General features: G+C 54.0%; 51 protein-coding genes, 1 tRNA gene and 3 rRNA genes (2 of these 55 only partly in view). 30 read left to right on the top strand and 25 right to left on the bottom strand.

The window, feature by feature from the left end:
- The 5 genes from rbsA to rbsR form a co-directional block, all read left to right on the top strand.
- Positions 1–465 carry the 3' portion of a ribose ABC transporter ATP-binding protein RbsA gene (gene rbsA, locus AC6I8C_RS18680; protein ID WP_497823278.1) on the top strand. The gene continues 1,044 nt to the left of window position 1, outside the view, so 465 of the gene's 1,509 nt are visible here — the last part of the coding sequence; its start codon lies beyond the left edge, outside the window; it ends in the stop codon at positions 463–465.
- A complete protein-coding gene (gene rbsC / locus AC6I8C_RS18675) occupies positions 462–1,433 on the top strand; it encodes a ribose ABC transporter permease (RefSeq protein WP_013359547.1) in 972 nt (323 codons plus the stop codon). Before rbsA ends, rbsC begins: the two co-directional genes overlap by 4 nt.
- A 25-nt stretch (positions 1,434–1,458) precedes the next feature.
- The gene (gene rbsB / locus AC6I8C_RS18670; protein WP_033784335.1) at positions 1,459–2,334 is read left to right on the top strand and encodes a ribose ABC transporter substrate-binding protein RbsB; all 876 of its coding nucleotides are present in this window, start codon (positions 1,459–1,461) and stop codon (positions 2,332–2,334) included.
- 62 nt (positions 2,335–2,396) lie between these two features.
- Positions 2,397–3,326: a ribokinase gene (gene rbsK / locus AC6I8C_RS18665; protein ID WP_497823277.1), complete on the top strand. Its 930-nt coding sequence runs from the start codon at positions 2,397–2,399 to the stop codon at positions 3,324–3,326.
- Between the two features lie 13 nt (positions 3,327–3,339).
- On the top strand, positions 3,340–4,323 hold the full coding sequence (rbsR, locus tag AC6I8C_RS18660; RefSeq protein ID WP_161733341.1) for a ribose operon transcriptional repressor RbsR: 984 nt from the start codon (positions 3,340–3,342) through the stop codon (positions 4,321–4,323).
- Here rbsR and mdtD read toward each other — a convergent pair.
- On the bottom strand, positions 4,320–5,720 hold the full coding sequence (mdtD, locus tag AC6I8C_RS18655; RefSeq protein ID WP_013359543.1) for a multidrug transporter subunit MdtD: 1,401 nt from the start codon (positions 5,718–5,720) through the stop codon (positions 4,320–4,322). The two genes, rbsR and mdtD, sit on opposite strands and share 4 nt — an antisense overlap.
- Positions 5,721–6,254: 534 nt before the next feature.
- Here mdtD and AC6I8C_RS18650 point away from each other — a divergent pair.
- The 5 genes from AC6I8C_RS18650 to AC6I8C_RS18630 all read left to right on the top strand — a co-directional run bounded on the left by AC6I8C_RS18650 (position 6,255) and on the right by AC6I8C_RS18630 (position 12,030).
- A 16S ribosomal RNA gene (locus AC6I8C_RS18650) occupies positions 6,255–7,794 on the top strand.
- Between the two features lie 88 nt (positions 7,795–7,882).
- Positions 7,883–7,957: transfer RNA gene (locus AC6I8C_RS18645), tRNA-Glu, on the top strand.
- 230 nt (positions 7,958–8,187) lie between these two features.
- A 23S ribosomal RNA gene (locus AC6I8C_RS18640) occupies positions 8,188–11,095 on the top strand.
- Positions 11,096–11,187: 92 nt separating this feature from the next.
- Positions 11,188–11,303 (top strand): 5S ribosomal RNA (gene rrf, locus AC6I8C_RS18635).
- Together the 16S, 23S and 5S rRNA genes with 1 tRNA gene alongside form the textbook arrangement of a ribosomal RNA operon.
- Before the next feature lie 412 nt (positions 11,304–11,715).
- Positions 11,716–12,030, top strand: a complete 315-nt coding sequence (locus tag AC6I8C_RS18630) for a hypothetical protein (protein ID WP_497823276.1) — start codon at positions 11,716–11,718, stop codon at positions 12,028–12,030.
- 242 nt (positions 12,031–12,272) lie between these two features.
- Here AC6I8C_RS18630 and mobA read toward each other — a convergent pair whose 3' ends face one another.
- Positions 12,273–12,848 (bottom strand): molybdenum cofactor guanylyltransferase MobA, encoded by a 576-nt coding sequence (mobA, locus tag AC6I8C_RS18625; protein ID WP_497823275.1) that lies wholly within the window; start codon positions 12,846–12,848, stop codon positions 12,273–12,275.
- A gap of 47 nt (positions 12,849–12,895) precedes the next feature.
- Between mobA and AC6I8C_RS18620 the strand changes: the two genes are divergently transcribed.
- The 5 genes from AC6I8C_RS18620 (at position 12,896) to spfP (ending at position 18,355) form a co-directional block, all read left to right on the top strand.
- A complete protein-coding gene (locus AC6I8C_RS18620) occupies positions 12,896–13,171 on the top strand; it encodes a YihD family protein (protein WP_497823274.1) in 276 nt (91 codons plus the stop codon).
- Between the two features lie 45 nt (positions 13,172–13,216).
- Positions 13,217–14,203, top strand: coding sequence for a serine/threonine protein kinase (locus tag AC6I8C_RS18615; RefSeq protein WP_497823273.1), 987 nt, complete (start codon positions 13,217–13,219; stop codon positions 14,201–14,203).
- Between the two features lie 26 nt (positions 14,204–14,229).
- Positions 14,230–14,859, top strand: coding sequence for a thiol:disulfide interchange protein DsbA (gene dsbA / locus AC6I8C_RS18610; RefSeq protein WP_061061160.1), 630 nt, complete (start codon positions 14,230–14,232; stop codon positions 14,857–14,859).
- Positions 14,860–15,236: 377 nt separating this feature from the next.
- Positions 15,237–18,023: a DNA polymerase I gene (gene polA, locus AC6I8C_RS18605; protein WP_497823272.1), complete on the top strand. Its 2,787-nt coding sequence runs from the start codon at positions 15,237–15,239 to the stop codon at positions 18,021–18,023.
- A 284-nt stretch (positions 18,024–18,307) separates the two neighbouring features.
- A complete protein-coding gene (spfP, locus tag AC6I8C_RS18600; RefSeq protein ID WP_071892919.1) occupies positions 18,308–18,355 on the top strand; it encodes a small protein SpfP in 48 nt (15 codons plus the stop codon).
- A gap of 85 nt (positions 18,356–18,440) precedes the next feature.
- On the opposite strand, the gene yihA is transcribed toward spfP, so the two are convergent.
- Positions 18,441–19,076, bottom strand: a complete 636-nt coding sequence (gene yihA / locus AC6I8C_RS18595) for a ribosome biogenesis GTP-binding protein YihA/YsxC (protein ID WP_013359537.1) — start codon at positions 19,074–19,076, stop codon at positions 18,441–18,443.
- A 550-nt stretch (positions 19,077–19,626) separates the two neighbouring features.
- On the opposite strand from yihA, the gene yihI reads away from it, so the two are divergent.
- Together yihI and hemN are read left to right on the top strand one after the other, a co-directional pair.
- On the top strand, positions 19,627–20,151 hold the full coding sequence (gene yihI, locus AC6I8C_RS18590) for a Der GTPase-activating protein YihI (RefSeq protein WP_497823271.1): 525 nt from the start codon (positions 19,627–19,629) through the stop codon (positions 20,149–20,151).
- 233 nt (positions 20,152–20,384) lie between these two features.
- Positions 20,385–21,758 (top strand): oxygen-independent coproporphyrinogen III oxidase, encoded by a 1,374-nt coding sequence (gene hemN, locus AC6I8C_RS18585; RefSeq protein ID WP_497823270.1) that lies wholly within the window; start codon positions 20,385–20,387, stop codon positions 21,756–21,758.
- A gap of 41 nt (positions 21,759–21,799) precedes the next feature.
- On the opposite strand, the gene glnG is transcribed toward hemN, so the two are convergent.
- The 3 genes from glnG to glnA all read right to left on the bottom strand — a co-directional run bounded on the left by glnG (position 21,800) and on the right by glnA (position 25,814).
- Entirely contained in the window at positions 21,800–23,209 is a 1,410-nt protein-coding gene (glnG, locus tag AC6I8C_RS18580; protein WP_497823269.1) for a nitrogen regulation protein NR(I), read from the bottom strand.
- A 7-nt stretch (positions 23,210–23,216) separates the two neighbouring features.
- Complete coding sequence (glnL, locus tag AC6I8C_RS18575; RefSeq protein ID WP_013359534.1) at positions 23,217–24,266, bottom strand: nitrogen regulation protein NR(II); 1,050 nt, start codon at positions 24,264–24,266, stop codon at positions 23,217–23,219.
- Between the two features lie 138 nt (positions 24,267–24,404).
- Positions 24,405–25,814 (bottom strand): glutamate--ammonia ligase, encoded by a 1,410-nt coding sequence (gene glnA, locus AC6I8C_RS18570; protein WP_497823268.1) that lies wholly within the window; start codon positions 25,812–25,814, stop codon positions 24,405–24,407.
- A gap of 437 nt (positions 25,815–26,251) precedes the next feature.
- Here glnA and typA point away from each other — a divergent pair, with 437 nt between their 5' ends.
- The 5 genes from typA to fabY all read left to right on the top strand — a co-directional run bounded on the left by typA (position 26,252) and on the right by fabY (position 31,182).
- Positions 26,252–28,075 carry a ribosome-dependent GTPase TypA gene (gene typA, locus AC6I8C_RS18565; protein ID WP_497823267.1) on the top strand — a complete coding sequence of 608 codons (1,824 nt, stop codon included), beginning with the start codon at positions 26,252–26,254 and terminating at the stop codon, positions 28,073–28,075.
- A 199-nt stretch (positions 28,076–28,274) separates the two neighbouring features.
- Positions 28,275–28,871, top strand: coding sequence for a glucose-1-phosphatase (gene yihX / locus AC6I8C_RS18560; protein ID WP_013359531.1), 597 nt, complete (start codon positions 28,275–28,277; stop codon positions 28,869–28,871).
- Positions 28,872–28,874: 3 nt separating this feature from the next.
- Positions 28,875–29,744, top strand: a complete 870-nt coding sequence (locus tag AC6I8C_RS18555; RefSeq protein WP_033734547.1) for a virulence factor BrkB family protein — start codon at positions 28,875–28,877, stop codon at positions 29,742–29,744.
- The gene (dtd, locus tag AC6I8C_RS18550) at positions 29,741–30,178 is read left to right on the top strand and encodes a D-aminoacyl-tRNA deacylase (protein ID WP_033734544.1); all 438 of its coding nucleotides are present in this window, start codon (positions 29,741–29,743) and stop codon (positions 30,176–30,178) included. The genes AC6I8C_RS18555 and dtd overlap by 4 nt, the downstream gene beginning before the upstream one ends.
- Positions 30,179–30,234: 56 nt before the next feature.
- Positions 30,235–31,182 (top strand): fatty acid biosynthesis protein FabY, encoded by a 948-nt coding sequence (gene fabY, locus AC6I8C_RS18545; RefSeq protein ID WP_013359528.1) that lies wholly within the window; start codon positions 30,235–30,237, stop codon positions 31,180–31,182.
- 32 nt (positions 31,183–31,214) lie between these two features.
- Here fabY and AC6I8C_RS18540 read toward each other — a convergent pair whose 3' ends face one another.
- From AC6I8C_RS18540 to gmk, 7 genes are all read right to left on the bottom strand, one after another.
- A complete protein-coding gene (locus tag AC6I8C_RS18540) occupies positions 31,215–32,894 on the bottom strand; it encodes an AsmA family protein (RefSeq protein ID WP_497823266.1) in 1,680 nt (559 codons plus the stop codon).
- Between the two features lie 118 nt (positions 32,895–33,012).
- The gene (locus tag AC6I8C_RS18535; protein ID WP_497823265.1) at positions 33,013–34,386 is read right to left on the bottom strand and encodes a nucleobase:cation symporter-2 family protein; all 1,374 of its coding nucleotides are present in this window, start codon (positions 34,384–34,386) and stop codon (positions 33,013–33,015) included.
- Between the two features lie 105 nt (positions 34,387–34,491).
- Positions 34,492–36,570, bottom strand: coding sequence for an ATP-dependent DNA helicase RecG (recG, locus tag AC6I8C_RS18530; protein WP_497823264.1), 2,079 nt, complete (start codon positions 36,568–36,570; stop codon positions 34,492–34,494).
- Positions 36,567–37,265, bottom strand: a complete 699-nt coding sequence (gene trmH / locus AC6I8C_RS18525) for a tRNA (guanosine(18)-2'-O)-methyltransferase TrmH (RefSeq protein WP_497823263.1) — start codon at positions 37,263–37,265, stop codon at positions 36,567–36,569. The genes recG and trmH overlap by 4 nt, the downstream gene beginning before the upstream one ends.
- Positions 37,266–37,267: 2 nt before the next feature.
- A complete protein-coding gene (spoT, locus tag AC6I8C_RS18520; protein ID WP_013359523.1) occupies positions 37,268–39,376 on the bottom strand; it encodes a bifunctional GTP diphosphokinase/guanosine-3',5'-bis pyrophosphate 3'-pyrophosphohydrolase in 2,109 nt (702 codons plus the stop codon).
- A 20-nt stretch (positions 39,377–39,396) separates the two neighbouring features.
- Positions 39,397–39,672, bottom strand: coding sequence for a DNA-directed RNA polymerase subunit omega (gene rpoZ, locus AC6I8C_RS18515; protein ID WP_003851346.1), 276 nt, complete (start codon positions 39,670–39,672; stop codon positions 39,397–39,399).
- A 54-nt stretch (positions 39,673–39,726) separates the two neighbouring features.
- A complete protein-coding gene (gmk, locus tag AC6I8C_RS18510; RefSeq protein WP_033734537.1) occupies positions 39,727–40,350 on the bottom strand; it encodes a guanylate kinase in 624 nt (207 codons plus the stop codon).
- 239 nt (positions 40,351–40,589) lie between these two features.
- On the opposite strand from gmk, the gene ligB reads away from it, so the two are divergent.
- Positions 40,590–42,341: an NAD-dependent DNA ligase LigB gene (gene ligB / locus AC6I8C_RS18505; protein ID WP_497823262.1), complete on the top strand. Its 1,752-nt coding sequence runs from the start codon at positions 40,590–40,592 to the stop codon at positions 42,339–42,341.
- Here the strand turns inward: ligB and AC6I8C_RS18500 are convergent.
- The 7 genes from AC6I8C_RS18500 to AC6I8C_RS18470 form a co-directional block, all read right to left on the bottom strand.
- Positions 42,279–42,896: a trimeric intracellular cation channel family protein gene (locus AC6I8C_RS18500; protein ID WP_013359520.1), complete on the bottom strand. Its 618-nt coding sequence runs from the start codon at positions 42,894–42,896 to the stop codon at positions 42,279–42,281. The genes ligB and AC6I8C_RS18500 overlap by 63 nt on opposite strands.
- Before the next feature lie 440 nt (positions 42,897–43,336).
- The gene (locus tag AC6I8C_RS18495) at positions 43,337–43,981 is read right to left on the bottom strand and encodes an oligosaccharide flippase family protein (protein ID WP_497823261.1); all 645 of its coding nucleotides are present in this window, start codon (positions 43,979–43,981) and stop codon (positions 43,337–43,339) included.
- Between the two features lie 82 nt (positions 43,982–44,063).
- On the bottom strand, positions 44,064–44,330 hold the full coding sequence (locus AC6I8C_RS18490) for a hypothetical protein (RefSeq protein WP_497823260.1): 267 nt from the start codon (positions 44,328–44,330) through the stop codon (positions 44,064–44,066).
- Positions 44,331–44,764: 434 nt separating this feature from the next.
- Positions 44,765–45,160: a polyketide cyclase gene (locus tag AC6I8C_RS18485; protein ID WP_497823259.1), complete on the bottom strand. Its 396-nt coding sequence runs from the start codon at positions 45,158–45,160 to the stop codon at positions 44,765–44,767.
- Positions 45,161–45,296: 136 nt separating this feature from the next.
- Positions 45,297–46,439, bottom strand: a complete 1,143-nt coding sequence (locus AC6I8C_RS18480) for an alanine racemase (protein WP_497823258.1) — start codon at positions 46,437–46,439, stop codon at positions 45,297–45,299.
- A gap of 220 nt (positions 46,440–46,659) precedes the next feature.
- Complete coding sequence (gene lpxP / locus AC6I8C_RS18475; protein WP_497823257.1) at positions 46,660–47,583, bottom strand: kdo(2)-lipid IV(A) palmitoleoyltransferase; 924 nt, start codon at positions 47,581–47,583, stop codon at positions 46,660–46,662.
- A gap of 424 nt (positions 47,584–48,007) precedes the next feature.
- Positions 48,008–48,871: a YicC/YloC family endoribonuclease gene (locus tag AC6I8C_RS18470; protein WP_033784313.1), complete on the bottom strand. Its 864-nt coding sequence runs from the start codon at positions 48,869–48,871 to the stop codon at positions 48,008–48,010.
- Positions 48,872–49,026: 155 nt separating this feature from the next.
- Between AC6I8C_RS18470 and AC6I8C_RS18465 the strand changes: the two genes are divergently transcribed.
- Positions 49,027–49,452: a DUF3574 domain-containing protein gene (locus AC6I8C_RS18465; RefSeq protein WP_013359514.1), complete on the top strand. Its 426-nt coding sequence runs from the start codon at positions 49,027–49,029 to the stop codon at positions 49,450–49,452.
- 38 nt (positions 49,453–49,490) lie between these two features.
- On the opposite strand, the gene AC6I8C_RS18460 is transcribed toward AC6I8C_RS18465, so the two are convergent.
- Entirely contained in the window at positions 49,491–50,675 is a 1,185-nt protein-coding gene (locus AC6I8C_RS18460) for a NupC/NupG family nucleoside CNT transporter (RefSeq protein ID WP_013359513.1), read from the bottom strand.
- 149 nt (positions 50,676–50,824) lie between these two features.
- Here AC6I8C_RS18460 and rph point away from each other — a divergent pair, with 149 nt between their 5' ends.
- The gene (rph, locus tag AC6I8C_RS18455) at positions 50,825–51,541 is read left to right on the top strand and encodes a ribonuclease PH (RefSeq protein WP_098052000.1); all 717 of its coding nucleotides are present in this window, start codon (positions 50,825–50,827) and stop codon (positions 51,539–51,541) included.
- Positions 51,542–51,590: 49 nt separating this feature from the next.
- Positions 51,591–52,232, top strand: coding sequence for an orotate phosphoribosyltransferase (gene pyrE, locus AC6I8C_RS18450; RefSeq protein ID WP_003851333.1), 642 nt, complete (start codon positions 51,591–51,593; stop codon positions 52,230–52,232).
- Between the two features lie 35 nt (positions 52,233–52,267).
- Here the strand turns inward: pyrE and slmA are convergent, their stop codons facing one another.
- From slmA to coaBC, 3 genes are all read right to left on the bottom strand, one after another.
- Positions 52,268–52,864 carry a nucleoid occlusion factor SlmA gene (gene slmA, locus AC6I8C_RS18445; RefSeq protein ID WP_497823256.1) on the bottom strand — a complete coding sequence of 199 codons (597 nt, stop codon included), beginning with the start codon at positions 52,862–52,864 and terminating at the stop codon, positions 52,268–52,270.
- A 119-nt stretch (positions 52,865–52,983) separates the two neighbouring features.
- Positions 52,984–53,442 carry a dUTP diphosphatase gene (gene dut, locus AC6I8C_RS18440; RefSeq protein ID WP_013359511.1) on the bottom strand — a complete coding sequence of 153 codons (459 nt, stop codon included), beginning with the start codon at positions 53,440–53,442 and terminating at the stop codon, positions 52,984–52,986.
- Positions 53,420–54,640, bottom strand: a complete 1,221-nt coding sequence (gene coaBC, locus AC6I8C_RS18435) for a bifunctional phosphopantothenoylcysteine decarboxylase/phosphopantothenate--cysteine ligase CoaBC (protein WP_497823255.1) — start codon at positions 54,638–54,640, stop codon at positions 53,420–53,422. The genes dut and coaBC overlap by 23 nt, the downstream gene beginning before the upstream one ends.
- A gap of 179 nt (positions 54,641–54,819) precedes the next feature.
- On the opposite strand from coaBC, the gene radC reads away from it, so the two are divergent.
- The 4 genes from radC (at position 54,820) to mutM (ending at position 57,020) form a co-directional block, all read left to right on the top strand.
- The gene (gene radC / locus AC6I8C_RS18430) at positions 54,820–55,476 is read left to right on the top strand and encodes a RadC family protein (protein WP_497823254.1); all 657 of its coding nucleotides are present in this window, start codon (positions 54,820–54,822) and stop codon (positions 55,474–55,476) included.
- Between the two features lie 241 nt (positions 55,477–55,717).
- Positions 55,718–55,954, top strand: coding sequence for a 50S ribosomal protein L28 (gene rpmB, locus AC6I8C_RS18425; protein ID WP_013359508.1), 237 nt, complete (start codon positions 55,718–55,720; stop codon positions 55,952–55,954).
- 19 nt (positions 55,955–55,973) lie between these two features.
- A complete protein-coding gene (rpmG, locus tag AC6I8C_RS18420; protein WP_001051798.1) occupies positions 55,974–56,141 on the top strand; it encodes a 50S ribosomal protein L33 in 168 nt (55 codons plus the stop codon).
- 69 nt (positions 56,142–56,210) lie between these two features.
- Complete coding sequence (gene mutM, locus AC6I8C_RS18415) at positions 56,211–57,020, top strand: bifunctional DNA-formamidopyrimidine glycosylase/DNA-(apurinic or apyrimidinic site) lyase (RefSeq protein WP_497823253.1); 810 nt, start codon at positions 56,211–56,213, stop codon at positions 57,018–57,020.
- On the opposite strand, the gene coaD is transcribed toward mutM, so the two are convergent.
- Positions 57,017–57,070: the 3' portion of a pantetheine-phosphate adenylyltransferase gene (gene coaD, locus AC6I8C_RS18410; RefSeq protein ID WP_033784308.1), read on the bottom strand. 426 nt of this gene lie beyond the right edge of the window; only the last 54 of its 480 coding nucleotides appear in the window; its start codon lies off the right edge, out of view; its stop codon occupies positions 57,017–57,019. The two genes, mutM and coaD, sit on opposite strands and share 4 nt — an antisense overlap.

The following is a 57,070-nucleotide window of genomic DNA, read 5'->3' as shown; positions in this document are numbered from 1 at the left end:
GAGAACATGTCGCTGACGGCGTTAGGCTATTTCAGTCACGGCAGCGGCATGCTGAAACATGCGGCAGAGCAGCTGGCGGTAGGCGATTTTATCCGGCTGTTCAACGTGAAAACGCCTTCTATGGAGCAGCCGATTGGCCTGCTTTCAGGCGGCAACCAGCAGAAAGTGGCGATTGCCCGCGGTCTGATGACCCGCCCTAACGTGCTGATTCTGGACGAACCGACCCGCGGTGTGGATGTCGGTGCGAAGAAAGAGATCTACCAACTGATTAACCAGTTTAAAGCCGAAGGGCTGAGCATCATTCTGGTCTCCTCGGAAATGCCGGAAGTGCTGGGCATGAGCGATCGGATTCTGGTGATGCATGAAGGCCGTATCAGCGGCGAATTTACCCGTGAAGACGCCACTCAGGAAAGCCTGATGGCAGCCGCCGTAGGCAAGCAACACAGCGAGGATTTAGTGGTATGACGACCCAAACTTTACCGGCCAGCCGTCGCTGGTTTAGCAAAAGCTGGCTGCTGGAACAGAAGTCGCTGATTGCGCTGATGGTGCTGATCGCCGTGGTGGCCAGCCAGAGCCCGAACTTCTTTACCGTGGCAAACCTGTTCAACATTCTGCAGCAGACCTCGGTTAACGCCATTATGGCAGTCGGGATGACGCTGGTGATCCTGACTTCAGGTATTGACCTCTCGGTGGGTTCGCTACTGGCTCTGACGGGCGCAGTGGGTGCATCGCTGGTGGGCATGGAGGTCAACGCCCTGGTCGCGGTGGCGGCTTCGCTGGCGCTGGGTGCGGCAATCGGTGCCCTGACCGGGACTATTGTGGCGCGCGGTAAGGTGCAGGCCTTTATCGCCACGCTGGTCATGATGCTGCTGCTGCGCGGTGTGACCATGGTCTACACCGACGGCAGCCCGATTAACACCGGTTTCAGTGCCAATGCCGATCTGCTGGGCTGGTTTGGTATTGGTCGCCCTCTGGGTATCCCTGCGCCGGTCTGGCTGATGGCGCTGGTCTTTATCGCCGCCTGGTACATGCTGCAGCACACGCGTCTGGGTCGCTATATCTATGCGCTTGGCGGTAACGAAGCGGCAACGCGTCTCTCTGGCATCAATGTGAATCGCGTCAAAATCATCGTCTATTCACTGAGCGGTATGCTGGCGGCGCTGGCGGGCACCATTGAGGTGGCGCGTCTCTCATCAGCACAGCCGACAGCGGGTACCGGCTATGAGCTGGATGCGATTGCTGCGGTCGTGTTAGGCGGAACCAGTCTGGCTGGCGGTAAAGGCCGTATTTTCGGCACCCTGATTGGCGCGCTGATCCTCGGCTTCCTGAACAACGGCCTGAACCTGATGGGCGTCTCTTCGTACTACCAGATGATCGTTAAAGCGGTAGTCATCCTGCTGGCGGTGCTGGTGGATAATAAAAGCAGTAAATAACTCTGACCTTACACAGGATAATAAAATGAAAAAGTTAACCGCACTGGCCATGATCCTCGGCGCAACGCTCAGTACCAGCGCCATGGCAAAAGATACTATCGCGCTGGTGGTTTCAACCCTGAACAACCCGTTCTTTGTTTCTCTGAAAGAGGGGGCTCAGAAAGAAGCGGACAAACTGGGCTATAACCTGGTGGTGCTGGATTCACAGAACAACCCGGCAAAAGAGCTGGCGAACGTGCAGGATCTGACCGTTCGCGGCACCAAGCTGCTGCTGATCAACCCGACTGACTCTGATGCTGTGGGCAACGCCGTGAAGATGGCTAACCAGGCGAATATTCCTGTCATCACGCTGGACCGCGTTGCGGCACAGGGCACGGTGGTCAGCCACGTCGCTTCCGATAACCGTTTTGGCGGTAAAATGGCCGGTGACTTCATCGCCAAAAAAGTCGGCGAAAATGCCAAAATTATTGAGCTGCAGGGCATTGCCGGAACCTCTGCTGCCCGCGAACGTGGCGAAGGCTTCAAACAGGCCGCTGATGCGCATAAATTCCAGATCCTCGCCAGCCAGCCTGCTGACTTTGACCGTACCAAAGGTCTGAATGTCATGCAGAACCTGCTGCAGGCACACCCGGATGTTCAGGCGGTATTCGCTCAGAACGACGAAATGGCGTTGGGTGCGCTGCGTGCGCTGCAGACTGCCGGAAAAACCGGTGTGATCGTGGTGGGTTTTGACGGCACTGCTGATGGCGTGAAAGCTGTAGAAGCTGGCAAACTGTCTGCGACCGTGGCACAGATGCCAGAAAAAATTGGCATGATCGGCGTGGACACCGCTGATAAAGTGCTGAAGGGTGAAAAAGTGAAGGCGATCAATCCGGTCGACCTGAAGCTGGTCACTCAATAACTCAAAGAAAAGCAGGGCACCGCGCCACCCTCCCGGTGGCGCACTTATTCCGGACTCCCCTAATGAGCAAAAACGCAAAACTGGCCGTTCTTGGCAGCATTAATGCTGACCACATCCTTAATCTGGCGCACTTCCCTCGTCCCGGTGAAACGGTGATCGGGCAGAATTATCAGGTTGCGTTTGGCGGTAAAGGCGCGAATCAGGCGGTCGCCGCGGGTCGTGCGGGTGCCGATATCGCCTTTATTGGCTGTGTAGGCGCTGACGACATTGGCGAACGTATTCGTGAGCAGCTCGCCCAGGACAATATTGATACCACGCCCGTAGAAGTGGTTGAGGGCGAGTCGACAGGTGTGGCGATGATTTTCGTCAACGGTGACGGAGAGAACAATATTGGTATCTACTCCGGGGCAAACGCGGCGCTAACGCCCGATTGCGTGGCGCGTCATCAGCAGGTTATTGCCGATGCCGATGCACTCTTAATGCAGCTGGAATCTCCGCTGGAGAGCGTACTGGCTGCCGCGACATTTGCCCGGCAGCATCAGACGCAGGTTATTCTTAATCCGGCACCCGCTACTCCTCTCTCCGATGAGCTGCTGGCGCTGATTGATATTATTACCCCGAATGAGACCGAAGCAGAGAGTCTGACCGGTATTGCGGTTAACAATGATGAAGATGCGGCCCGCGCGGCGGCGGCACTGCATGCGAAAGGCATCGGCACGGTATTGATTACGCTGGGTCGCCGCGGTGTCTGGCTGAGCGAGCAGGGAGACAGTCAGCGTATTGCAGGCTTCAGCGTTAAAGCTATTGATACCATCGCCGCAGGCGACACCTTTAATGGTGCCTTTATTACCGCGCGACTGGAGCAGAAGCCGATGTATGACGCGGTGCGATTTGCCCATGCCGCCGCTGCGATTGCCGTTACGCGTTCAGGTGCACAGCCCTCCGTGCCGTGGCGCGCGGAGATCGATGAATTTTTGCAGCAGCAGGGTTAAGCGATTGAGTACCATGAAAGATGTCGCTCGCCTCGCGGGTGTCTCTACCTCCACTGTTTCGCACGTCATTAATAACAATCGCTTTGTCAGTGAAGGCGTGCGGGAAAAAGTTGAGCAGGCGATACGTCATCTTAACTACGCCCCTTCTGCACTGGCGCGCAGTCTGAAAATCAATCAGACGCACACTATCGGTATGCTGCTGACTACCAGCAGTAACCCTTTTTATGCTGAAGTGGTGCGGGGCGTGGAGGAGAGTTGCTATCAGCGTGGCTACAGCCTGATTCTCTGTAATACGGCGGGAGATGAGGAGCGGATGAACCGCAGCCTGGAAACGCTGATGCAGAAGCGTGTCGATGGTTTGCTGATCATGTGCACTGAAAGTCACCTGCCGTCGGCAGACATTCTGAATCGTTATCCCTCTATACCTGCGGTGATGATGGACTGGGCACCGTTTGAGGGTCGCGGTGACATCATTCAGGATAACGCGCTGCTGGGCGGCGAGCTGGCCACTCAGCATCTTATCGACAGCGGCTATACCCGTATCGCCTGTATCGCCGGTCCCCAGGATAAAACCCCGGCCCGTATGCGTCTGGAAGGTTATCGCAACGCCATGACTAAGAGTGGGCTGGAGATTTTGCCTGGCTATATCGTGAATGGTGACTTTGAATTTCAGGGTGGCTACAACGGGATGATCGAGTTGCTGGCGCTGGAAACGCTGCCGGAAGCGGTATTCACCAGTAACGATGCGATGGCTGTCGGCGTTTATCATGCCCTCTATCAGGCTGGCATGCAGGTTCCGCAGCAAATGGCGGTCATGGGGTATGACGATATTGAACTGGCGCGCTATCTCACTCCGCCACTGAGTACGATTCATCAGCCCAAAGATGCACTGGGCGAACTGGCGATAGATACCTTAATTCATCGTCTCAGCGATCCCGACGCCAGCCAGCAAACGCTGGTGCTGACGCCGGAGCTGGTGGTACGTGGCTCAGTTTAGCGCTTTTTCTTCCTGTCGCGATTCGTGATCAGATTACGTCCATCGCCGTTTTTCAGCAGCAGAAAAGTCAGCGCTGAAAGCACGGTAACGACACCCATGGTCAGGAACGTGGCATGGAACTGTGAAATGGTGCTGGTTTCAAACTCCTGATAGAAGCGCAGTACCGCAGCACTGACGGCCACACCGAAACTGATCGCTAACTGCTGCGTCACGGCCAGCACGCTGTTACCCCCGCTGGCATTATCATCATCCAGGTCGGCCAGAGTAATGGTGTTCATGGCGGTGAACTGCGTAGACATCGCCATGCCGAGAATAAACAGCGGAAGCAACAGCACAAAGATGCTTTCAGCAGGCGACTGCAGAGAGAAGCTGGCGATCAGGATGCCAATAATAGCGGTGATGCCGACCAGCAGACGGCGGTAGCCCAGCCAGCGCAGCAGTTGTGTCACCGTGGACTTCGCCAGTATTGAACCAATGGCGGTAGGTGCCATCATGCAGCCTGCAATAATAGCTGAATAGCCAAAGCCAACCTGCAACATGAGCGGCATTAAAAAGGGGACGCAGCCGGTACCGAGACGTGATGCAATGTTGCCGCCAATGCCAACCGAGAAGGTCCGGGTTTTAAACATCGGCAGGTTGATGAGGGGCGACGGGTGATTTCGGGCATGCACTATATAGAGAAGTAAAAGCACGATGCCGCTGAGTAATATCCCGCCAGCCAGCCAGGCGGAAACAATCCGCTCACCGAACAGCTCAATCCCAATCGAGATCATTACCAGCCCAGCCCCGAACAGTATAAAACCCAGAAAGTCGAAGCGGCGCTTGGGCGTGGTGAAGTCCGGCATATATTTGCGTGCGTAGATAATGCCGAGAATACCTATCGGGATATTAATCAGGAAGATCCAGTGCCACGTCGCATAGGTTACCAGCACACCGCCCAGCATCGGGCCCAGTATCGGGCCAACCAATCCTGGCATGGTGACAAAATTGAGCACCGGCAGCAGTTCACTGCGCGGATAGGCGCGTAGCAGCGCCAGTCGTGCGACCGGCATCATCATTGCGCCACCCACGCCCTGTACGATCCGCGATATAACCAGCACTGAAAGCGTCGGTGAGAGCGCACACGCCAGCGAGCCAAGGGTGAACAGCGAAACCGCAATGATAAATACCTTGCGCGTGCCGAAGCGATCGGCGAGCCAGCCGCTGACCGGAATCAGCATCGCGACAGTGAGGGTGTAACTGATAACGGCGGATTGCATGGCCAGGGGAGAACGGTCGAGGCTGGTGGCGATAGCGGGCAGGGCAGTATTCAGTATAGTGGCGTCGAGTGACTGCATGAAAAAGGCCATAGCCGCTATCCATGGCAAACCGGCCATGCTGCGCGAGGATTTTATCATTGAGTGTCCTTCCTGGGGTTATCCTGCGAGAAGAAGCAAAATAATAGCACCCGTAACCCGCAACGGCAGGTCTCTTTACAACGTTTGATCGCTGTTTTTGTGCGTTATTCGGCCATGAAACGTCTCTTTTTAAGCCGTTCGTTTAAAAAAGATGCGCTCAGTAAATTAATTCGAAGAAACACTTGTCAGCCGGAGGAAACTCCCTATAATGCGCCTCCATCGACACGGAACACCGGCAACGGAAAACGGGTTGAGAGGCACAGGAGACTGCGCCGCCGGAGAAAAACTTCTGAAATAGAGGTTGACTCTGCAGGAGGAAAGCGTAATATACGCCACCTCGCGACAGGACGCTAACGCACTGTTCGCACTGCTCTTTAACAATTTATCAGACAATCTGTGTGGGCACTCGCAGGATTGATATCAGCGTCTCCGGACGCAGCAAAATATCAAAGCCTCACGAGTGAACACATAATGAAATTCATTATGACGTTTTACAGATGAGCACCGCTTAACTTGTTTAAGCAAATCAAACTTAAATTGAAGAGTTTGATCATGGCTCAGATTGAACGCTGGCGGCAGGCCTAACACATGCAAGTCGGACGGTAGCACAGAGAGCTTGCTCTTGGGTGACGAGTGGCGGACGGGTGAGTAATGTCTGGGGATCTGCCCGATAGAGGGGGATAACCACTGGAAACGGTGGCTAATACCGCATAACGTCGCAAGACCAAAGAGGGGGACCTTCGGGCCTCTCACTATCGGATGAACCCAGATGGGATTAGCTAGTAGGCGGGGTAATGGCCCACCTAGGCGACGATCCCTAGCTGGTCTGAGAGGATGACCAGCCACACTGGAACTGAGACACGGTCCAGACTCCTACGGGAGGCAGCAGTGGGGAATATTGCACAATGGGCGCAAGCCTGATGCAGCCATGCCGCGTGTATGAAGAAGGCCTTCGGGTTGTAAAGTACTTTCAGCGGGGAGGAAGGCGGTGCGGTTAATAACCGCACCGATTGACGTTACCCGCAGAAGAAGCACCGGCTAACTCCGTGCCAGCAGCCGCGGTAATACGGAGGGTGCAAGCGTTAATCGGAATTACTGGGCGTAAAGCGCACGCAGGCGGTCTGTTAAGTCAGATGTGAAATCCCCGGGCTTAACCTGGGAACTGCATTTGAAACTGGCAGGCTTGAGTCTTGTAGAGGGGGGTAGAATTCCAGGTGTAGCGGTGAAATGCGTAGAGATCTGGAGGAATACCGGTGGCGAAGGCGGCCCCCTGGACAAAGACTGACGCTCAGGTGCGAAAGCGTGGGGAGCAAACAGGATTAGATACCCTGGTAGTCCACGCCGTAAACGATGTCGACTTGGAGGTTGTTCCCTTGAGGAGTGGCTTCCGGAGCTAACGCGTTAAGTCGACCGCCTGGGGAGTACGGCCGCAAGGTTAAAACTCAAATGAATTGACGGGGGCCCGCACAAGCGGTGGAGCATGTGGTTTAATTCGATGCAACGCGAAGAACCTTACCTACTCTTGACATCCACGGAATTCGGCAGAGATGCCTTAGTGCCTTCGGGAACCGTGAGACAGGTGCTGCATGGCTGTCGTCAGCTCGTGTTGTGAAATGTTGGGTTAAGTCCCGCAACGAGCGCAACCCTTATCCTTTGTTGCCAGCGATTCGGTCGGGAACTCAAAGGAGACTGCCGGTGATAAACCGGAGGAAGGTGGGGATGACGTCAAGTCATCATGGCCCTTACGAGTAGGGCTACACACGTGCTACAATGGCGCATACAAAGAGAAGCGACCTCGCGAGAGCAAGCGGACCTCACAAAGTGCGTCGTAGTCCGGATCGGAGTCTGCAACTCGACTCCGTGAAGTCGGAATCGCTAGTAATCGTGGATCAGAATGCCACGGTGAATACGTTCCCGGGCCTTGTACACACCGCCCGTCACACCATGGGAGTGGGTTGCAAAAGAAGTAGGTAGCTTAACCTTCGGGAGGGCGCTTACCACTTTGTGATTCATGACTGGGGTGAAGTCGTAACAAGGTAACCGTAGGGGAACCTGCGGTTGGATCACCTCCTTACCTGAAGATACCTTCCGGCGCAGTGTCCACACAGATTGTCTGATAAAAAGTAATGAGCAGGACGGCTGCGAAGTCGTGACACTATCGTGTCCCCTTCGTCTAGCGGTTAGGACTCCGCCCTTTCACGGCGGCAACAGGGGTTCGAATCCCCTAGGGGACGCCACCTGCTTGGTGACAGGTGAAAGGTGTCTCCATACAGTATCTCAAAACCGTTCGGGTTGCGTAAGCAGCCGGGTCGCGTTTGAGATATTTGCTCTTTAACAATCCGGAACAAGCTGAAAATTGAAACGACGTGTCGTTTTCATTCTCCGTAATAAGAATGAAAAATACGATGCGTTCGAGTCTCTCAAATGCTTGCAGCTTACAGCGTTGAAAAACGCCTGTGGGTTGTGAGGTTAAGCGACTAAGCGTACACGGTGGATGCCCAGGCAGTCAGAGGCGATGAAGGACGTGCTAATCTGCGTAAAGCGACGGTAAGGTGATATGAACCGCTACAGCCGTCGATGTCCGAATGGGGAAACCCGGTGCACTCTGTGCATCATTGCAGCATGAATACATAGTGCTGCAAGGCGAACCGGGGGAACTGAAACATCTAAGTACCCCGAGGAAAAGAAATCAACCGAGATTCCCCCAGTAGCGGCGAGCGAACGGGGAGCAGCCCAGAGCCTGAATCAGCATGTGTGTTAGTGGAAGCGTCTGGAAAGTCGCAGGGTACAGGGTGATACTCCCGTACACAAAAGCACATATGCTGTGAGCTCGATGAGTAAGGCGGGACACGTGGTATCCTGTCTGAATATGGGGGGACCATCCTCCAAGGCTAAATACTCCTGACTGACCGATAGTGAACCAGTACCGTGAGGGAAAGGCGAAAAGAACCCCGGCGAGGGGAGTGAAACAGAACCTGAAACCGTGTACGTACAAGCAGTGGGAGCCTTCTTTATGGGGGTGACTGCGTACCTTTTGTATAATGGGTCAGCGACTTATATTCTGTAGCAAGGTTAACCGTATAGGGGAGCCGCAGGGAAACCGAGTCTTAACTGGGCGTTAAGTTGCAGGGTATAGACCCGAAACCCGGTGATCTAGCCATGGGCAGGTTGAAGGTTGGGTAACACTAACTGGAGGACCGAACCGACTAATGTTGAAAAATTAGCGGATGACCTGTGGCTGGGGGTGAAAGGCCAATCAAACCGGGAGATAGCTGGTTCTCCCCGAAAGCTATTTAGGTAGCGCCTCGTGAACTCATCTCCGGGGGTAGAGCACTGTTTCGGCTAGGGGGCCATCCCGGCTTACCAACCCGATGCAAACTGCGAATACCGGAGAATGTTATCACGGGAGACACACGGCGGGTGCTAACGTCCGTCGTGAAGAGGGAAACAACCCAGACCGCCAGCTAAGGTCCCAAAGTCATGGTTAAGTGGGAAACGATGTGGGAAGGCACAGACAGCCAGGATGTTGGCTTAGAAGCAGCCATCATTTAAAGAAAGCGTAATAGCTCACTGGTCGAGTCGGCCTGCGCGGAAGATGTAACGGGGCTAAACCATGCACCGAAGCTGCGGCAGCGACACTATGTGTTGTTGGGTAGGGGAGCGTTCTGTAAGCCGTCGAAGGTGTGCTGTGAGGCATGCTGGAGGTATCAGAAGTGCGAATGCTGACATAAGTAACGATAAAGCGGGTGAAAAGCCCGCTCGCCGGAAGACCAAGGGTTCCTGTTCAACGTTAATCGGAGCAGGGTGAGTCGACCCCTAAGGCGAGGCCGAAAGGCGTAGTCGATGGGAAACAGGTTAATATTCCTGTACTCGGTGTTACTGCGAAGGGGGGACGGAGAAGGCTATATCAGCCGGGCGACGGTTGTCCCGGTTTAAGCGTGTAGGCGGAGGGTCCAGGTAAATCCGGTCCCTTATCAACGCTGAGGCGTGACGACGAGGCACTACGGTGCTGAAGTGATAAATGCCCAGCTTCCAGGAAAAGCCTCTAAGCATCAGGTAACACAGAATCGTACCCCAAACCGACACAGGTGGTCAGGTAGAGAATACCAAGGCGCTTGAGAGAACTCGGGTGAAGGAACTAGGCAAAATGGTGCCGTAACTTCGGGAGAAGGCACGCTGGCGCGTAGGTGGAGGGATTTACTCCCCGAGCCGAAGCCAGTCGAAGATACCAGCTGGCTGCAACTGTTTATTAAAAACACAGCACTGTGCAAACACGAAAGTGGACGTATACGGTGTGACGCCTGCCCGGTGCCGGAAGGTTAATTGATGGGGTTATCCGCAAGGAGAAGCTCTTGATCGAAGCCCCGGTAAACGGCGGCCGTAACTATAACGGTCCTAAGGTAGCGAAATTCCTTGTCGGGTAAGTTCCGACCTGCACGAATGGCGTAATGATGGCCAGGCTGTCTCCACCCGAGACTCAGTGAAATTGAACTCGCTGTGAAGATGCAGTGTACCCGCGGCAAGACGGAAAGACCCCGTGAACCTTTACTACAGCTTGACACTGAACATTGAGCCTTGATGTGTAGGATAGGTGGGAGGCTTTGAAGCGCGGACGCCAGTCTGCGTGGAGCCAACCTTGAAATACCACCCTTTAATGTTTGATGTTCTAACGTAGGCCCGTAATCCGGGCTGCGGACAGTGTCTGGTGGGTAGTTTGACTGGGGCGGTCTCCTCCTAAAGAGTAACGGAGGAGCACGAAGGTCAGCTAATCACGGTCGGACATCGTGAGGTTAGTGCAATGGCATAAGCTGGCTTGACTGCGAGAGTGACGGCTCGAGCAGGTGCGAAAGCAGGTCATAGTGATCCGGTGGTTCTGAATGGAAGGGCCATCGCTCAACGGATAAAAGGTACTCCGGGGATAACAGGCTGATACCGCCCAAGAGTTCATATCGACGGCGGTGTTTGGCACCTCGATGTCGGCTCATCACATCCTGGGGCTGAAGTAGGTCCCAAGGGTACGGCTGTTCGCCGTTTAAAGTGGTACGCGAGCTGGGTTTAGAACGTCGTGAGACAGTTCGGTCCCTATCTGCCGTGGGCGCTGGAGAATTGAGGGGGGTTGCTCCTAGTACGAGAGGACCGGAGTGAACGCACCACTGGTGTTCGGGTTGTCATGCCAATGGCATTGCCCGGTAGCTAAGTGCGGAAAAGATAAGTGCTGAAAGCATCTAAGCACGAAACTTGCCCCGAGATGAGTTCTCCCTGACCCCTTGAGGGTCCTGAAGGGACGTTGAAGACGACGACGTTGATAGGCCGGGTGTGTAAGCGCAGCGATGCGTTGAGCTAACCGGTACTAATGACCCGTGAGGCTTAACCTTACAACGCCAGAGGCGTTTTTGAGAGACACGATTTTCAGCCTTGTACCGGATATTCTGCGCGGCCCTCAGCGGCGGCGCGGAGACAGAATTTGCCTGGCGGCTGTAGCGCGGTGGTCCCACCTGACCCCATGCCGAACTCAGAAGTGAAACGCCGTAGCGCCGATGGTAGTGTGGGGCCTCCCCATGCGAGAGTAGGGAACTGCCAGGCATTAAATAAGTGAAGAAGCCCCGCACGAGAGTGCGGGGCTTTTTTACGTCTGCAGATCGTGAAAAACCGCACCATAATCAATCTCCGAAAACAGCCTGAGAACCCCTCTCTGATACGGTAAACTACGGCCAGTGATCTCCTTTATATTGACTATTATGACACTCAACAGATAAAAAATAGAATAAATATCGAGTTAATTACTTTTAATATTCTATAATTTAATGTTTAACTAACTTATTAACCTAATGTGATTGTAAGTTTTATAAAAGACGAAAAATATATTGCTGGAATAAATGGATTTTATTCTATTTACATTTATTAGTGCCTGATTGAAACTAATGATGATATTTAATTAAGTTAAATGTCTTAGATGGATTTAAATTGCGTATTAACTAATTTAAGGAAGATTAAAATGAAAGAACTTACTATCGCTGAAACAGAATTAGTATCAGGTGCCGCCTCTACTGGATTCTTAGACAGCATCGGTGGTGCAGTGGTTGGAATGATTGCTGGCGCAATGGGCGTTGCATGGTCCTGCTATAATATTTCTGCTAATACTGACGGCGTAACCAGTGGAATTCTGGCTCCAGCACAGGGTGTCATTGGTGGCCTGTTTGGCGGTATTTGGGGCGCTGTTTTTGGACTGGTAGTCGGTGCTGCTGAAGGGACTACTGACTCAGTGGCCCGTGCTGATGCAGTTTGGACTAATATCCTCACTGCTGGCTGATAGCTCTCTAAAGATCCTGGGCAGTAATGACTATTATTGCCCATTTAATGTAGTCCGCTGACTCCCCGTTAACAATTTTATTGGTCGCTTTCAGGAAAATTCAACTCAGATAAAAGCTATTATTTTAAATGAGTAACAGGTTGTTTTTTCGAGCGTGATAAATTTCCTGCCTTATTTTTAATAAAAAAAGACATTGTTAACTGAGCTTCGTTTTTTAAATTTTATCTGTATCAATCCCCTCCTCAGTTGGTTGAGCTAGTATAATTTAGGTCATCAGGCGTATTGATATTGCGGAAGGCAGATTCATCATCATCCAGCTGAACAGCATGGCCGCCATGGTCGCGCAGGAAATGCATCAGACGTCGTTCACCGGCGTGAAGATAGTCATGAAGAGGCACTGCCATCTTCCGATGAATCAGCGCCAGCGTGGGGTGGTCGCGTGATTGTGAACGAACCCAGACTGCAGGGGCGTCTCCACGTTGTTCAGCCAGTTTTTCAACGAAGTTAAGAGGAACTGCAGGCGTATCACAGGAGCAAAAGGCAGCCCATTCACCGTCGATGGCCACTAATGCACTGTAGATACCGGCCAGCGGACCCGGATAGCCATCAAAAACATCCCGCACAACCCGACACCCGCTTAACTGATAGCGATCAATATTACGATTGGCATTAATCATGACAATGTCGACTTGTGGCCTGAGCCGTTCAAGGACATGCTGATAAAGCGGCCTGCCATCCAGTTGCACTAATCCTTTATCCTGACCACCCATACGGCGGCCCTGACCACCGGCCAGAATGATGCCAGTCAATATTGTCATGGCTTTGCCCTCGCTGATGACGCACTGTGAATAACGGAGAAACCTCAATGAAATGCCATCGTTTAAACGAGTTGACCGAACTGCTGCAACCCGCCTGGCAAAAAGAGCCTGACCTGAATCTGGTCACATTTTTACAGAAACTGGCGCAGGAATCTGGTTTCCGTGGCCCGTTAAGTGAATTAACCGACGATGTATTAATTTACCATCTCAAAATGCGTGACTCAGCCAGCGATGATGCGATCCCAGGCCTGAAAAAAGACTATGAAGTTGATTTCAAAACCGCACTGCTCCGCGCACGGGGTGTCATTAAACAGGACGAGTAGTGTTATCCTTGGCTGCTATTTGCAAGGGCAACTACAGGTAATATGATGAGCGACGCTGCTTTCAACTTCCAGACATTGAATCCCGACGTATTGCTTGATGCGCTCTGGGATACAGGAATTCGCGTCGAATCAGGTCTGACAGCCCTGAACAGCTATGAGAACCGGGTTTACCAATTCAGCGATGATGAAAAACGCCGCTATGTCGCGAAGTTTTATCGCCCACAGCGCTGGCGTGCTGAACAGATCGCTGAAGAGCATCAGTATGCGCTCGATCTGCTGGCTGATGAGGTGCCCATCGCGGCACCATTGCGGTTAAAGGGCGAGACACTGCACAGCCACGCTGGCTTCTTCTTTGCCGTATTTCCCAGTCTGGGCGGACGGCAATATGAGACAGACAATGAAGATCAGATGGAATGGGTAGGCCGATTCCTGGGCCGCATTCATCAGACCGGGCGCAAAGCGCTGTTCAGCCATCGTCCTGCCATCGGTCTTGATGAGTATCTGCATGAACCCCGGCAGGCGCTGGAGCACTCACAATTAGTGCCTGCCTCGCTTAAGGCCGCGCTGCTACAGGCGATCGATAAGCTGGGTAACACGCTGCAGCAACAGTGGCATACCACGTGGCAGCCGCTACGATTACATGGCGACTGTCATCCGGGGAATATCCTGTGGCGCGATGGACCGCTATTTGTCGATCTGGATGATGCCCGTAATGGCCCGGCGGTACAGGATTTGTGGATGCTCATCAGCGGCGATCGACAGGAACAGCGTATACAGTGGGATATCCTGCTGGAGGCTTACAGTGAATTCAGTGACTTTGATATTAATGAATTGTCACTGATTGAACCTTTACGCGCTATGCGCATGGTTTATTATCTGGCCTGGGTTGTCCGACGCTGGCAGGATCCCGCTTTTCCGCGCGCTTTCCCCTGGATGACAGATGAAGATTTCTGGCGCAGGCAAATTTCACTCTTTACCGAGCAGGAGAAGCTGTTGCAGGAACCTCCTCTGCAGCTGACACCGCAATATTAACGACGTAGTCAGGAGAAGTTTTCACGATGAAAAAAATTTGGTTTGCACTGATGGGTTTAGTGCTGGCATTCAGCGCGTCTGCTGCCCAGTTCACTGAAGGTAAACAATATGTGAGTCTGCCAAAACCTGTGGCCAGTGAACCTCAGGTGATGGAGTTCTTCTCCTTCTTCTGCCCGCACTGCTATCAGTTTGAACGTATTTATCATGTTAATGACGCGGTGAAAAAGAATCTGCCTGCTGATACAAAGCTGGTGAAATACCACGTCGATTTTCTTGGTGGTGATCTGGGACCGGTTGTGACTCAGGCCTGGGCTGTCGCCATGGCGCTGGGCGTGGAAGATAAGGTGACAGCACCGATCTTTGATGGCATTCAGAAAACGCAGACCATTACCGATCCTGCCAGTCTGAAAGAGACTTTTGTTAAAGCGGCCGGTATCTCCGCTGCTGACTACGATGCTGCCTGGAACAGCTTTGCCGTAAAAGCGCTGGTTGCACAACAGCAGAAAGCGGCTGCGGATGTTGATCTGCGCGGTGTGCCAGCGATGTTCGTGAATGGCAAATATATGGTGAACAACGGCGGCCTCGATACCAGCTCTATGGACAATTTCGTTGCTGATTACGCGAACGTGGTTAAATTCCTTGTAAGCCAGAAGTAATCTGCCTTACCACCCCATCTGACGCCAGCTCTGCTGGCGTTTTTTTATGCCATTAAACAGAGACGTAAATTTTGTCCATCTCCAGGGCATAAATTTAATATCCACACAAGGGATCACGTAATTAAAAATGGCGATCGGGTCACAGAAATTAAATAAGTCAATGAAAATTATGGGTTTTATTAATGGCCAAATCATTTAAGATCCTGAATAGCAGCGCGTTATAATTTTTACGCACAAAGTTATCCACAGAATGATCGTTGCGATCTTTCCTCCAGAACCGTTAAAAACGCGACATATCCTGCGCCTTAGTTCACCATTTCCGCCAGCTTGTGGCATCCTTATAGACCAACCCATAGCAACGAAGACAACACAGACTTATGGCGCAAATAGCAGAAAATCCCCTCATTCTGGTCGATGGCTCATCCTATCTTTATCGCGCGTATCACGCATTTCCGCCGCTGACCAATAGTGCAGGTGAACCCACTGGCGCCATGTACGGCGTGCTCAACATGCTGAAAAGCCTGCTGGCGCAATATAATCCGAGTCACGTTGCTGTGGTGTTCGATGCCAAAGGCAAAACCTTCAGGGATGAGCTGTTCGAGCATTATAAATCTCATCGTCCGCCGATGCCTGACGAACTGCGGGCGCAAATCGAGCCGCTGCATGAGATGGTGCGGGCGATGGGTCTGCCGCTACTGGCTGTGAGCGGCGTTGAGGCCGATGATGTTATCGGTACGCTGGCGCTGGAAGCGGAGAGAAAAGGCCTTTCAGTGCTGATCAGCACCGGCGATAAAGATATGGCGCAGCTGGTCACGCCAGCCATCACGCTGATTAACACCATGAGCAACACCATCCTGGGGCCGGAAGAGGTCGAGCAGAAATATGGTGTGCCACCGGCCTTAATCATCGATTTTCTGGCCATGATGGGCGACAGCTCAGATAACATTCCTGGCGTTCCCGGCGTGGGCGAGAAAACGGCACAGGCTCTGCTGCAGGGTCTGGGCAGCATGCAAACCATCTATGACAATCTGGACAAGGTAGCCGATCTCGGGTTCCGTGGTGCCAAAACCATGGCGACCAAACTTGAGCAGAATCGGGATGTGGCGTTTCTCTCTTACCAGCTGGCGACCATTAAGACCGACGTTGAGCTGGCGCTGCCCTGTGAAGAGCTTACGGTCACGGAACCCGATGTCGAAGCATTGCAGGCCCTGTTCAGTCGGTACGAATTCAAACGCTGGCTGAGCGACCTGCAGGATGGGAAATGGCTTCAGGGCAAGAAGAGCAATACTCAGGCACAGAAAGCGCTCTCTGATGAGCCGGTTGCTGTGCCTGAAACCAGCAGCGTATTACCGACCGAGAATTATGTCACCATTCTGGATCAGGATCTTTTCGACAGCTGGCTGGAGAAGTTGAAAAAAAGCGAGGTCTTTGCTTTTGATCTGGAGACCGACGCGCTGGATACCCTGAGCGCTAACATCGTGGGCATCAGCTTCGCGATTGCGCCCGGCGAAGCCGCCTACCTGCCGGTTGCCCATGACTATCTCGATGCGCCTGATCAACTGGATCGCGCGGCCGTTCTGGCACAGCTCAAGCCCCTGCTGGAAGATGACAGCGCCTGGAAAGTGGGCCAGAACCTGAAATACGATCGTGGCGTACTGAAAAATTACGATATTGAACTGGCCGGTATCAAATTCGACACCATGCTTGAGTCCTATATTCTCAACAGCGTGGTGGGTAAACATGACATGGATAGCCTGGCTGCTCGCTGGCTTAACCACAAAACGGTCACCTTCCAGGAGATCGCTGGTAAAGGCAAAAATCAGCTGACTTTCAATCAAATCGCATTGGAGCAGGCATCCCATTATGCTGCCGAAGATGCCGATGTGACCCTGCAGTTGCATCTGAAGATGTGGCCAGAGCTGGAGAAAGAAGCGGGCCCGAGAAAAGTCTTCGAGCAGATTGAGATGCCGTTACTGACGGTCATTTCCAGGATTGAGCGCAATGGCGTGTTAATCGATCAGGCTATTCTGGCGCAACACTCGAAAGAGCTGACTGCCCGACTGGCTGAGCTTGAATTAAAAGCACATGAGCTGGCGGGAGAACCCTTCAACCTCTCATCCACCAAACAGTTACAGGTGATCCTGTTTGAAAAACAGGGTATCAAACCCACCAAGAAAACACCGGGCGGTGCGCCGTCAACCAGCGAAGAGGTGTTAGCTGAGCTGGCACTCGACTATCCGCTGCCCAAAGTGATTCTGGAACATCGCGGCTTATCCAAACTTAAGTCGACCTATACGGATAAGTTACCCCTGATGATCAACCCGCTGAGCGGGCGGGTGCATACCTCTTATCATCAGGCCGTTACCGCAACCGGTCGCTTATCCTCTGCCGATCCGAATCTGCAAAACATCCCGGTGCGTAATGACGAAGGACGCCGAATCCGTCAGGCCTTTGTCGCGGCCAAAGGCTATCGCATTGTGGCGGCAGACTATTCACAAATCGAACTGCGTATCATGGCGCATCTCTCTCAGGATAAAGGATTACTGGACGCTTTTGCCCAGGGCGAAGATATTCACCGTGCCACGGCATCCGAAGTATTTGGTGTACCACTGGACAAGGTCAGCGCCGAACAGCGCCGTAGTGCGAAAGCGATCAACTTTGGTCTGATCTATGGCATGAGTGCATTTGGTCTTTCGCGCCAGCTGAACATTGGCGCAGGCGAAGCGAAAAAGTATATGGACCTCTACTTTGAACGTTATCCGGGCGTACTGCGCTATATGGAGAACACCCGTCAGCTGGCGGCAAGTAAAGGCTATGTCGAAACGATTGAAGGCCGTCGGCTGTGGTTACCGGATATTAAATCCAGCAATGCCATTCGCCGGAAAGCCGCTGAACGTGCCGCGATCAATGCGCCGATGCAGGGAACGGCAGCGGATATTATCAAGCGGGCGATGATTGCTGTTGATGCGTGGCTGGAACAGCAAAATGACAATAGTGTCAGAATGATCATGCAGGTTCACGATGAACTGGTGTTCGAAGTGAAAGCCGAGGCTGTTGAAGCAGCCAGCCAGAAAATCCGTGCGCTGATGGAGGGTAGCGTGCAGCTCGATGTGCCTTTACTGGTTGAAGTCGGTGTGGGTGACAACTGGGATGAAGCCCACTGATTCACGGTTTCAGGTCGGTTCCACAGAACGGAATCGACCCTTAGTCAGGTATAAGTAAATCGTTTAATTACCTGGTTTAACCCGGCCAGCGCTGGTACTGAGATTACGCGCTTTTCTAACTGCTTATCGGCTAAACACTTTTTTTGTTATTTAACTACATCGCAACGCTATTTTTGTGATGTGTATGGTAAAAAAAGCCCTGTTTGATGTAAGTAAGCAACAAAAAAGCCTTTGTCACGCACAGAAAATCAGGTAAAGTTCGTCGCGTAGGGTACAGAGGTAAGATGTTCTATCTTTCAGACCTTTTACTTCACGTAATCGGATTTGGCTGAATTTAGCCGCCCCAGTCATTCTGTGACTGGGGCGTTTTTTATTGGGCTTTTTGCACCGCCAGCTTCAGCGGCACCGTTTTGCCACTTACTCTTCCCCGTCCTGATCCTCAACCGCCGGTTCAAGCGTATTAAACCAGCTGTCCAGCTTCTGACGAACCTTATCCACGCCGATTTTCTTCAGCGAGGAGAAGAGCTCTACCTGCACATCACCCACGAATTCGAGTGCGGCTTCACGCACGACATTGAGCTGCGCTTTACGGGCACCTGAGGCCAGTTTGTCTGCTTTGGTCAGAAGCAATAGCACCGGAATACCGCTTTCTACTGACCACTGAATCATCTGTCGATCAAGGTCTTTCAGCGGATGACGGATATCCATCAGCACGACCAGTCCTTTCAGGGCCTGACGTTTTTGCAGGTATTCTCCTAACGCACGCTGCCACTTCAGCTTCATCTCTTCCGGCACTTCGGCATAACCGTAACCAGGCAGGTCGACCAGACGCTTACCTTCTTTCACTTCGAACAGGTTAATCAGCTGCGTACGTCCCGGCGTTTTACTGGTACGTGCCAGACCTTTCTGATTGGTTAACGTATTCAGCGCACTCGATTTTCCCGCGTTCGAACGGCCAGCAAAAGCCACTTCAATTCCGGTATCGGCAGGCAGATGACGGATATCCGGCGCGCTCATGACAAAGTGGGTAACGTGATAATTCAATTCAGACAAGGTAACACTCCAGAAAACGCATTAAGGCAATGGCGGCGATTATACGCGTTATGGCGCGAAAGTGCTCAATCACATCTCGATAACAAAGTGTGTAAGAGATTTGCCATTCAGGCTGCAGGTTATTTCGCTTTTTACTTTAATTACTAAAAATAAAAAACATTAAAATTCATGACGTTGACAATAATCGTTCTTTTTTTGAACTAACTATTTTTGACACCGACTTGAGGCTTTTACCAGTTGGTCTACATTATTGTGCAGTGAACGGCAGCACACATCAGGATGATGCGCTCAGGGATGTCAGGAAGGCAACGAGCGGTGGAATGGAAACGGTCAGGGATACGGCCAGACAGGGATAAGGAAAAGCTCAGGAGTTGAGCAGGCGCGGGATTGACCGGGATGTTACGAGCCGAAAAGGACTTAAAACATGATTCCTTCTTATGAAGGTATGAAATAAGGCGACAGCTTGAGCTGTCGCCTTTTTTCTTTGTCTGGTTTCTGCTAGATTTCGCCGCAATTCTATACTGAATAAAAAAAGCCGGGACCGAATACTATGAAGCAACCTGCACGAGCTGCTAACGGCAAACCTGCCGTCAAAGCCAAACGCAAATCGCGTGACGATATCAACCATGAAGCACGCGATCGCAAACGTGATAAAAAGCATCGCGGACACGCATCTGGCAGCCGTGCTAATCCGGCTGCGTCCGAAAGCAACGGCGGAGGTCAGGAGAGCAGCGTAAAAGATCCGCGTATCGGCAGTAAAAAACCGGTGGCCCTGATTGCTGAGGGGAAAACCGCAGCCGTTAAGCCAAAGAAAAGCGTGGCAAAACCGGCAGCTGAGAAGAAAGTGCGTCTGACGCCCGAAGAAGAGCTGGCGAAGCTGGAAAATGACGAGCGTCTGGATGCGCTACTCGATCGTCTGGAAAATGGCGAAACGCTGTCGGCTGAAGATCAGGGCTGGCTGGATGCCTCGCTGGATCGTATCGACGAACTGATGGAGCAGTTAGGCATTGTGATGGATGATGCTGACGATGAGCAGGCTGAAGAAGATATGTACCGTCTGCTGAAGGGCAACTAAGCAGATTTGATCGGCATGCAGTTTCCGCATGCCGTACTTATCAGGTAAACAACAATGTTTTGGCCTGGATCAATTTTCGCGCTGCTGGCGACATGTTATCTGCTGTGGTTATTGTTTAAACTACGACGCCTGTCGCGGCTGAAGCAACGTTTACGTCGGGTCTCAACCCGCTCACCTTTCATCTCCTCTTCTTCGCGACCTTCTCTCAGACGACGTCACCGGAAGGAGTGAGCATGCCATCGCAGCAGATTGAGTGGGATCAGGCGTTAATTGAAAAGTACAATTATGCCGGCCCGCGTTACACCTCTTATCCCACCGCGCTGGAGTTCAGCGAGCACTACGCGGAAGGCGATTTTCAGCGAGCTGTGGCGCGCTACCCTGATCGTCCGCTGTCACTCTACGTCCATATTCCCTTCTGCCATCGTCTCTGCTACTTCTGCGGCTGCAATAAGATTGTGACGCGTCAGCGCCACAAAGCGGACCGTTATCTGGATGTGCTTGAGCAGGAGATCATTCAGCGTGCGCCGCTGTTTCGTCAGCGTCAGGTCACGCAGCTTCACTGGGGCGGCGGCACGCCAACTTTTCTCGACAATGCGCAGATTTCACGGCTGGTGGGTTTACTGAAGCAACACTTCAGCGTGGCCAACGATGTTGAAATGTCGATCGAGATTGATCCCCGTGAAATTGAGCTGGATATGATTGATCACCTGCGATCGCTGGGATTCAATCGTCTGAGCATGGGAGTACAGGACTTCAATAAATCGGTGCAGGAACGGGTTAACCGGGTGCAGGACGAAGAGGTGATTTTCGGCCTGATGGCGCGCGCCCGTGAACAGGGTATCAGCTCTGTCAGCATCGACCTGATCTATGGCTTGCCCCTGCAGACGCCAGCCAGCTTTGCCTGGACGCTGGAGCGGGTACTGGCGCTCAATCCCGATCGCCTTAGCGTGTTTAACTATGCACATCTGCCAGCGATGTTCGCGGCGCAGCGTAAAATCAAACAGGATGAACTGCCCTCCGCTCAGCAAAAGCTGGATATCTTACAGCAGACCATCGCGACGCTGACTCAGCAGGGCTACCAGTTTATCGGGATGGATCACTTTGCAAAGCCGCAGGATGAGCTGGCTATCGCGCAGCGGAAAGGGCAGCTGCATCGTAATTTCCAGGGATACACGACGCAGGGCGACAGCGATTTGCTGGGGCTTGGCGTTTCAGCCATCAGCATGATTGGCGACAGTTATGCGCAGAACCAGAAAGACCTCAACACCTGGTACAAGAGTGTTGAACAGCAGGGGAATGGCCTGTGGCGCGGCATCGCCTTAACCGACGATGATTGCCTGCGTCGTGACGTGATTAAAACGCTGATCTGTAACTTTTCGCTGGATTTTGCCGCGACAGAAGCGCAATGGGGAATTTGCTTCAGCGACTATTTTGCTGAGGACCTGGCGCTGCTGAAACCGTTAATGGCCGATGGGCTGGTGGTACAAACGGCTGGCGGGCTGGAGGTGACGGGGATTGGCCGGTTACTGATTCGTAATATCTGCATGTGTTTTGATCGTTATCTGCGTCAGAAAGCGCGTCAGCAGCAGTTCTCGCGCGTTATCTGAAGAAACGGGCTGGCGTCATCTGCCAGCCCGTACCGAACCGCTTACTCCATGCCCAGCTCTTTCAGCTTGCGCGTCAGCGTGTTTCGTCCCCAGCCCAGCAGACGTGCTGCTTCCTGCTTGTGGCCTTGCGTATGACGCAGCGCAGTGGTGAGCAGCGTACGCTCCATCTCTGGCTGGGCTTCTGACAGCAGATTCTGATGACCGGAACGCAGGGCGCGGTCGGCCCACTGTGCCAGCAGGGTTGCCCAGCTGTCAGGCAGCGACTGCACCGGATTTTCCGGGGTACTGGCTTCAAACAGTTCTCCGGGCAGATCCTGAATCAGTACTTCCTGGCCCGCTGCCATCACGGTCAGCCAGCGACAGGTGTTCTCCAACTGACGGACGTTACCGGACCAGTGAAGCCGGGTTAAGGCTGTCTCGGTTTCCGGATGCAGAATCTTCGCTTCCACCCCCAGCTCACGGGCCGCCACCTGCAGGAAGTAACGTGCCAGACGCGGGATGTCCTCACGACGCTCACGCAGCGGTGGCAGATGCACGCGAATCACATTCAGGCGGTGGAAAAGGTCCTCACGGAACTTGCCTTCCTGCACGCGTAATTCCAGATTCTGGTGGGTTGCGGCGATAATACGCACATCCACTTTCACTGGCGCATAGCCACCAACGCGATAGAACTGGCCATCGGCCAGCACGCGCAGCAGACGGGTCTGCACATCCAGCGGCATATCACCGATCTCATCCAGAAACAGCGTGCCGCCATCCGCCTGCTCAAAACGGCCCTGACGGATCTGGTTTGCGCCGGTAAAGGCACCTTTCTCGTGACCGAACAGTTCGGATTCAATCAAATCTTTGGGAATCGCCGCCATGTTCAGCGCGATGAAAGGCGCTTTGGTACGCGGACTATGGCGATGCAGCGCATGAGCCACCAGCTCTTTACCGGTACCGGACTCGCCGTTGATCAGCACACTGATCGACGAGCGCGATAACCGGCCAATGATACGAAACACATCCTGCATCGCCGGCGCTTCACCAATGATATCGGTGGTGGGTCCGCTGACCGGCTGATTTCGCGGCTGCTGCTGTTCCTGATAGTGACTGATGGCTCGTTCGACCAGCGCCACCGCTTCGTCGATATCAAACGGTTTAGGCAGGTAATCAAAGGCACCCTGCTGATAGGCGCTGACGGCGGCGTCCAGATCCGAATGCGCCGTCATTATGATGACCGGAAGCATCGGATGACGCTGCTTAATCTGTTTCAGCAGCGCCAGGCCATCCATACCGGGCATGCGAATATCTGACAGTAAAACGTCCGGGGTCTTGGTTGAGAGGGCATCCAGCACCTCGCTTGCGCTGTCAAAGGTCGCACAGCTCAAACCGGCTCCAGTGAGCGCGCGTTCAAGCACCCAGCGGATGGAGCTATCGTCATCGACGATCCAGACTATCCCTCGTTGCATAGAAACCTCACTGGCGAATAGGCAGGTAAACCGAAAATTCGGTGTGTCCCGGCCAACTGTTAAATTCTATTTTTCCTGAATGTTGATCAATCAGGCTACGGGCGATGGAGAGGCCTAAACCGGTTCCGCCTTCACGTCCGCTGACCATCGGATAAAACAGCGTATCCTGCAGCTGGGCCGGAATGCCGGGGCCATCATCTTCAATATCAATACGTGCCACCAGGCGATAACGCGTGCCGTGCAGCGTCAACTGGAAAGCAGTGCGGGTGCGGATAACAATGGTGCCACCGTCGTCGCCCAGCGCCTGAAGTGCGTTGCGAACCACGTTAAGCAGCACCTGTTCAATCTGGTCGGGGTCATGCGGCAGTTCCGGCAGGCTGGGGTCGTAATCCCGTACCAGCGAAACATTCTCCGGCAGCTCCATCGACACCAGATTGACCACCCGTTCGGCCACCTGATGAATGCTCTGCGTGATGTGCATGCCTGGCTGCTGCGGACCTAACAGACGATCCACCAGATTTCGCAACCGGTCGGCCTGTTCAATAATCACTTTGGTGTATTCATTCAGTGACGGATCGGGCAGGGCGCGGGATAGGAGCTGTGCCGCGCCGCGTAATCCGCCCAGCGGATTTTTAATCTCATGGGCCAGACCGCGAACCAGATCGCGAGCGGCGACCTGCTGCGCGTGCTGTAACTGCTCCTGACTGAGGCGACGCTGATTATCCATCGGCGCCATTTCCATCAGGATTAAGCCATCGGGTAACCGCTGGGCGGTCAGCGACATAATATGTGCGCGACCATCTACCACCAGCGTGACTTCACTGTCAGTAAATCCCTGGCCAGCCTCAAGACTCTCGCGCATCACCTCAATATTCAGCGAAAAGTAGCCGGTTAATTCCGGTAATGGTGTGCCGAACAATTTGCGTGAGCTTTGCGCCAGTAATTGCTGCGCCGCCGGGTTGGCGTAATGGATAACCAGATCGTTATCCACCAACAAAATACTGTTGATTAACGCGTTGAGAATCTGCCCCGCATCGGGCAGAGAGCCAGTTGCCATACAACGTTCCTCTGCACCAGTCAGGTGCATTTTAGTCTTTAAGCCGAAAAGAGGGCGAATGAACGGTGAATTCGCGGAGAAAAAAGCCCATCCGAAGATGGGCTAAAAGTTTCCACGGCAACAAAAACGTCTGACCAGTTAAACGCTGTAGTAAAGCTCGAACTCAACCGGGTGTGGCGTCAAGCGAACGCGATCCATCTCTGCTTTACGCAGTTCGATGTAAGCATCGATCGATTCGTCTGTGAATACACCGCCACGGGTCAGGAACTCGCGGTCTTCGTTCAGTGCATTCAGTGCTTCTTCCAGCGAGCCTGCAACTTTTGGAATCTCAGCTTCTTCTTCCGGTGGCAGGTCATACAGGTTCTTATCCATCGCGTCGCCAGGATGGATTTTGTTGATGATGCCATCCAGGCCAGCCATCAGCAGAGCGGTGAACGCCAGGTATGGGTTAGCGGCTGGATCCGGGAAGCGCGCTTCGATACGACGAGCTTTCGGGCTGGCAACAACCGGGATACGGATTGAGGCAGAACGGTTACGGGCAGAGTAAGCCAGCATAACCGGTGCTTCATAACCCGGGACCAGACGCTTGTAAGAGTTGGTTGTCGGGTTCGCCAGGGCGTTGATGGCTTTCGCGTGCTTGATGATACCGCCGATGTAGAACAGCGCCATTTCAGACAGGCCGCCGTACTTATCGCCAGCAAACAGGTTCTGGCCGCCTTTAGAGAGTGACATGTGGCAGTGCATGCCTGAACCGTTGTCGCCAAACATTGGCTTCGGCATAAAGGTCGCCGTTTTGCCGTAAGCGTGCGCAACGTTGTGAACGACATATTTGTAGATCTGAATTTCGTCCGCTTTTTTGGTCATGGTGTTGAAGCGGGTTGCCACTTCGTTCTGACCTGCGGTCGCCACTTCGTGGTGATGCGCTTCAACAACCAGGCCCATCTGCTCCATGGTCAGACACATGGCAGAACGGATGTCCTGTGATGAGTCAACCGGTGGAACCGGGAAGTAGCCGCCTTTCAGACCTGGACGGTGACCTTTGTTACCGCCTTCGTACTCTTTACCGGTGTTCCATGCCGCTTCGATATCGTCGATAGCCACATGTGAGCCGGACGTTGATGAACCGAAACGGATGTCATCGAACAGGAAGAATTCGGGTTCTGGTCCAAACAGCACGGTGTCCGCGATGCCGGAAGAGCGCAGGTAATCTTCAGCGCGCTTGGCGATAGAGCGTGGATCGCGATCGTAACCCTGCATGGTGCCTGGCTCAAGAATGTCACAACGGATGATCAGCGTAGAATCTTCGAAGAAAGGATCCATGACTGCCGTGGTAGCGTCAGGCATCAGCACCATGTCTGATTCGTTAATGCCTTTCCAGCCGCCAATAGACGAACCATCGAACATTTTGCCTTCTTCGAAGAAGTCAGCGTTAACCTGGTGAGCAGGGATCGTAACGTGCTGTTCTTTACCTTTGGTATCGGTAAAACGCAGGTCAACAAACTTAACTTCATGCTCGTTCATCATCGAGAGAACGTGTTCAGCGGACATACTCAACTCTCCTGGAAATGGTCTTTCATTATCTACATGGCGAGGAAACGTCGTTTCCGGAATGCGTTTGGGAAAACCACTCCCTGACTCATCTTTTCCGGCACGCTCTTCAACCGACATCTGTCTGGCGTTTACGCTTGATTTAGATAAAGCGAATTCTGTGCCAACTTTTTTGATGTTGCTTAAATCGCCTTGTGATGCACCTTTTTGTCATAAAGCGCCTGCACCACGATGGTCTTAATGCACCATTGCGGTGCTTAACGGTGATTTATTAGCACTATTTTGGTGCGCAGGACCAACTTAGTGCATTTTCTGCACCGGGAACAGGGCAAATTTGCGCCGATGCAATAAACTTTCAGTGAAAAGTGTGATCCTGTTCAGTCTTCCGCTTAATCCGTGTACAATACCGCGCTATTTCTAATGCCTGAGGCAAAGCTGTGATCGAAAATTTGCGTAACATCGCCATCATCGCGCACGTTGACCATGGAAAGACCACCCTGGTTGACAAACTGCTGCAACAATCCGGTACTTTTGATGCCCGTACCGAAGCAACCGAGCGCGTGATGGACTCCAATGATTTGGAGAAAGAGCGTGGGATTACCATCCTCGCAAAAAACACCGCCATTAAGTGGAATGACTACCGTATCAACATCGTTGATACCCCAGGACACGCCGACTTCGGTGGTGAAGTTGAGCGCGTCATGTCCATGGTGGACTCGGTGCTGCTGGTTGTAGATGCGATGGATGGCCCTATGCCGCAAACCCGCTTCGTGACCAAAAAAGCGTTCGCGCATGGTCTGAAGCCGATTGTGGTTATCAACAAAGTAGACCGCCCGGGTGCGCGTCCGGATTGGGTTGTGGATCAGGTATTTGACCTGTTCGTAAACCTGGATGCCACTGACGAGCAGCTCGACTTCCCTATCATTTTCGCCTCTGCGCTGAATGGTATTGCAGGTCTTGAGCACACCGATATGGCTGACGATATGACCCCGCTGTACCAGGCTATCGTTGATCACGTTTCACCTCCGCAGGTTGAAGTTGAAGCGCCACTGCAGATGCAAATCTCTCAGCTGGACTACAACAACTACCTGGGTGTGATCGGCATCGGCCGCATCAAGCGTGGTAAAGTGAAGCCTAACCAGCAGGTCACTATCATCGATAGCGAAGGCAAAACCCGTAACGCTAAAGTCGGTAAAGTCCTGACTCATCTGGGTCTTGAGCGTATCGACAGCGACCTGGCAGAAGCGGGCGATATCATTGCTATCACCGGTCTGGGCGAGCTGAACATCTCCGACACTATCTGTGACACGCAGAATGTGGAAGCGCTGCCAGCCCTGAGCGTCGATGAACCAACTGTAACCATGTTCTTTAACGTCAACACCTCACCGTTCTGCGGTAAAGAAGGTAAGTACGTGACTTCACGTCAGATCCTTGAGCGTCTGAACAAAGAACTGGTTCACAACGTAGCACTGCGCGTTGAAGAAACTGAAGATTCTGACGCCTTCCGCGTATCAGGTCGTGGTGAACTTCACCTGTCAGTCCTGATCGAAAACATGCGTCGTGAAGGTTTCGAGCTGGCGGTATCCCGTCCGAAAGTTATCTTCCGTGAAATCGATGGCCGTAAACAGGAGCCATTTGAGAACGTTACGCTGGATATCGAAGAGACGCATCAGGGTTCCGTTATGCAAGCCATGGGCGAGCGTAAAGGCGATCTGAAAAACATGGATCCGGATGGCAAGGGCCGCGTACGTCTCGACTACGTGATCCCAAGCCGTGGCCTGATTGGCTTCCGTAACGAATTCATGACCATGACGTCCGGTACCGGTCTGCTCTACTCTACCTTCAGCCACTACGACGATATCCGTCCAGGCGAAGTGGGCCAGCGTCAGAACGGCGTACTGATCTCTAACGGTCAGGGTAAAGCCGTCGCGTTCGCCCTGTTCGGTCTGCAGGATCGCGGTAAGCTGTTCCTGGGTCACGGTGCTGAAGTCTATGAAGGCCAGATCATCGGTATTCACAGCCGTTCTAACGACCTGACCGTAAACTGTCTGACCGGTAAGAAGCTGACCAACATGCGTGCTTCCGGTACTGATGAAGCAACGACGCTGGTTCCACCGCAGAAAATGACGCTGGAACAGGCTATCGAGTTCATCGATGATGACGAACTGGTAGAAGTAACACCACTGTCAGTGCGTATCCGTAAACGTCACCTGACTGAAAACGACCGTAAACGTGCTTCACGTGGTCCTAAAGACGCATAAGTGCGCCTTTAACTGATAAAAAGCCCCGCATGCGGGGCTTTTTTTTGCCTGAAATTCCGGCTTCTCCAGTCGGGCCAGTAAATATTTGGGTGCGTTCTCTCCACCTTCTGGCGTTTACGCTTTTCTCTCCACGCGTGCCTGTTCAGCCTGCACTTTTGCCGCTAGAGTGAATACTCCAGGGAACAGAAGGAGACACACCATGCTGTATATCTTTGATTTGGGCAACGTGATTATTGATATCGACTTTAACCGCGTGCTGGGTGTCTGGAGTGACCTTAGCCGTGTGCCACTGGCCTCGCTGCAAAGCCATTTCCAGATGGATGAAGCGTTTGAACAACACGAACGTGGAGAACTCAGCGATGAAGACTTCGCGCTGGCGCTGTGTGAAAAGCTGGAAATCGCGCTGAGTTATGAACAGTTTACTGCTGGCTGGCAGGCGGTCTTCGTAGACGTGCGTCCTGAAACCCTGGCGCTGATGAACCGGCTGCGACTTGAAGGTCATCGGGTGGTGATCCTTTCTAACACCAATAAGCTGCATTGTGAATTCTGGCCGACGCAGTATCCCGACGTACAGCAGGCAGCTGACAAACTCTATCTCTCGCAGGAGCTGGGTATGCGTAAACCGGAAGCCCGGATTTATCAGCATGTGCTGGACGCGGAGGGTGTGACTGCCGATCAGGCGGTGTTTTTCGACGATAACCCGGAGAACATTGAGGCGGCGCGCGCTCTGGGCATTGAAAGTGTACTGGTTACTGACAGTAAAACGGTACCTGACTGGTTTGCAGGTCAACCGTAACTCATGATGTCACGTAAATTTCGTCCCGGGCTGCATGCGTTCTGGTTGTGGCTCAAATTGTTGTGGAAACGCATAGATGAGGATGGCATGACGACGCAGGCTGGTAATCTGGCCTATGTCTCATTGCTGGCGCTGGTACCACTGATTGCGGTGGTGTTTGCGCTGTTTGCAGCGTTTCCGGTCTTCTCTGATATCAGCGTGCAGTTAAAACAGTTTGTCTTTAACAATCTGATGCCGGCTGCAGGCAACACGCTGCAACGCTATCTTGAGCAGTTTGTGGCTAACGTCAACCGGATGACGGCGGTCGGGGCCGTCGGCCTGATCGTGACGGCCTTACTGCTGATGCATTCGGTTGATACCGCGTTGAATACCATCTGGCGCAGCAACAAGAAGCGGCCGATGGTTTACTCCTTTGCGGTCTACTGGATGATCCTGACGCTCGGTCCGCTTCTGGCCGGTGCCAGCCTGGCGATCAGCTCCTATCTGCTGTCACTGCGCTGGATTAATGCGACCGGCGTCACCAGCCTGGTCGACCAGATGCTGCGCATTTTCCCGCTTCTGCTGTCGTGGCTCGCCTTCTGGTTGCTCTACAGCATTGTACCCACCCAGCGGGTGCCGCCGCGCGATGCGCTGATTGGCGCGCTGGTAGCGGGTGCGCTATTTGAGCTGGGTAAAAAGGGCTTTGCGCTCTATGTTACTATGTTCCCCTCTTATCAGCTGATCTACGGCGTACTGGCCGTGATCCCCATTCTGTTTCTCTGGGTCTACTGGACCTGGTGTATTGTGTTGTTAGGCGCTGAAATTACCGTCGCGTTAGCCGACTATCGGCAGTTAAAACAGCAGCACAAAGAAGAACAACGCGAGGAAACATGATTGCATTGATTCAACGCGTGCAGCGTGCCAGCGTCAGCGTCGATCAGAACGTCATCGGCGAAATCGGTGCCGGTTTACTGGTTTTACTGGGCGTGGAAAAGGGTGATGACAATGCGCGTGCGGAACGTCTCGCAGAACGCGTACTGGGCTATCGCATCTTTAGTGATGAACAGGGCAAAATGAACCTGAGTGTTCGTCAGGCGGGCGGAAGCGTGCTGGTGGTGTCGCAGTTTACGCTGGCCGCAGATACGCAAAAAGGGATGCGCCCCTCCTTTTCAGGTGGCGCGGAACCTGCTGAGGCCGAACGCTTGTATGACTACTTCAGCGATTACTGTCGCCAGCAGGGCATGACCACGGCGAATGGCCGTTTTGCGGCGGATATGCAGGTCTCGCTGGTGAATGATGGTCCTGTGACGTTCTGGTTACAGGTGTGAGATCGCAAGCGGAGCGGCAGGGAACAGGCCACCTATACGAGCGGGAGAAACATTACATGTATCACCTTCGCGTGCCACAGACGGCGGAAGAGCTGGATATCTATTATCAGTTCCGCTGGGAAATGTTGCGTAAACCGCTGCGTCAGCCGCAGGGGTCGGAACGTGACGCCTGGGATGCCCTCGCGCATCATCAGATGGTGGTTGATGAGCAGGGGAATCCGGTCGCCATTGGCCGTCTCTACATCAACGCCGACAATGAGGCCGCTATCCGCTTCATGGCCGTTCATCCGTCGGTGCAGGGCAAAGGGCTGGGTACGCTGATGGCCATGACCCTGGAGTCGGTCGCGCGTCAGGAAGGCGCTAAGCGGGTAACCTGCAGCGCCCGCGAAGATGCGGTCGCCTTCTTCGCTAAGCTCGGCTATATCAATCAGGGTGAGATTACCGCGCCGCAGACAACGCCGGTACGCCACTTTCTGATGATCAAGCCGGTCGTTACGCTTGATGATATCCTGCATCGCGCCGACTGGTGCGGTCAGCTGCAACAGGCCTGGTATGATCATATTCCGCTCAGCGAGAAGATGGGTGTGCGTATCCTGCAGTTTACCGGGCAGAAATTTATCACCACCATGCCTGAAGCGGGCAACCAGAATCCACATCACACGCTGTTCGCCGGCAGCCTGTTCTCGCTTGCCACGCTGACCGGCTGGGGATTGATCTGGTTGCTGCTGCGCGAGCGCCATCTCGGCGGCACCATTATTCTGGCAGATGCGCACATTCGCTACAGCCGTCCGATCAGCGGACGCCCTGGCGCGATTGCCGACCTCGGCTCACTAAGCGGCGACCTTGACCGTCTGGCACGCGGACGTAAAGCACGCGTTCAGCTTGAAGTGGAGCTGTTTGGCGATGATGAATGTGGCGCGGTGTTTGAGGGCGTTTACATCGTTCTGCCCGCCGATCCGGATGGGCCGCTGGAAGAGGGCGGTTCCGGCGCACGTATCAATTAATCATAAGGGCCGCATTTGCGGCCCTTATGTTATTAACGTACCTCGCCTGCCTGCATGGTCTGCTGCACCTGCTGACTGTCGGTTGTTACCGATAGCGTGCCATTAACCGTCGGGCGTAATGGCTGGCCTGCGGCTAAAGCGCCGCTCAGTTGCAGCTGCATATTGCTGTCACCGGTTAACGGCAATGCGGGCCATCCCCAGTTCTGCAACACATTCACCGGCACTGCATGCCCCGTCAGTCGCAGCGTCAGCGGTCGCGCTGGCTGCTGGCCGACGGTAGCCGTCCCTTCCAGCAGGCCCTTGTTACTGAACGCACTCAGCTCGGTCACCTGAATCTGTTGCGGGTCGGCACTCAGCGCAATCGACGGGTGACGCAGATCGGTGCGGTTAAAGGTCGACTCTGCCGCGTTCAGGCTGAGCTTACCCGACCAGATCCCCCACTGATGCTGCTGCGCCAGCAGCAGGTTCTCGCCGGATCCATCCAGTGAGGTCAGCTGGAAGGGAAACGCCGGATTGATGTCGATAATCAGGTTACGATTAGAGGTGAAACGCGTCACCGCTACGCTATCCAGCCACGCGGGCAGTGCCGCCTGCCAGCGGTCGCGCCAGTCCTGCGGCAGGGTATATTCCAGTCCGGCAACAGCCAGATTTTTCAGCGTCAGGCGTTTATCGCTGCGTGACCAGTCACCGTCAGCCCGAATCACCCCGTTCGCCCAGCGAGAACTGAACTGCGTCAGCGCCAGGCCCTGCGGCGAGAAATCCAGGTTAACGATAGGGTCATTAAGCTCGAATCCACCGTTGATAAAATTACTGGCATTCAGCGCCAGCGAACCGTCATTACTCTGCCAGTCATCGCCCTGCCAGTTAACGTTTCTCAGCGTCAGGTCAAGATCTGTCACCGCCCAGTCAGGCCCCTGCAGGCGGGCATCAGTCATGTCGAGGCGCGTAACAGCAATCGAGGGAACCACCTGCAGGCTATGCAGGAAATCCTTCAGGCTGCTGGCGGTCTGCAGACGAATGTCATTCAGTCGCAGCTGATTAATTTTCCAGTTGCCCTGGGCATCGCGCTCACCGTTGCCGGTCATGGAGCCACGCGCCAGGTCGGCACCCATATTGTCAAAGCGCATTCGTCCTTCGGAAACACTGCCCTGAATCAGGACGTTTTCAGCTGGCACCTTATTCAGCGTCATGCTGCCTGCACTCACCTGGAAGCGGGCATCGCGGCCCAGCATATCAAGGGCTGTGGGTTTCCACGGCAGAATGCCGCCATTAACCTGCTGAGCAAACAGCGGTAACGTGCTGTTGGGGCTGTCGATACGCATGTTATTGAGCTGCAGGCGATCGGCCTGAATGGGCAGCGTACTGCCTGGCGTCAGATTGGCCAGATTCACTTCCCCGTCGCGCAGTTCAAGGCTGCTGAAATGCAGCGGATCGCTGAACTGAATCAGTGCCAGACCGAGATCGACCCGTTTCGCTACCAGAACCGCAGGCTGCCCATCATGACCAAAGCTGAAGTCATCCAGAATGATGTGAGAGGGAGAAGAGAAATTGTGTTCAATTTTACTCAGGGAGAGATGCCATTCGGTTTTGTCGCTCACCCAACGGCTAAACCAGCCTGCACCCCACTGTGTCTGCAGCAAGACATAGATCACCACAAGGATGAAAAGCAGCAGCAAAAGTAAGGTGAGGAAAAACTTTCCAAGAAATTTCATAGCATCCTTCCCGAGTTAAATCCGGTGAGAGGTTGTTATGCCTGAATTACCGTTACAGCTCAACAGCCTGGATGTAAATCCGAATAATTAGCAGGCAGGCCGAAGCCTGCCTGTGGACTTACTTCTCTTGCGGAAAAATCAGGTTGAGCACGATGGCGGTAATGCCGCCCGCCGCAATGCCGGAAGAGAGCAGGGTTTTCAGCCACTCGGGCGCAAACTGCAGGATCAACGGCTGCTGAGAAACACCCAGCCCCACCGCCAGCGACAGCGCGATGATCATGATGGCGCGACGGTTAAGCGGCTCGCGTGACACGATGCGAACGCCCGAGGCGGCGATGGTGCCGAACATCACAATGGTTGCGCCGCCGAGCACCGGCTCAGGAATGAGCTGAACCAGACCGCTGACCGCCGGGAACAGTCCCAGCACAATCAGCATCAGTGCGACCACAAAGCCCACGTAGCGGCTGGCCACACCGGTCAACTGAATCACGCCATTGTTCTGACCGAAGCAGGAGTTAGGGAAGGTGTTAAACAGCGCGGAGACAAAGGAGTTAAGACCATTCGCCAGCACGCCGCCTTTCAGGCGTTTCATATAGAGTGGACCGCTCACCGGCTGCTCTGAAACATCCGAAGTGGCGGTGATATCGCCGATGGTCTCCAGAGAGGTGACCATAAACACCAGCATCAGCGGGATAAGCAGATTCCAGTCGAAGCCCAGTCCGTAGTAGAGCGGCGCTGGAACCATGATTAACGGCTGATCAGCAGGAATACCTGCTGCAGGCAGCATGCCCATCGCCCAGGCCAGCAGATAGCCCACCGCCATGGCAATCACCAGGGAGGCGACGCGCAGGTAGGGATTCTTCTGTCGGTTCAGCAGCACGATCACCAGCAGCACGGCTCCGGCCAGCATCAGATTTTTCGGCGCGCCAAAGGTATGGTCGTTCATCGCACTGAAACCGCCGCCAATCGATGTCAGGCCGACCTGAATCAGTGACAGGCCGATAATCATCACCACGATACCGGAAACCAGTGGGGTAATGAGCCGGCGCGCCAGATGCAATACGCGCGACAGCACCATTTCGGTACAGGAGGCTACCATCAGCGTACCAAACAGAGCCGCCATCATGGTGGGCACGTCAGCACCACCATTTTTCAGCGCCATCCCACCCATAATCAGAGGCGTCACGAAGTTGAAGCTGGTGCCCTGAATCGACAGCAGGCCCGAACCCACCGGTCCCCAGGTTTTGATTTGCAGCAGTGATGCCACGCCCGATGCAAACAGCGACATACTGATCACGTGCCGGGTATCTTCTGCAGGCAGGCCCAGCGCCTGACAAATCAGAATCGCAGGCGTAATAACCGCGACAAACATTGCCAGCAGGTGCTGACCGGCGGCAAACAGCGTTTGTGGCAGGGGTGGACGATCTTCAAGACGATAAATCAGTTCACTTTTCGTGGCGGAAGGCTGGTCTGGCTGAGGAGTGGTGGACATCTTCTGTTCTTCCCAAAAAATAGTGTGGCGATTGTAATCATCCGCAGGCTAAAAGCAATCGTTTGCCCGGTGAGGATAAAAAAGGCCGACTCAGATGGAGATCAATCAGACGTTGGTATAACGGGTGTTCTCTGGCAGCCAGCGTTCAATCAGGGCGCTGGCCTGCTCGGGATAGTGCTGGTGGATGTGGCGCGCCACACGCTGAACTTCCGGCACCATTGCGGCATCGCGTAGCAGGTCGGCTACTTTGAATTCAGCGTTGCCGGTCTGACGCGTGCCCAGCAGTTCACCCGGCCCGCGAATCTCCAGATCGAACTGAGCAATGACGAAGCCGTCATTGCTGTCACGCAGCACCTGAAGACGCTTTTGCGCCGTCTTGCTCAGTGGCGCTTTGTAGAGCAGCACACAGTGCGATGCCACGGCACCACGACCTACACGGCCCCGCAGCTGATGCAGCTGCGCCAGCCCTAACCGCTCCGGGTTTTCGATAATCATCAGGCTGGCATTCGGCACGTCAACGCCGACCTCGATGACTGTCGTGGCCACCAGCAGCTGCAGTTCATTCGCTTTAAAGGCCTGCATCACCGCCTGTTTTTCTGCGGGCTTCATGCGGCCATGCACCAGTCCGATGTTTAAGTCGGGAAGCGCGGTTTTCAGGGATTCCCAGCTGGCTTCTGCCGCCTGCGCCTCCAGCAATTCGGACTCTTCAATCAGGGTGCAGACCCAGTAAGCCTGACGTCCCTCGCGGCAGGCATGCTCAACCCGCGCCACAATCTCATCGCGTCGCGTATCGGGAATGGCGACGGTAGTCACCGGAGTACGTCCCGGCGGCAGCTCATCGATGGTTGAGGTATCAAGGTCGGCATAGGCAGTCATCGCCAGGGTGCGCGGGATCGGGGTGGCGGTCATGATCAGCTGATGCGGATGGAAACCCTGCTCCTCGCCTTTTTCCCACAAGGCCAGTCGCTGGTGGACGCCGAACCGGTGCTGTTCATCAATAATGACCAGCGCCAGACCGTTGAACTGCACCTGCTCCTGAAACAGCGCGTGTGTGCCCACGACCATTGCCACCTGACCGCTGGCTATCGCTTCCTGTTGTGCCTGGCGGGCTTTGCCTTTCTGTTTTCCGGCCAGCCAGCCCACGTCAATGCCCAGCGGCGCAAACCACTGGCGGAAGTTACTGGCATGCTGTTCAGCCAGCAGTTCGGTCGGCGCCATCAGCGCAACCTGCTTACCATGGGCGATAACGTTCAGCGCAGAGAGCGCGGCTACCAGTGTCTTGCCCGAGCCGACATCGCCCTGCACCAGCCGCATCATCGGGAAATCGTTGGCCAGATCTTTCTCTATCTCCGCCACCACGCGTTTCTGCGCATTAGTCGGTGAGAAGGGCAGCGCGGCCAGCAGCTGGTCGCTAAGGTTGTGTCGCGGCGGCATCGGTAACGCGTAATAGCGCTGAGCACCGGCGCGTACCGCCAGCATGCTGAGGTTGTGCGCCAGCAGCTCTTCCAGAATCAGTCTGCGTTGCGCCGGATGACGGCCACTTTCCAGCTCACTGAGTCGAAGATCGGGCGGTGGACGATGCAGGGTGCGCAGCGCATCAGGCAGGCTGATTAAACCGCCGCTCAGTTCCTGCGGCAGCAGCTCGGCAATCGGGCAGCTCTCCAGCAGCGTCAGCGCCTGGTCGGTAAGATTACGTAGCGTGGCCTGTCGGATGCCTTCGGTGGTGGGATAAACCGGCGTTAAGGTCTCTTCCAGCGCCACATTGCTCTGTTCGCCCTGGATGCGGTACTCGGGATGAATAATCTCGGCGCCGCGCTGACCGCGTTTAATCTCACCATAGGCGGTGACGCGCCGGCCCGGCGACAGGTTGTTCTTCATCCCGGCATTGAAGTTGAAGAAGCGCATCGTCAGGACACCACTGCCATCGCTGATCTGGCACACCATCATCCGGCGGCGACCAAAGGTGATGTCAGTGTGCAGCACTTCGCCTTCTACGGTGGCCCAGATACCGGGCAGCAGATCGTCAATGGCATAGAGCTGGGTGCGATCTTCGTAGCGTAGCGGGAGATGAAGCAGGAGATCCTGAATGGTATGCAGGTCAATTTTGGCCAGTTTTGCTGCCTGGCTGGCACCGACGCCGGTCAGGGTACTGAGCGGGATGGCATCCAGCAGACGGCCTTTCATCTTTTTTTACCGGTCGATTGCATAGTTGCCCACCAGCTGGGATCGGCGTCGACTTCGCCCTGCGCATCGATGCGCGGATAGGGTAAACCCTTCTGCTTTGCGACCCGCGCCAGCACCGGGAATCCGCCTTCGAACAGCAGGCGTTGCTGCTCATCGTCGTCCAGCAGGCTGTAATCGCGCAGGTAAAGACCGGCGTTTTGTCGCTGCCGCTGCGCTTCATAGAGGATCAGCGCACAGGCGACTGAGACATTCAGTGACTGCACCATGCCTACCATGGGAATCACGATCTTCCGGTCAGCCAGCGCCAGTGCTTCTTCAGTAATGCCGGTTTTTTCCTGTCCCATCAGGATGCAGGTGGGAAGGGTATAATCAATCTCACGGAAATCCACGGCATCGTCAGAAAGATGGGTCGCCAGAACCTGCATCTTCTGCTGTTTAAGCCGTTTTACGGCATCGCCGATGGTGGGATGGGTGACCACTTTCACCCAGCTGTTGCTTCCGGCAGACGCGGAAGCCTGGGTGCGCATCCGCTGGCTGGGCCAGACAGCATGCACTTCGTGGATGCCGACTGCGTCGGCCGTGCGGATCACCGCCGACACATTGTGCGGCTTATGCACCTGCTCCATACAGACCGTAAGGTCGTGCTGGCGCAGTGCCAGCATCGCCTGAATCCGGGCAAAACGTTGATCGTTCATGCCTAATTACGGTTACGGTGGACTTTGATCACATCTGGCATCACGCGAATTTTACGCATGATATTCGCCAGATGGACACGGTCGCGTGCGGTCAGGCGGATAAAGGCGCTGTAGACGCGGCCATCACGCTCTTCGGTATTCAGGCTCTGAATATTGGAACCGGCCGTGTTGATTGCTGCCGTCAGGTTCGCCAGTGCGCCCTGATGGTTAAACATGTCGACTTTGATTTCCGCCACGAACTCCTGCTCGGTGACTTTATCCCACTCGACCGGCATGAATTTTTCCGGCTCTTTCTGGTAGCCGCGGATATTGCGACAGGATTCATGATGCACCACCAGTCCTTTGCCAGGGCTGACATGAGCAACAATCGGGTCACCGGGAATCGGGCGGCAGCATTTAGCGAACGTAATCAACACGCCATCAGCGCCTTTGATCGGCAGCTTACCGCGCTTGCTGTTACTGCTGATGGTCTTGCTGTCCGCCTGCAGCAGGTTCTTCGCCACGACCACGCTCATCGCATTGCCCAGACCAATTTCCGCCAGCAGATCGTCAAGCGAGGTCAGCTTCATACGGTCCAGCTCCTGACGGATATTCTCAGCCGGGATCTCCGCCAGTTTACGGCTGCCGCCCAGCGCATGGCTGAGCAGACGGCGACCCAGATTAACCGAGTCTTCACGCTTGAGGTTCTTCAACAGCTGGCGAATTTTGGCGCGGGCTTTGGAGCTGACGACAAAGTTGAGCCAGGCGGCGTTGGGACGGGCGCCTGGCGCGGTGATGATCTCAATCGTCTGTCCGCTGGTCAGGGATTGCGACAGCGGATAAGGCTGACGATCAACGCGTGCGCCGACGCAGGCATGGCCGATGTCGGTGTGAACCGCATAGGCGAAGTCCACCGGCGTCGCGCCGGTTGGCAGCTCAACAATGCGGCCTTCAGGCGTAAAGACGTAGATCTCATCCGGGAAGAGATCGGACTTCACGCTTTCAATAAATTCAAACGAACTGCCCGCACTCTGCTGCAGCTCCAGCAGGCTTTGCAGCCAGCGCTGAGCGCGAATCTGTGCGGTAGTGCCACTTTCGCCCGCCTGTTTATACGCCCAGTGCGCAGCGACCCCCATTTCCGCCATCTGATCCATATCCTCGGTGCGAATCTGCACTTCAACCGGCACGCCGTGCGGACCGATCATGGAGGTATGGAGCGATTGATAGCCGTTAGCTTTGGGGATGGCGATGTAATCTTTTACGCGGCCCGGACGCGGCTTATACAAGCTGTGCATCTGGCCCAGAACGCGATAGCAGGTATCCAGATCTTTCACGATGACGCGAAAGGCATAGATATCCATGATCGAGTGAAAACGCTGCTCTTTAAGCGTCATTTTGCGATAGATCGAGTAAAGATGCTTTTCGCGACCGCTGACGCGGCAGGGAATGCCTGCTTCCTGCAGACGGCCATCGATCTCAGAAAGAATCTTCTGGATCATCTCTTTACGATTACCGCGCGCGGCTTTCACCACCTCTTTAATCACCCGATAGCGGTTCGGGTAGAGAGCCTCAAAACCGAGCTCTTCCAGCTCCGTTTTAAGATGGTGAATACCCAGGCGATGCGCCAGCGGACTGTAAATCTCTAACGTTTCCAGCGCGATGCGGCGACGTTTGTCCGGACGTAATGACCCCAGGGTGCGCATATTGTGGGTGCGGTCAGCCAGCTTGATGAGAATGACGCGGATATCCTGCACCATCGCCATAATCATCTTGCGGAAGTTCTCTGCCTGCGCTTCTTTCTTGTCGCGGAATTTCAGCTTATCCAGCTTGGAAACGCCTTCGACCAGCTCCGCCACGCTTTTACCGAACAGCTGTTCCATGTCCTGGTAAGTGGCAGGCGTATCTTCGATCACGTCATGCAGCAGCGCGGCCATGAGGGTTTCATGGTCGAGCTTCATTTCCGCCAGAATACAGGCCACGGCAACCGGATGGGTGATATAAGGCTCACCGCTGGAGCGTGTCTGTCCCTCGTGGGCATCACGTGCAACAAGGTAGGCTTGCTGGAGGCGCTTGATCTGCTCCTCTGGCAAGTATTTTTCAATCAGTTGATTGAGACTTTCAAACAGATACAAGGGCGACCTGCAGGTGGCTGTTAACGACGACCTTCAGCGATAGCGGTAACGGCCTGTAACTCAGCGGCTTCCTGCTCTTGCTGTTCCTGACGGTCACGCACATCTAAAATCTGATTGGTGACCAGACCTTCTTCGATTTCGCGCAGAGCGATAACGGTAGGTTTGTCGTTCTCTTCCGGAACCAGCGGATCTTTGCCGCCAACCTGCATCTGACGTGCACGACGTGCAGCGACCAACACCAGGTCAAAACGATTACCAACTTTTTCTACTGCGTCCTGAACGGTTACGCGTGCCATAGGTGTGCTACTCCACAGATGAAGAAATGACTGCGCATCATACTGAAACTGTATTCAGACTGCCAACAGTTTGCTGATTAAAGCATCGTGACGCGCCTTCTGGCGCGCCATACGCAGACGTTCGGCGCGAATAATGGTTTTCAGATCGGACAGCGCCAGATCGAAATCATCATTCACAATTAAATAGTCATACTCGGCGTAGTGGCTCATTTCCGCTACTGCCTGCGCCATACGACGCGTGATGACCTCTTCGCTATCCTGGCCACGACCGCGCAGACGGCGATCGAGCTCTTCTTTCGACGGCGGTAAAACGAAGATGCTGCGTGCGCCTGGCATTCTGGCGCGGATTTGCTGCGCACCCTGCCAGTCGATGTCGAGAAACACGTCAACACCGGTTGCCAGCACCTGCTCAATAGCATGGCGCGAGGTACCGTAATAGTTATCGAAAACTTTAGCGTGTTCGAGGAAGGCATCTTCCGCGATCATCCGCTCAAACTCATGTTTTTCAACGAAAAAATAATGTTCGCCATGGGCTTCACCCGGACGCATGCCGCGCGTCGTGTGCGAAACAGAGACCTGCGTATCATACAACGGCTGGGTCTTTAACAGTGCCTGAATCAGGCTGGATTTCCCTGCGCCGCTGGGTGCAGAAACAATATAGAGCGTGCCTTGAGCCATGGTTTTCTTGAATTGATTAAAAGCGGAGTCGATTTCCTGCACAGTATACACAGCTTCCTGCTGCCACGCAGCGTTTGCGCAGCGGCAACAGCCAACTTTTGCGTCTCTTCGCGCAAATGTCTGTCAGGCCGCTGCAACTAATCCTTTATTGCCACGATAGCCCTTCCTGAACCGGACATCGTTTCTGGCTGACGCCAAAGCATTGATATTGAATACCGAAAAACGTCAGGGGAAAGAGTATGAAAGGATTCGGCTGGCCGCTGTTTGCGGCTGTTTTGTGGATCGTTACATGGCCTGTGCATAGCGCCGTTTGTCCGGTCTGGACACCGAACCGGGCGACGGAAGAGATCCGCCGCCTGCAACAGCAACTGCAACACTGGGATGACGCTTACTATCGCCAGGGGCAGAGTCCTGTGGCGGATGCGGATTATGATGCTCTTCAGCAGCGACTCATTCAGTGGCAGCACTGCTTTAGCCCTTATCAGCCGGCTTACGCCCCACAATTACCGGGCAATGGCACGTCATTGCATCCGGTTGCCCATACTGGCGTAAAAAAGATGCGTGACAAACTGGCGCTATCTTACTGGATGCAGGGGCGACGCGATCTCTGGGTGCAGCCCAAAGTTGATGGCATCGCCGTTTCTTTGGTGTATCGCCACGGCAGGCTGGTCTCGTTGTTAAGCCGTGGCGATGGATTGCGCGGTGAAGAGTGGCTGGCTAAAGCCGCCTGGATCCCGGCGATTCCGCTGAATATCGAGACCCGCCTCGACGAGGTTGTGCTGCAGGGTGAGCTATTCCTGTCGATGACCGATCATCAACAGGCCGTTGATGGCGGTAAAAATGCTCGCTCACAAGTGGCCGGAGCCATGATGAGTAAACAGCGTGTTCCCCTGCTGAATTCGCTCAATGTTTTCATCTGGGCCTGGCCAGATGGCCCAGCAACCATGACGGAACGCCTTGAGCAACTCAGCCGCTGGGGACTGGGCGTTGCGGCTAAATGGAGCCACAGCGTTAAAGATGAAGAGGAGGTCGCTGCCTGGCGGGATCGCTGGTTCCATGCTGCGCTGCCCTTTGTCACTGACGGTGTGGTGGTTCATCAGAGTCTTCGTCCTGCGGGCAAAAACTGGCTGCCGGGAGAGGGAACCTGGGCTGTTGCCTGGAAGTATCAGCCTCCGGAAATCAGCGCTGAAGTGTTCTCCGTCGATTTTCCGGTTGGCCGAACCGGGAAAATAGCTGCCGTCCTTAATCTGCAGCCGGTGCAGCTGGATGACAAGACCGTCAGGCGGGTCAATGTCGGATCCCTGCGTCGCTGGCAGGAAAGCGATATTGTGGCGGGTGATGTGATCACGCTGAGTCTGGCGGGCCAGGGCATTCCCCGGCTGGAGCGGGTGATCTGGCGTGTGGCAGAGCGCGACTATCCTCAGCCTCCCGACGCGTCGCATTACACGCCGCTAAGCTGTTACACCTTCAGTGCGGAGTGCCAGAAGCAGTTACTGGCAAAATTACGCTGGCTCAGCCAGAAAACGGTGCTGAACATTCCGGGCGTTGAGCGCAGCACCTGGCTGCGCTTACTGGAAACCGGCAGTATGACGCATCTGTTCGGCTGGCTGACGTTAACATCGGAACAGATCGCTGCCGCAACGGGCTTCTCCCCGGAACGGGCAGGTCAGCTCTGGCATCGTTTTAATCTCACCCGTCAGCAGCCGTTTCGTCACTGGGTGGATGCCTTAGGTATTTCACTGCCGCGGAAAGCCCTGAAGTCGCTACCCGATCAGCAGTGGGAGAGCTTAATGCAGCGGGATGTTGCGGGCTGGCAGGCGCTACCGGGCGTTGGTGCTGCGCTGGCAAAGCGTCTGGTTGCGCAGTTCCATGATGCCCGTGTGCAGGCGCTGATCGCGTTCCTGCAACAGCAGGGCATACCTTCTTCCTTAATGCTCGGGATGGGGGTAGTTGAAGATCGGCAAACCGAGGCGGAAGCGCAGCGCCAGTAAACGGGCAAAGAAGCCGAACAGCAGGGTAATGATAATCACCGCTTCATGTGCCAGCGTAGTTTTCAGCAGCAGGATATAGATCCAGCCTGAGGCGAAGGCGATACCGGCATAAAGCTCCTTCTGAAACACCAGCGGAATGCGATTACAGAACATGTCACGTAGTACGCCACCGAAGACGCCGGTAATGACCGCGCTTATTGCGGCAATAATCATGGCATGTCCGGAATCGAGCGCAACCTGCGCGCCGATAATGGAAAAAACCACCAGTCCCAGCGCATCAAGCACCAGGAACACTTTGCGCAGATGTGTCATCAGTGGCGCCAGGAAAGTGGTGATGACCGCTGCTGCTGCCACAATCATGATGTATTCGGGATTTTTAACCCAGCCCAGCGGGTAGTGACCCAGCAGGATGTCGCGCACCGAACCACCCCCGATAGCAGTCACTGACGCGATAATAATGACACCGAACAGATCCATTTTGCGGCGGCCTGCCGCCAGCGCACCGGTCATGGCTTCAGCAGTAATACCAATGATGTAGAGAACGGTCAGTAACATAGCAGACTCCGGTAAAACGGCGGCAAGGCGACGCCTTTGCCTGAAAGACGGCGACAGAGATTTTCAGGCGATCGGCGTCCGTGATAAGCGCAGTGTATACCAGCCAGCCCTGGCGTCCGTATAGAAAGACTTTTCTGCGCAGAGCCTGCGGTGAGTGCCTGTTTAAATCTGAGAAGAAACAGTCTGCAAAAGGTTTGTGCGTTGCGGCCCGCTGTTTTCCGGTTCCGGACGGGCGGATATTAAACGACCGTGAACGCCAGACAACGGTTGGAGGTAAGTCAGTTTATAAATGAGGTAAAAAGGCTGGATGCGGCAGATAAAGAAGGGAATCGATCAGAGAAATAAAGCAACAGGCTTAATAAAAAGAAAAGGCGTGCTGGTTAACAGCACGCCAACGCATCGTTTCGGATGCTCAGAGCCCACCATACAGACTTATTTTATTATTTGTTTCTTGCACGAATTTTAGAAAAGGCTTTCAGGCTAAAATGGTATTCCGGCTGGAACCATGAACGACCATAGTAGCAGTAAATCAGCATGCGAATAGATGCCATCGCCAGATAACCCCAGATCGCACACAATACTGAAGGTGTCAGCCAGACGGTAAATAAAGTGACGGCAAGACCGGCTAATACTGATGAGGTTTCAGCAAAAGCGATACGGGTATATTGTTTTTCGCGCTGTAATATCGCACGGTAATGCTGACCCTGCGGGATGATAATAAACACCACTGAGACCATCTGCAGCATTAACGCCAGTTCAGGTTGACCAAACAGACTGTTCAGTAGATGACTGCCCGTAAATAACAGTCCAAACACCGTGACACCCATCAACATATTACCCCAGTAGATCGTGGAGAGGTCGTTGATAGAGAGCATACAGCGGCGGATAAGCTTATTTGAGAAGCCGCGATCGGCCAGCGTATCGATAGCCAGTAAAGCTATCACGGCGATCGCCAGCAGGTTCAGTTCATTCGCCTGCAGAATCTGCGCCAGCAACGAAAGCTGCAGTACGCCGATGCCAATAATTTTGATTGAAGAGAGCAGAGACCACTTTGCGCTATTAAGACTGCTTTCACGTATTGCCATAATATACTCGTTAGAGTTCATTGACTCTGTGAGAATTAAATCGTTGTGTAACAGCAATGAGAGGTTGCTGTGACACCGTTGGTTAGTGCAATGTTTCCGGCCGGAGTCCTGAAATACCTTTCCAGGCTTGCCATGTTATTATGGATTCAATCAAATAGTGCCCGGATAAAAAATAGATATCCCTGGTAAATTCTCTGTTTCGTGTCATGGCGTAACCCCCTGCAGCGAATAAGAATTCCGCCAGATCACGAATAAATCCTGTTGTAGTTTTATATTCTCCTGCCAGCATCCTTGCGGCAATCTCAACGAATTCTTTTTCTGATAACAAAGGATACGCAGAGCGGTCCATGACTTTTTTCCTGCTTTATCATTATGGGTATTGCTGTGTGTGGAATGATTTATACATTGTTTTATTTAATTTAACACCATAAGAAAAGTCTGATTACGCTACCGCAGAAATAAATGGTTTCACTTCATGCATGATAAATATTAAATCTCCAGTACGAGAGTAATAAACGATTGTTGATGATTAATGTATGTGTTTTAGCGAAATTGTTTACATAGCAGATGAAGATGCCTGAAATCAGTGGGGACAGCCTGCCTGTCAGGCACTTTTGCCAGGAATTTTCCTGGCAACAATGCTTAAGCAGGGTTGGTGATAAACGTGTAGAAGGGGCATGTAATCAGATAAACGCTTTATGCTTTATCATCGGAAGTTTTTCTGTTTTTTTTCATAAACAGCCAGTGATAAGTACAGAGAAAAAATCGAGCTAAGTCATTGATTTACTGTGTCAGAAGCTGGTTGAGCTTCTCAAGATCGTTGCTAACCCATTCAATATCCTGCTTAAATTTCTCATCTGAAGTAAATGGCTGGCGGTAAACCGTCACCATCACCTCGGCACCCTGCTCGTTGGCTATCACGCGCATCGGCACATAGATTTCCTTTCCTGAGCCACTGTCAATCCAGTGATCCATTACGCCAAACGGATTATGTGGCGAGAACCGGAGCTTTACATTTCCCTGAGGGCCTTTAGCACGCCAGCGATTGCCATCGGGTTCTAATGCACTATTCGTCAGCCCGGACGCCCACTTTGGAAAAAATTCCGGCTTCCAGATGGTTTCATAAAGATCTAACCAGTGACGCGGAATCGTCAGGCTCAGCGTGCGCGAGGAGAGCATATAACCTCCGGAGGATAAGCTAAAAAAGCATTAAAGCATGGGGTCAGGCTCGTTAATACGTTGTAACAGCAGAAGTGTGGTGTTGAGAGGGTTTCGTACAAACGGCAGACAACGGGTGAGGCTGGCTGCCGCTGACTCAGATGAAATTGCCGCGTGCAGAAACTGCGTGCTCTTCGCTATGCCCACTGGCGCGACGCAGAACAAAGCCATCCGACTGAGCCATCACTGCGCAACTGTGATTCGGGAAGATACGAAGCAGCGTGCCGACTTCAGGACGGCGATCCTGATAAAGCAGAAAACCATGCTCCTCAGATAACTTTGTCACCTCATACGTGTGGCCAGCTTCGTCGGCTGCAACACCAAAGCCGCTCGCATTGGTGCCGTGTGGCCCTTTATCCGAACTCAGCATTTTCGATCCGGCATCCACAATTGCGAAATGATCGTTTACCGCTACCACACGGGTAATGACGCTCATTGCCAGCTGGTCGACGTGACTTAGCCCGAGGCGACAGGCGGTAAGGTCCAGCAGTGCATAGTTGCCAGGCCGGATTTCACTGATGCCGGGCGCAACCTCGGCTGCCAGGGCCGTAGGCGTTGAACCCACAGAGAGCGGGCAGTCGGTAAATCCCGCAGCCTGCAGTTTTGCCTGAAGTTGCTGCATCAATACCGTTTCCTGCCTGGCAACATCAACAATAGCCGCGGCATTACCGGCACCATAAGCGTGACCGGCATGCGACACTAATCCGGCAAAGCGTAAGCCTCTGTCCCGCAGCGCCTGAGCAATCAGCACGGCTTCATCACTATCAGGATTAACACCAATCCGGTGTAATCCAACATCCACCTTAATCGCCACCGCCAGCTCGCAGTCTGGCTGTTGCTGCCACGCATCCGCAATTGCTGCCACACCCTGCAGCCTGTCCGCGATCAGGGTAAGTTTTGCCTGATGAAGCACAGCAAGACACAGCAGCTCAGCCACGCTTTGCGGTTGCACAACCGGGTAGGCTAACAGCAGATCGCGAACGCCCCCCTGAATAAAGCTGATACCTTCGCTGGGTTTAGAGACCGTGACACCCTGAGCACCATATTCAAGCTGACGCTGAGCAATCCAGACACTTTTATGTGTTTTGATATGCGGACGCAACGCGACGCCTGCCGCACTGGCTTTGCGCTGCATATGCTGCAGATTCTGCTCCAGGCGCTCTGCATCCACTTCAATATAGGGCGTAAGGCGGTCATCAATCAGCGGCCTCTGCCACTGCAGTGTATCGTTGATATCCATAAGATTATCCGGCTTTAACAAGGTAAGAGAATTCATCATTCCTTAATTAACTTTCTGATACCAGCCTGGTGGCCGTGGAAGAGGCGCTGAACAGCAAAAATTAAAGCGGGTGTTAACCTGGGATAGAGCACGCAGCACATGGATGAATCGGAGAGGATACTAAGCAGGCGGGATTAGCAGAATAAAAAAAGCAGGCGCGGTGCCTGCTTTATCTGTTTACTCAGACGTAGAGTGATTGTTCACCCGGCGGACGGGTTTTGAATCGGCGATGCAGCCAGAGGTATTGTTCCGGTGCGCGCAGAATCTGATTCTCGATCACTTTATTCATATAAGCTGCAGCTGCAGCCTCGTCCGTATGCGGATAATTTTCCAGCAACGGCTCAATGATCAGATGATAGCCATCATTATCTGCATTACGGATGAGCATAATCGGCACCATCGCTGGCTTCGCCAGACGCGACAGCACAAAAGTGCCGTTGGTGGTGGCCGCTTTTTCTACCGCAAACAGTGGCGCAAAGGTGCTGCCTTTCGGGCCGTAATCCTGGTCCGGCGCAAACCAGACCGATTCACCCTGTTTCAGGGCATTAACCATGCCGCGCAGATCGCGGCGGTCGATCATCGCTTTGTTCGAGCGCATCCGGCCTTTGGTCTGCACATATTCCATTGCCTGATTGTTGTGCGGGCGATACATCGCCATCATCGGCTGACAGAGACCGCTGATGCGGCCGCCCAGCTCCAGTGACATGAAATGCACGCCAATCAGCATCACACCGCGCTTTTCATTCTGCGCAGCGTGGAGATTATCCATACCTGACACTTTAAACAGACGTTTTACCGCACGGTCAGACCAGAACCAGGCAATACCGGTTTCAGCCAGCGCCATGCCTAACGACGCAAAATTACCGGCGATCATATGTTCTGTTTTTTCTTCACTGATGCCAGGAAAGCAGAGCTCAATGTTACGACGGGTGATTCGCTCACGGCGCTGCAGGAAATGACGGGAAATTTTGCCGGCACCGGCACCGAGACGCATAAGAACAGGATAGGGAAGCTGGACCAGAAGCCAGAGTACACCAAGACCAAACCAGGTAAACCAATAACGCGGATGCAGCAGCGAACTGCTAAATTTTCCGGTGTTTTTCATTAACAACCTTCATGAGATAGATGGATGTATCGCATAAAGAGCACTTCCATAAGTCTCCAGGCGGTACAGCTGTACTGATTTCGACCAACACTTTATCAAAAAGTGCCTTCAAAGAAAGGGAAACTGCGGAATCTACAGGATTGACCTGTTTCATGGAGCCAGAGTTTCGGGTGCGAAAAAAGGGTTAACAACAGAAAAAAGATTTTAAATTCAAAAAATTAAAAAAGACAGACCTGAAATGCGAAGTGTGACTGACAGGCGTTCCGGAAGAGTCCGGAAATGTTTATTTATCAATCTTTACGTAGTGTTGAAGCCAGCCACGGTAATAAAAGGTCGGAGGTGTTGATGAATCTCAAACTATAGTGCCTGAAAAATGAACAAAGCGCCATCAATGGCGCTTCATTAATGACCTGCCGGAAATGTATTACTCGATATTCTGAATCTGCTCGCGCATCTGTTCAATCAGCACTTTCAGTTCAATCGCTGACGCGGTGATATCGGCATTGATCGACTTCGATGCCAGCGTATTCGATTCACGATTGAACTCCTGCATCATGAAATCGAGCCGACGGCCAACCGCTTCTTTCTTTTTCAGGATGTTGTAGGTCTCTTTAACGTGCGCATCCAGGCGATCCAGCTCTTCAGAGACGTCAACACGCTGCGCCATCATTACCAGTTCCTGCTCAAGGCGATTGTTTTCCAGCTGGACTTCAGCATCTTCCAGTTTGGCGACCAGACGCTCACGCTGCCATTTGATGACTTCAGGCATCTGCGCACGCACTTTGCTGACTTCCTGCGAAACCCCTTCCAGACGCTGCTCAATCATCGCTTTCAGCGCGGTGCCTTCGCTTTCCCGTGCCGCAATGAAATCATCCAGCGCACTATCCAGCGCCTTCAACAACTGCGTGTTAATGGCATCCAGATCCTGCTCCTGTGCAGACATCACACCGGGCCAGCGCAGGATATCCAGCGGATTAATCGCGCCTTCATCGCTCTGCATTTTCACCCAGTTGGCCGCCTGTACCAGCTGTTTCGCCAGCGTTTCGTTGAGCATCAGCTCGCCCTGCGCGCTGGGGTCGGCATCAAAACGCAGGTTGCACTCAATTTTACCGCGCGTCAGACGCTGGCGAATGCGTTCGCGGATAACCGGCTCCAGCCCGCGAAACTGTTCCGGCAGACGGATGTAGGTTTCCAGATAACGCTGGTTAACAGAACGCAGCTCCCAGGCGGCGCTGCCCCATTCGCCTTTGGCTTCGCTGCGGGCATAAGCGGTCATACTGCGGATCATAAGCGGTACTCATTTGCGGAAAGATGGGTGAAGTATAGCGAGGCGAGCCACGGCATAACAGGCATAAGCGTCTCACCGGAAAATAACGAACCATTTCCGCTTTCCGCGAGAGCCACTTATGATGACCACTGACCCTTTGTGAGGATGATCGATCTATGTCACGCGTTATTGCCCTTCCTGTTGTGATGGCTCTGCTGCTGGCGGGTTGCCAGACGCGCCACGCGCCGCCCACGAAACCGCAACCCATCTGTGCGGGTGGCGACATGATGATGCAGACCACACTGTGGTTTGGACTGAGCAAACCAGATGGCGGCAGGGTGAGTTCACTCGACTGGATGAACTTTGTGGACAATGAGGTCACGCCACGCTTCAAAGCGGGACTGTCGGTTTATGACGCTAAAGGGCAATGGCTGGGCGAGAACGGCAAACTGGCACGTGAGAACAGTAAAGCGCTGATGCTGATCCACGGTATCGATCCTGCCACCAATCAGGACATTGAGGCGTTACGTACCCTCTATAAAAAACGCTTTGGTCAGGAATCGGTGATGCGGGTGGATGCACCCGTCTGTGTCGGATTCTAGGATGAACGCGGGCGGCAGCGAGGCCGCCCGCGGAGTACTCAGATAAACAGACCGGCAAAAGCCGCAGAGAGCAGGCTCACCAGTGTGGAGCCATAGACCAGCTTCCAGCCAAACCGGGAAACCACATTTCCCTGTTTCTCGTTCAGGCCTTTAATTGCGCCCGCCACAATGCCGATAGAGGCAAAGTTAGCAAAGGAAACCAGGAACACCGACAGAATACCCAGCCCACGCGCACTCATGCCCGCCGCGACTTTCTGTAGCTCAATCATCGCCACAAACTCATTCGCGACCAGCTTGGTCGCCATGATGCTGGCCGCCTGTAGCGCATCGGCTTTGGGAATGCCGATCAGCCAGGCCAGAGGATAGAACAGGTAGCCGAGCAGCTGCTGGAAGCTGTAACCGAACACCGCCGCAAACAGCGCGTTGATGGCAGCAATCAGGGCAATAAAGCCAATCAGCATGGCCAGAATGATCATTGCCACTTTGAAACCAGCCAGGATGTACTCACCCAGCATCTCAAAGAAACTCTGCTCTTCATGTAGTTTTTCCAGCGCGATAGGCTGCTCATTCTGGCTCTCCATCGGGTTGATGATCGACAGAATGATGAAGGTACTGAACATGTTAAGCAGCAGTGCGGCAACTACATACTTCGGTTCAATCATCGACATATAAGCACCGACAATCGACAGCGAAACGGTAGACATCGCGGTCGCTGCCATGGTGTAGAGCCGGCGCGGCGGGATATCACCCAGAATTCCTTTATAGGCGATGAAGTTTTCCGACTGACCGAGAATCAGCGTGCTGACGGCGTTAAACGACTCCAGCTTGCCCATGCCGTTAATCTTCGACAGCAGCGTCCCGAAAATCCGGATCAGCAGCGGCAGGATGCGCCAGTGCTGCAGTATGCCGATCAGTGCTGAAATAAAGACAATCGGGCAGAGCACACCAAGGAAGATAAATGCCAGCCCCTGTTTACTCATTCCGCCAAACACGAATTCTGTACCCTGGGCGGCAAAGCCCAGCAGCGTCTCAAAGAATCCCGCGAACGAGCCAACCAGCGCCAGCCCTCCGGCAGAGTGAAGGAAGAACCAGCCCAGCGCGGCTTCCACCACAATCAGTTGAACAATAAAGCGCAGACGAATCTGTTTACGGTCATGACTGACCAGCAGCGCAAGGGCAAAAATCACCACCAGCGCCAGCAGGAAATGAAGAATGGCGGCCATATGTCTTTTTATCAGAGAGAAAGGAAAGCGCATTTAGCCACAGCTGGCCGGGAATTTCATCTGGTGCCTGCGTCAGACCGGCGCAAGAGACAGCGGGCAAGGAAGTCCGTATAATGCGCAGCCAATCATTAGCAAGCCGGAGAATACCCATGCGTCCAGCAGGCCGTAGCGCACAACAGGTGCGTCCAGTCACATTGACCCGCAATTACACCAAACACGCAGAGGGTTCCGTTCTGGTGGAATTCGGCGAAACGAAAGTGCTTTGCACTGCCTCCGTAGACGAAGGGGTTCCGCGTTTCCTTAAAGGCCAGGGCCAGGGCTGGGTCACGGCTGAATATGGCATGTTGCCGCGTTCAACCCACAGTCGTATGGCGCGTGAAGCCGCAAAAGGCAAGCAGGGTGGCCGTACGCTGGAGATTCAGCGTCTGATCGCCCGTTCACTGCGCGCCGCGATTGATCTTAAAGCGCTGGGTGAATTTACCATTACGCTCGACTGTGACGTCATTCAGGCCGATGGCGGCACCCGCACCGCGTCAATCACCGGCGCCTGCGTGGCACTGGCCGATGCGCTGAACAAGCTGGTGGCCAGCGGCAAGCTAAAAGCCAATCCAATGAAGGGCATGGTCGCGGCGATTTCAGTTGGTATCGTTAAAGGCGAAGCGCTTTGCGATCTGGAGTACGTTGAGGACTCCGCGGCAGAGACCGACATGAACGTCGTGATGATGGAAGATGGTCGCATGATCGAGGTGCAGGGCACCGCCGAGGGCGAACCGTTCAGCCATGAAGAGCTGCTGACGCTACTGGCGCTGGCACGTGGCGGCATTGAGGAATTGATTCAGGCGCAGAAAGCAGCGCTGGAAAATTGATGTAACAGGCGACCTCCGGGTCGCCTTTTCTTTATTTGAGGAGTGAGAAATGAAAGCCTGGCAGCGTCAGTTTATTGAATTCGCCCTGAACAAGCAGGTGCTGAAGTTCGGTGAGTTCACTTTGAAGTCAGGGCGTAAAAGCCCCTATTTCTTTAATGCTGGTCTGTTTAACAGCGGACGGGATTTAGCGCTGCTGGGACGCTTCTACGCGCAGGCGCTGGTGGATGGCGCTGTCGATTTCGATCTGCTGTTCGGCCCGGCCTATAAAGGCATTCCGATTGCGACCACCACGGCGGTGGCGCTGGCGGATCATCATGACCGCGATGTGCCTTACTGCTTTAATCGCAAAGAAGCCAAAGATCACGGCGAAGGCGGCCTGCTGGTGGGCAGCCCGCTGCAGGGCAAAGTGATGCTGGTGGACGATGTGATCACGGCAGGCACGGCGATTCGTGAGTCGATGGATATTATCGGTGCGCACAACGCTACCCTGGCAGGCGTGCTGGTGTCGCTTGATCGTCAGGAGCGTGGACGTGGAGAGATGTCGGCGATTCAGGAAGTGGAACGTGATTACGGCTGCAAAGTGACCGCCATTATCACACTGGCCGACCTGATTAGCTGGCTGGAAGAGAAGCCGGAGATGGCCGATCATCTGGCTCAGGTTCGTGCCTATCAGAAAGCATACGGGATTTAACAGAGGCGGGCATGATGCCCGCCTTCTTTTACGCTTTACACCAGTTGGGTGGCCATTAGCGGCCAGCGAGCCTCAAAGTCTGCGGTGGGACTGAAACGAAACTCAGAACGGACATACCTTGACAGTAAACCCTCACAGAAAGCCAGCAGCTGGCTTGCCAGTAACGCCTCATCAGCCTGAAAAGCTTCGCCCTCACGCATTTTCCGTTCACGCATCACCTGTCGCAGTTGCACTTCAATCCGCTCAAAAAGCTGATTAATACGTCCCTGCAGCCGGTCCTGCTCGAACATCAGCGCATGGCCGGTCAGGATGCGCGTCAGTCCCGGATTACGCTCACCAAATCCCAGAATCAGTTGCACGATCAGACGCAGGCGCGTCATGGTCTCTTTTTCATCTTTGAGGATCAGATTGATGCGGGTAATCAGACTGTCTTCGATAAACTCAATCAGGCTATCGAACATGCGCGTCTTACTGGGGAAGTGACGATACAGCGCCGCTTCGGAAACGCCTACCGTGGCTGCCAGCTTGGCGGTGGTAATGCGCTGACTGCCATCACCTGACTCCAGCATCTGTGCCAGCGCCTGCAAAATCTCTTCGCGACGGTTCCGCTTCGCGACTTTTTTTTCTGCCATGACCTTAAAAACCCCTGAAATTCACCTAAAAACAGGCAACACCTACGCATCTGCCACAGGAACGCGTCCCATGGCGATGAGGAAAAATAACGGGCGTAAGTGAAAGTCGGTAATGCGGGTTACTGGCGACCTGAGTGGCCGAAGCCGCCTTCGCCGCGCAGGCTGGCGTCGAAATCGTCGACCAGGTTAAATTCCGCCTGTACCACCGGTACAAACACCAGTTGTGCCATGCGATCGCCAGGTTGCAGAGAGAAACTTTCCTGGCCACGATTCCAGACCGACACCATCAGCTGTCCCTGATAGTCGGAGTCAATCAACCCGACCAGGTTGCCCAGCACGATGCCGTGTTTATGGCCAAGGCCGGAGCGCGGCAGGATCACAGCGGCCAGATCGGGGTCGGCGATATGAATCGCCAGGCCGGTCGGGACCAGCGTTGTTGTGCCTGGTGCGATGTCGAGCACCTCATCAATACAGGCGCGTAAATCTAACCCAGCGGAACCTGACGTGGCGTAGGTCGGCAGTGGAAATTCTTTGCCGACACGCGCATCCAGAATTTTAACGTCTATTTTTTTCATCATAACGGCTGACAATCTCGTCTATTAATTGTTGGCCAAGGAGAGACTTATCGCTGAGCGGTAAGCGTTTTTCTCCATCCTGCCAAAAAAGGTGAAGAGCATTGGTGTCGCTATTAAATCCCTGTCCGGCTTTAGCGACATCGTTAGCGCAGATCAGGTCCAGATTCTTGCGCACCCGTTTTTGCCGGGCGTATTCTTCCACATTCTGTGTTTCAGCAGCAAATCCAACCACAAATGGCCGGTTTTCCTGAAGTGCGGCGACCCCGGCAACAATATCGGGATTCTTTACCAGGTTCAGCGTGACGTTATCATCGCCGCCCTGTTTCTTGATTTTATCGGCCGCAATATCGGCTGCCCGGTAGTCTGCCACGGCTGCGCTTGCAATGAAAATATGTTGTTTATCTATCTCGCTCATGACGGCGGCCTGCATCTCCAGCGCGCTGGTAACATCAATGCGCCGCACACCCGCTGGTGCCGCCAGGCTGACCGGACCACTGATCAGCGTTATCTGTGCGCCGCGCCTGGCAGCGGCGGCGGCAATCGCAAAGCCCATTTTGCCGGAGCTGTGATTCGAGATGTAGCGCACCGGGTCCAGGGCCTCACGGGTTGGACCGGCGGTTATCATAATGTTGAGATGTTGCAGATCGTTGACGGGCGCCGCCCACTGCACCGCATGGTCAACAATCACCAGCGGGTCGAGCATCCGGCCCGGCCCGACATCACCGCAGGCCTGGCTGCCACTGTCCGGCCCCCAGATCTGCACGCCACGCTCATGCAGTATCTGCAGGTTGTGCTGGGTCACCGCTGCACGATACATCTGCTGATTCATGGCGGGCACTACCGCTACGGGTGAGGCCGTCGCTAAGACAGCGGTGGTCACCAGATCGTTTGCCATACCGGCAGTGATACGGGCAATCAGGTCGGCAGTGGCGGGTGCCAGCACAATCAGGTCGGCCCATTTTGCCAGTTCAATATGACCCATCGCCGCTTCCGCTGCCGGATCAAGCAGATCGTCAAACACCGCATAGCCTGAAACGGCCTGCAGGCTGAGCGGAGTAATAAAGGCCTTTGCCCCCTCCGTCATCATTACGCGGACATCAGCGCCGCGGTCGCGCAGGCGACGCACCAGCTCAGGTGCTTTATAAGCGGCGATACCACCGCTCACGCCAAGAAGAATTTTTTTGCCGGCTAATCCCATCATGATGTTGGCCTCACTAAGCTCTCTGCCGCCCGCGGCGGCGAATGCACGGACTTTATCACAAAAGCGTGGACGCGCCTTTTCACCAGCTGCGTTTGCGAGCCGCCTCGAAGATTGATGCGCCACTGATAGCAGTACGCTTCAGGATGGGCCACTCTAGGCGCATCTCAGGGAGAGCAAAGATGAAAATCAAGGGACCACGGGAAAAACTGCAAAAACTGGGCGCGCATTCGCTCAGCGATACCGAACTGCTGGCCATCTTTCTCCGCACCGGCTCACCGGGGCAGAACGTCCTTGAGCTAGCCGGGCAGATGCTGGAGGGATTTGGCTCGCTTTATCAGCTCATGACGTCAGACAAAGCGGCAATTTGCAAAATTAAAGGTGTCGGTGATGCCAAGCTGGCGCAACTGCACGCGATTGCCGAACTGGCGAAGCGCTTTTTCGCCAGTAAGCTGGCGCGCGAAAGCGTGATGGAAAATCCACAGATTACACGCCAGTATCTGCAAAGTCTGTTAGCCCACCAGGAGCGGGAGATCTTTATGACCCTGTTTCTGGATAATCAGCATCGGGTGCTGCGGGCACAGAATATGTTCTCTGGCTCCATTAATAGTGTGGAAGTTCACCCCCGCGAGATCGTCCGGGAAGCGCTGAAGCTCAACGCAGCCGCCCTGATACTGGCGCATAATCATCCGTCGGGGATGGCGGAACCGAGCCGTGCTGACCGTGAAGTGACCCATAAAGTCAGCGAAGCCTGTCAGCTATTCGACATCCGTCTGCTCGATCATCTGGTGATTGGCCATGGCGAATATGTCTCCTTTGCTGAGCGGGGATGGCTCTGATTCAGGGAAAATTCGCGCCAGGTGGCGGCTTTTTGCCCGATCATTCGGGATCTTTATCTGTTCGGGACTTGAGCACTTGGGCTGAGCGGCGTATACTACGCCACCTTTGAGAATCTCGGGTTTGGCGGTTAGGCCAGCTTAGCGGGTTCCATGGAACTCGCCTGGCGGGCTGCAAGCCTGACGAGGCGGCCAAAACCTAATTTTTAAAGCTCGAGCTGATTTGATTTTTGGAGATATAGACATGTCACGAGTCTGCCAGGTAACTGGAAAGCGTCCGGTAACGGGTAACAACCGTTCCCACGCAATGAACGCGACGAAACGCCGTTTCCTTCCGAACCTGCACTCACACCGTTTTTGGGTTGAGAGCGAGAAGCGCTTCGTTACTCTGCGTGTATCTGTTAAAGGTATGCGCATTATTGATAAAAAGGGCATTGATACGGTTTTATCCGACATGCGTGCCCGTGGTGAGAAGTACTAAGGTACTAAGGAACTGAATCATGGCTAAAGGTATTCGTGAGAAGATCAAGCTGGTTTCCTCTGCTGGTACAGGTCACTTCTATACCACCACGAAGAACAAACGTACTAAACCAGAGAAGCTGGAACTGAAAAAGTTCGATCCGGTTGTACGTCAGCATGTGATCTACAAAGAAGCTAAAATTAAGTAATTTTAGTGTTCTGCTAAAAACCCGGCTCCGGCCGGGTTTTTTGTTTATGTAAAACGCTGAGGAGAAGGTATGCCAGAGTTGCCAGAGGTTGAGACCAGCCGCCGCGGTATCGAGCCGCATTTGGTCGGTGAAACCATTCTTCACGCCGTGGTGCGTAATTCACGTCTGCGATGGCCTGTTTCGCAGGAGATCCTGGCGCTAAGCGATCAGCCGGTGCTCAGCGTGCAGCGTCGGGCGAAATATCTGCTGCTGGAACTGCCGCATGGCTGGATTATTATCCACCTGGGCATGTCGGGCAGCCTGCGCGTGCTATCCGGGGAGCTGCCAGCAGAGAAGCATGACCATGTTGATTTGGTGATGAGCAACGGCAAAGTACTGCGTTACACCGACCCGCGCCGCTTTGGTGCCTGGCTCTGGAGCAGCGATCTGACGGGCAGCAGCGTGCTGGCACATCTTGGCCCTGAGCCGCTTAGCGACCAGTTTGACGGCGCTTACCTGTTTGATAAGTCACGTGGCAAACGGACGCTCATCAAGCAGTGGCTGATGGATAACAAAGTGGTGGTGGGCGTGGGCAACATTTACGCCAGTGAGTCACTGTTTACCGCCGGGATCCTTCCCGATCGTGCCGCAGGTAGTCTGTCGCAGGCTGAAGCGGAGCTGCTGGTCAACACCATTAAAGCGGTGCTGTTACGTTCAATTGAGCAGGGCGGTACTACGCTGCGTGACTTCTTACAGACCGACGGCAAGCCTGGCTATTTTGCCCAGCAGTTGCAGGTTTATGGCCGGGCCGGTGAACCCTGCCGGGCATGCGGTACGCCGATTATCAGCGGCAGGCACGGGCAGCGCAGCACCTACTGGTGCCCCAGCTGCCAGCATTAAGCCAGTTTAGCCAGCAGTGCCTGATGCACGGGCGCGGGCAGAAAGGCGGA

It is taken from the genome of Pantoea sp. X-Soil-YNGN-844 (genome assembly GCF_059730595.1).
Note: the sequence above shows the minus strand (reverse complement) of the source record. Positions and strands in the feature narration are given on the sequence as shown.

What these genes read in the sequence shown, in the direction of transcription:
- AC6I8C_RS18460 (WP_013359513.1), bottom strand. Translation starts at nt 50,675, where the DNA reads ATGGCCGCCATTCTTCATTTCCTGCTGGCGCTGGTGGTGATTTTTGCC.
- yihX (WP_013359531.1), top strand. Translation starts at nt 28,275, where the DNA reads ATGCTGTATATCTTTGATTTGGGCAACGTGATTATTGATATCGACTTT.
- AC6I8C_RS18555 (WP_033734547.1), top strand. Translation starts at nt 28,875, where the DNA reads ATGATGTCACGTAAATTTCGTCCCGGGCTGCATGCGTTCTGGTTGTGG.
- gmk (WP_033734537.1), bottom strand. Translation starts at nt 40,350, where the DNA reads ATGGCTCAAGGCACGCTCTATATTGTTTCTGCACCCAGCGGCGCAGGG.
- rpmG (WP_001051798.1), top strand. Translation starts at nt 55,974, where the DNA reads ATGGCTAAAGGTATTCGTGAGAAGATCAAGCTGGTTTCCTCTGCTGGT.
- glnA (WP_497823268.1), bottom strand. Translation starts at nt 25,814, where the DNA reads ATGTCCGCTGAACACGTTCTCTCGATGATGAACGAGCATGAAGTTAAG.
- AC6I8C_RS18470 (WP_033784313.1), bottom strand. Translation starts at nt 48,871, where the DNA reads ATGATCCGCAGTATGACCGCTTATGCCCGCAGCGAAGCCAAAGGCGAA.
- recG (WP_497823264.1), bottom strand. Translation starts at nt 36,570, where the DNA reads ATGAAAGGCCGTCTGCTGGATGCCATCCCGCTCAGTACCCTGACCGGC.
- AC6I8C_RS18485 (WP_497823259.1), bottom strand. Translation starts at nt 45,160, where the DNA reads ATGCTCTCCTCGCGCACGCTGAGCCTGACGATTCCGCGTCACTGGTTA.
- AC6I8C_RS18480 (WP_497823258.1), bottom strand. Translation starts at nt 46,439, where the DNA reads ATGGATATCAACGATACACTGCAGTGGCAGAGGCCGCTGATTGATGAC.
- rph (WP_098052000.1), top strand. Translation starts at nt 50,825, where the DNA reads ATGCGTCCAGCAGGCCGTAGCGCACAACAGGTGCGTCCAGTCACATTG.
- coaBC (WP_497823255.1), bottom strand. Translation starts at nt 54,640, where the DNA reads ATGATGGGATTAGCCGGCAAAAAAATTCTTCTTGGCGTGAGCGGTGGT.
- glnL (WP_013359534.1), bottom strand. Translation starts at nt 24,266, where the DNA reads ATGGCAACTGGCTCTCTGCCCGATGCGGGGCAGATTCTCAACGCGTTA.
- mobA (WP_497823275.1), bottom strand. Translation starts at nt 12,848, where the DNA reads ATGACAATATTGACTGGCATCATTCTGGCCGGTGGTCAGGGCCGCCGT.
- radC (WP_497823254.1), top strand. Translation starts at nt 54,820, where the DNA reads ATGAAAATCAAGGGACCACGGGAAAAACTGCAAAAACTGGGCGCGCAT.
- mdtD (WP_013359543.1), bottom strand. Translation starts at nt 5,720, where the DNA reads ATGATAAAATCCTCGCGCAGCATGGCCGGTTTGCCATGGATAGCGGCT.
- ligB (WP_497823262.1), top strand. Translation starts at nt 40,590, where the DNA reads ATGAAAGGATTCGGCTGGCCGCTGTTTGCGGCTGTTTTGTGGATCGTT.
- AC6I8C_RS18620 (WP_497823274.1), top strand. Translation starts at nt 12,896, where the DNA reads ATGAAATGCCATCGTTTAAACGAGTTGACCGAACTGCTGCAACCCGCC.
- dtd (WP_033734544.1), top strand. Translation starts at nt 29,741, where the DNA reads ATGATTGCATTGATTCAACGCGTGCAGCGTGCCAGCGTCAGCGTCGAT.
- hemN (WP_497823270.1), top strand. Translation starts at nt 20,385, where the DNA reads ATGCCATCGCAGCAGATTGAGTGGGATCAGGCGTTAATTGAAAAGTAC.
- rbsK (WP_497823277.1), top strand. Translation starts at nt 2,397, where the DNA reads ATGAGCAAAAACGCAAAACTGGCCGTTCTTGGCAGCATTAATGCTGAC.
- slmA (WP_497823256.1), bottom strand. Translation starts at nt 52,864, where the DNA reads ATGGCAGAAAAAAAAGTCGCGAAGCGGAACCGTCGCGAAGAGATTTTG.
- glnG (WP_497823269.1), bottom strand. Translation starts at nt 23,209, where the DNA reads ATGCAACGAGGGATAGTCTGGATCGTCGATGACGATAGCTCCATCCGC.
- rbsR (WP_161733341.1), top strand. Translation starts at nt 3,340, where the DNA reads ATGAAAGATGTCGCTCGCCTCGCGGGTGTCTCTACCTCCACTGTTTCG.
- AC6I8C_RS18535 (WP_497823265.1), bottom strand. Translation starts at nt 34,386, where the DNA reads ATGTCCACCACTCCTCAGCCAGACCAGCCTTCCGCCACGAAAAGTGAA.
- AC6I8C_RS18500 (WP_013359520.1), bottom strand. Translation starts at nt 42,896, where the DNA reads ATGTTACTGACCGTTCTCTACATCATTGGTATTACTGCTGAAGCCATG.
- AC6I8C_RS18615 (WP_497823273.1), top strand. Translation starts at nt 13,217, where the DNA reads ATGAGCGACGCTGCTTTCAACTTCCAGACATTGAATCCCGACGTATTG.
- dsbA (WP_061061160.1), top strand. Translation starts at nt 14,230, where the DNA reads ATGAAAAAAATTTGGTTTGCACTGATGGGTTTAGTGCTGGCATTCAGC.
- lpxP (WP_497823257.1), bottom strand. Translation starts at nt 47,583, where the DNA reads ATGAAAAACACCGGAAAATTTAGCAGTTCGCTGCTGCATCCGCGTTAT.
- rbsC (WP_013359547.1), top strand. Translation starts at nt 462, where the DNA reads ATGACGACCCAAACTTTACCGGCCAGCCGTCGCTGGTTTAGCAAAAGC.
- polA (WP_497823272.1), top strand. Translation starts at nt 15,237, where the DNA reads ATGGCGCAAATAGCAGAAAATCCCCTCATTCTGGTCGATGGCTCATCC.
- rpoZ (WP_003851346.1), bottom strand. Translation starts at nt 39,672, where the DNA reads ATGGCACGCGTAACCGTTCAGGACGCAGTAGAAAAAGTTGGTAATCGT.
- rbsB (WP_033784335.1), top strand. Translation starts at nt 1,459, where the DNA reads ATGAAAAAGTTAACCGCACTGGCCATGATCCTCGGCGCAACGCTCAGT.
- AC6I8C_RS18540 (WP_497823266.1), bottom strand. Translation starts at nt 32,894, where the DNA reads ATGAAATTTCTTGGAAAGTTTTTCCTCACCTTACTTTTGCTGCTGCTT.
- AC6I8C_RS18465 (WP_013359514.1), top strand. Translation starts at nt 49,027, where the DNA reads ATGTCACGCGTTATTGCCCTTCCTGTTGTGATGGCTCTGCTGCTGGCG.
- AC6I8C_RS18630 (WP_497823276.1), top strand. Translation starts at nt 11,716, where the DNA reads ATGAAAGAACTTACTATCGCTGAAACAGAATTAGTATCAGGTGCCGCC.
- trmH (WP_497823263.1), bottom strand. Translation starts at nt 37,265, where the DNA reads ATGAACGATCAACGTTTTGCCCGGATTCAGGCGATGCTGGCACTGCGC.
- rpmB (WP_013359508.1), top strand. Translation starts at nt 55,718, where the DNA reads ATGTCACGAGTCTGCCAGGTAACTGGAAAGCGTCCGGTAACGGGTAAC.
- dut (WP_013359511.1), bottom strand. Translation starts at nt 53,442, where the DNA reads ATGATGAAAAAAATAGACGTTAAAATTCTGGATGCGCGTGTCGGCAAA.
- fabY (WP_013359528.1), top strand. Translation starts at nt 30,235, where the DNA reads ATGTATCACCTTCGCGTGCCACAGACGGCGGAAGAGCTGGATATCTAT.
- AC6I8C_RS18490 (WP_497823260.1), bottom strand. Translation starts at nt 44,330, where the DNA reads ATGGACCGCTCTGCGTATCCTTTGTTATCAGAAAAAGAATTCGTTGAG.
- mutM (WP_497823253.1), top strand. Translation starts at nt 56,211, where the DNA reads ATGCCAGAGTTGCCAGAGGTTGAGACCAGCCGCCGCGGTATCGAGCCG.
- pyrE (WP_003851333.1), top strand. Translation starts at nt 51,591, where the DNA reads ATGAAAGCCTGGCAGCGTCAGTTTATTGAATTCGCCCTGAACAAGCAG.
- AC6I8C_RS18495 (WP_497823261.1), bottom strand. Translation starts at nt 43,981, where the DNA reads ATGGCAATACGTGAAAGCAGTCTTAATAGCGCAAAGTGGTCTCTGCTC.
- yihI (WP_497823271.1), top strand. Translation starts at nt 19,627, where the DNA reads ATGAAGCAACCTGCACGAGCTGCTAACGGCAAACCTGCCGTCAAAGCC.